This is a genomic window from Salinispora cortesiana, assembly GCF_000484695.1.
GTDB classification, from domain to species: Bacteria; Actinomycetota; Actinomycetes; order Mycobacteriales; family Micromonosporaceae; genus Micromonospora; species Micromonospora cortesiana.
Map to the genome: position 1 here is coordinate 1 of NZ_AXVR01000003.1, position 55,380 is coordinate 55,380.

A 55,380-nucleotide genomic window follows, 5' to 3' on the forward strand; every position below is an offset into this window, starting at 1 on the left:
AGAACGAGGTCGGCCTGGACCAGTACCAGGTCCGTCGTTACGACGCCTGGTACGCCCACATCACCCTGGCCATGGCCGCCGCCGCGTTCCTGGTCGTGACCCGCGTCGTCGAGTCCGTAAAGGGGGTTCCGGCGCAGACGGCGGTGAGCTGATCCCGCTGACCAGCAACGAAATCCGCCGCCTGTTCGCCAGATTCACCCTGACCGTCACATATACCGCCGCCCACGTATGGCACTGGTCCTACTACCGCCGCCGACGCCAAGAACAAGCCCGAGCCTGTCATTACCGCGAACGACTTGAACCACCGTAAGTCACGACATCGGGTTGCAGTACTAGCCGCGTACCGCGGTGAGTAGGCCGTGGCCGACCGGGAGCAGGGCGGGAATCCAGTACTCGGACTCCCGGATCGCCTTGATCGTCTCCCGGGTGGTCACCGTCTCCACGTCCCGGGCGGCGGGGTCGGCGATCCGGCCGTCGGCCAGGGCACCGTTGAGGGCGAGCACTCCGCCCGGTCGGAGCAACCGGTGGGCGGCCTCCACACAGGCGGCGAAGCCAGTCGCCTCGGTGTCAACGAACACCAGGTCGTACGCACCGTCGGCGAGGCGTGGCAGCACGTCCAGCGCGCGACCGGTAATGATCCGGCTCCGGCCGGAGGTGAAACCGGCCTCGGTGAAGATCCGGCGGGCGATGCGCTGATGCTCGATCTCACCGTCGATCGTGGTCAGCACCCCGTCGGGGCGCATGCCGCGCAGCAGCCAGACACCGCTGACGCCGGTGCCGGTGCCGATCTCCACCACCGCGCGGGCGTTGCCGGCGGCGGCCAGCAGCCGCAGGGCCGCACCCGCACCGGGGGTCACCGGCTCGAGGCCGACCTCGTGGGCGAGCGCGCGGGCGGTGCGCAGTACGAGATCCTCGGTCACGTACGACTCGGCGAGCTGCAGAGCCTGGGCCGAAGAGCCGGAATTGGCGACCGTGGCGATGGGGCACCTCCGGACGGCGTCTGGGTCGGAGCGGGCTCCGGGTGCTGCGGCAGCATGATCGGAACACGCCCTTCAGGGGTGAGTGGGGCACTGTGAGCCTAGAGGCGATGTGCACGGGGCGCAGCCGCGCATCCCGACATCGACGATCACGGTGGGCAACCGTGACTCCACCCGTGGCTTCCGTGCAATCCTGGAAGCGGTGTTCGAACGAGTGCGACCGGTCGAGTGTGGTTGGCGCGGATGGACCCCGGGACGAGTGGGAGGCAGCGACGTGACCGACGGCTGGGACTGGCGCCAGCCCGGGACGGGCGCCACAGCGGCGGGCTCGTCGTCGGCCTCTCCTCCGCCGGGCGGCCCAGGTTCGCCTTGGTGGTCTGACGCGTTGGCCGACCCGTGGCGGGATCCGATGGCACCGGCGGCGGTGGTTGTGCCCGCCGCACCGGTTCCCGGCACCGAGCCGGAACCGGTCACCGACCCGGATTCGTCGGCCCGTCCCACACTGCGACACCTGTTGATCATTCCGTTGGTCACCGCTCTGCTCGCCGGGGCGCTGGGCGGCGCGCTCGGCTACGCGTTCGCGATCCGGGGCGGTACCACCCCGGTCCTCGGTGGCGCCCCGATCCAGCCGCCGGAGCTGGCCCAGCGTAGGCCGGAGTCGCTCGCCGGGGTGGCCGAGCGGGTGCTGCCGAGCGTGGTCACGGTTCGGGTGGCGGGTCCCGACGGGATGAGTGAGGGTTCCGGCTTCATCGCCACCACCGACGGCTATGTGATTACCAACGATCATGTGGTGGCGGAGGCGACCGGGCCGGCCACAGTGATCTTCAATGACGGGAGCTCCGCTCCGGCCACGCTCGTCGGCCAGGATCCGGAGTCCGACATCGCGGTCATCAAGGTTACGAAGGAGGGGCTCCGTCCGGTGGCGTTCGGTGACTCGGAGTCGCTCGCGGTCGGCGATCCGGTGCTGGCCATCGGGTCGCCGCTCTCCCTGGCCAACACGGTCACCGCCGGCATCATCAGCGCCCTCGACCGGACGATGCAGGCGGGCGAGCCGGGCGGCCCCACCCGCTACTACGCGGCGATCCAGACCGACGCGGCGGTCAACCACGGCAACTCCGGCGGCCCCCTGGTGGACGGCGCCGGACGAGTGATCGGGGTCAACTCCACGATCAAGTCGCTGGTCGCCGAGGGGCAGGAGGCCGGCAACATCGGGCTGGCCTTCGCGATTCCGATCAACCAGGCCAAGCGGATCACCCAGGACATCATCGGCACCGGCAAGGCCCGTCGTACGGTGATCGGCGCCCAGGTGGGCGGCGGGGGTGTGGGTGTCGGGGCGGGGGTGCGGCTGGTCTCGGTGGAGCCCTCCGGTCCGGCGGCCGGCGCCGGGCTGCGGGCAGATGACGTGATTGTCACGCTCAATGGGCGGCCGACGAATGAGCCGACCGACCTGATCGCCCTGGTCCGCAAGTTCGCACCCGGGTCCGTGGTGGTGGTGGAGTACCGGCGTGGCACGTCGCGGCGGAACGCCTCGGTGACCCTGGCCGCGGATGTGAAGTGAGCCGCTCGGCCCCCTGCCGAGCTAGCCTGTGACGTGCGTAGGCTTGCGCTGAGGCCGAAGGGAGGATCGTGCGGTGTTCGACAACCTGAACTGGTGGGAGATCGGTGCGCTGCTGCTCCTGGCGCTGCTGATCTTCGGTGACCGGCTGCCCGCGGTCATCAGCGATGGTTTGCGGATGGTGCGTAACCTGCGCCGGATGGCGACCAACGCCACCACTGACCTGAGTCGGGAACTGGGCACCGACATCCAGCTCCAGGACCTGCATCCGAAGGCGTTCGTTCGCAAGCACCTGCTCAGCGAGGAGGATGAGGCGGCGATTCGGAAGCCGTTGCAGGGGGTCTACGACAACCTGCGGGCCGACGTCACCAGCGTGCACGAGGACCTGAAGGACGTCGCCACCGCCGTTGACCCGGCAAGCCGCCCAGCCAGCCGCCCGACCCCGGCGACCGGCGGTGCCTCGCCCGCGCCCACTCCTCGGATCAGCTACGACGACGCGACCTGACCGACAACGCGGCCAGTAGCGGCGGCGCGACCTGGCTGGCGGCGGGACCTGAGGAACCTCTCGCCGGGGCTTGGTTGCCGGGCCGAACTAGGGTGCCGTGGCATGGCCAGTATCGACTGTGGACCGATGCCGCTCGGCGGTGCCGGCGGCGATGACACGGCGGTGGCGCGGGGCCGGGAGCTCTCCTGGGACGGATGTGTCAACGTTCGTGATTTGGGCGGGCTCGGGCGGGTGCGACCGGGTGCCGTGGTCCGGATGGAGGAGCCGAACCGCCTCAGCGCGGCGGGGTGGGCGGCCGCCTGGGCCCATGGCGTTCGTACGGTTGTCGACCTGCGTAACGCCGACGAGTACGGGCAGGACAGCGCACCCAGACCAGCGGAGATGACGACGGTGCGGGTGCCGCTCGAACCGGTCGGCACACCCTTCTATGCGCACTGGGAGAAGATCGACAACTTGGCCTCACCGCTGTACTACCCGGCGATGCTGGCCGAGCAGTCGGAGCGGGTGACCGCCGCGGTCCGGGCGATCAGCACCGCCGCGCCGGGCTGTGTGCTGTTTCACTGCTCCGGCGGCAAGGACCGGACCGGGCTGCTCGCGCTGGTGTTGCTGACCTTGGCGGAGGCGACGCCGGCGGAGATCGTCGCCGACTACCTGCTCTCCTTCGAGCGGATGCGGCAGCGCTACGCCGAGCTCGGCGTTCCCGACCAACTCGGAAAGGTGACCGAGTTCCTGGCGACTCGGAACACCACCATCGAGGCATCGCTGAGCTCGACGGTCGCCACCCTGACGATGCCCGACTACCTCCTCGAGAACGGTCTGACCGCGGCCGAGGTCAGCGACCTGCGGGCCCGTCTGACCACCTGACCGGCCAGCCGCCCGGCAAGGGACCCGGGGGAGGGTTGCCGAGCGGCGCCCAGCGTGACCTGACCGGTTGGCGAGCTACCGCTCGACCAGGTTGAGCTAGCTGCCGGCCGGCTTGAGGCCCAGCGGTTTGCCGAGCAGCGACTCGCGTCGTACCGCGAGCCGGTCGGCGACCTGTTCCAGCGCCGCGGCGGCGGGGGAGGTCGGCTCGGCGAGCACGACCGGGTTGCCCTCGTCGCCGGCCTCGCGGACCCGGGTGTCGAGCGGGATCTGACCGAGCAGCGGCACCTGCGCACCAACGGCCTTCGTCAACGAGTCGGCGACCGTCTGGCCGCCGCCGGCCCCGAAGACCTCCATCCGGGTGCCGTCCGGCAGCTCCAGCCACGACATGTTCTCGATCACACCGACCACCCGCTGGTGGGTCTGCAACGCGATCGCGCCGGCCCGCTCCGCCACCTCGGCGGCGGCGGTCTGCGGCGTGGTGACCACCAGGATCTCGGCATTGGGCAGCAGCTGGGCCAGCGAGATCGCCACGTCTCCGGTGCCCGGGGGCAGGTCCAGCAGGAGCACGTCCAGGTCGCCCCAGTACACGTCGGCGAGGAACTGCTGTAGGGCCCGGTGCAGCATCGGGCCGCGCCACACCACGGCGGCGTTGCCGGGGGTGAACATCCCGATCGAGATGACCTTCACGCCGTGCGACTCGGGCGGCATGATCATGTCCTCGATCCGGGTGGGTCGCCCCTCGGCCCCGAGCATCCGTGGCACCGAGTGGCCGTAGATGTCCGCGTCAACCACGCCGACGGAGAGTCCCCGGGCGGCCAGCGCCGCCGCCAGGTTGACCGTCACGCTGGACTTGCCGACGCCGCCCTTGCCGCTGGCCACCGCGTACACCCGGGTGCGGGAGCCGGGCTGGGCGAACGGAATCACCGGCTCCTGGTCGGTGCCGCCGCCGCGGAGCTTGGTCTGGAGTTCCTTGCGCTGCTCGGGGCTCATCACACCGAACTCGATCTCCACCCCCGTCACCCCCGGCACCGCGCCCACGGCGGCCGTGATGTCCGAGCGCAGCTTCTCCTTCAGCGGGCAGCCGGCGACGGTGAGTAGCAGCTCAACCTGAACCACGCCGTCGTCGCCGATCGCCGCGGAGCGGACCATGCCCAACTCCGTGATGGGACGGCGGATCTCCGGGTCGTTGACAGTGGCCAGGGCGGCCTGAATCGCGTCGGAGACGGTATTGGCGGGTGCAGACATGACGGCAATGCTACGTCGGCGGCGATGTGACGCCGCCCTGGGTGGCAGCGGCGTCGGTCACCTGTTCCCGGCGCCGGTGCGGCCGTCGCCGGCCGGGTCGGTCTCCACCTCATCTCGGGGTTCGTCGAGGCTGCTCCCGTCAACCGGCCACCCCGGGGCCCGGTGTTGCCGGCGTAACCGGCGTTGGGCGGCGTCGTCCAGCTCCTCGGCGAGCCAGGCCAGCTCGGAGCGGAGAAAGTCGCGGGTGGCGACCTCACCCATCGCGTTCCGGAGCGCGGCGATCTCCCGGGCCAGGTACTCGGTGTCGGCCTTCTGGGCGGTCGCCCGACGCCGGTCCTCCTCCAGCGCCAGCCGGTCCCGGTCCGCCTGGCGGTTCTGGGCGAGCAGGATCAGCGGCGCCGCGTAGCTCGCCTGCAACGACAACATCAGGGTCAGGAACGTGAAGGTGTACGGGTCGAACCGAAGATGCGCGGGGGCGAGCGTGTTCCAGATGAACCAGGTGGCGATCACCACCGTCATGTAGACGATGAAGTGGGCGGTGCCCATCCTCCGGGCGATCGCCTCCGACCATCGGCCGAAGGCCTCCGGGTCGAACCGGGGCAGCTGGACGCGCCGGACCTCGCGTGGCTGGTCCAGCCGTTCCGGCCGCCGCCGCTCAACCATCCGCACCGTCCGACGGCTCGGCGGTGCCGACCGGGGCGGGCGGCCGCGCGTCCCGGTCCCGCCAGTCCCGAGGCAGCAGGTGGTCCAGTACGTCGTCCACGGTGACCGCGCCCACCAGGCGGCTGCTGCGGTCGATCACCGGCATGGCGACCAGGTCGTAGGTGGCCATCCGGCGGGTGATCTCAGGTAGCGGAGTGACCGGCCGCAGCGGGTCGATGTCGTTGACCACCACCCCGCCCAACAGGTCGGCCGGCGGTTCCCGCAGCAGCCGTTGGAAGTGCACGATGCCGAGGTAGCGGCCGGTCGGTGTGGTCATCGGCGCCCGGGTGACGAAGACCTGGGCCGCCACGGCGGGGGAGAGTTGGGGTTCGCGGATTCGGGCCAGTGCCTCGGCAACGGTGGCGTCCGGGGGCAGAATCACCGGTTCGGAGGTCATCACCGAGCCGGCCGTGCCCGGCGTGTACTTGAGGAGCTGGCGTACGGGATCGGCCTCGTCCGGCTCCATCAGGTCGAGCAGGACATCCTGCTCCGGCGGTGGTAGCGCGCCGAGCAGGTCGGCGGCGTCGTCCGGGTCCATCTGCTCGAGCACGTCCGCGGCGCGCTCTCGGTCCAGTGCGGCCAGGACCTCCACCTGGTCGTGCTCCGGCAACTCGCTGAGTACGTTGGCCAGCCGTTCGTCGTCGAAGGCGGCGGCGATCTCGTTGCGCCGTTCGTCGGGCAGGTCCTGCAGGGCGTTCGCCAGGTCCGCGGGGCGCATCTCCTCCAGGACCGCCAGCAGGTTGGCGGTCCCCCGGTTGTCGGCGATCCCGCTCAACCCGCGGACCCGGTCCCACTCGATCTGGCGCAGGTTGCCCCGACGGGTGAGTCGGCCGGTGTGCTCGCGGACGGCGACCCGGGTCAACGTCCACTCGTCGCGGGTCGCCTCCATGGCGACATCCACCACGACCCCGGCCAACCCGTCCGGGTGGATCTGCACCCGTCGGTCGAGCAGCTCCTGGAGGACCAGCAGCTCGTTCGGGCGCTTCTCGAAACGGCGCAGGTTGAGGGTGCCGGTGCCGAGTACCACGGCATCCGAATCGATCGAGGTGATCCGGTTGATCGAGAGAAAGATCCGCCGCCGCATCGGCATCTCGGCGACCAGGCCGACCACCTCCGGCGGGTGCTTCGTGGCCCGTAGCCGAGCTACCGCGTCGCGGACCCGGCCCACCTGGTCACCGTTGGGGTCGTAGACGGCGACGCCGGCGAGCCGGGCGATGTAGACCCGGGTCGGCGTACTCACGCAGACCAGCCTAAGCGCCTACTGTCTATCAACATGTCGACCCTGGATTACGAGATCGTGGACGTCTTCACCGATCGCCCCTTCGCCGGTAATCCGCTGGCGGTGGTCTTCGGTGCCCACGGGTTGGCTACGGAGCAGATGCAGGCGCTCGCGGTGGAGTTCAACCTCTCCGAGACGGTGTTCGTGCTCCCACCAACCCGGGCCGACGCCACCTATCGGGCGCGGATCTTCACCCCGGTTGACGAGTTGCCCTTCGCCGGTCATCCGAGTGTCGGCGCGGCGGTCGCCGCCAGCCGGCGTGGTCTCTTCGCCGCCGGCTCGGTGCGGCAGGAGTGCGGCGCGGGTGTGCTGCCGATCGAGGTGACCGCGACCGGCGCGACGCTGACCGGAGGTACGCCGACGCTCGGCCCCGAACTGGATCCGGGGCCGCTGCTGGAGCTGGTCGGCCTCACCGGCTTTGACCAGGCCGGGCCGGCGCCCCGGGTGGCCGGCTGCGGGCTGGAGTTTCCGTACCTGCCGGTGCATCCGCACGCGGTGCCTCGCGCCCAGCTGAATCCGGGGGCAGCGCAGCGGTACGGAGTGGAGCACGTCGCGGTCTTCTCCTGGGATGCCGAGTCGCGGACCGCACACATCCGGGTCTTCGTCCCCGGGCTGGGTGTGCCGGAGGATCCGGCGACTGGGTCGGCCGCCCTGGGGCTGGGGGTGTGGTTGGTGGCCAGTGGATTGCTACCTGGCGCGGGCCGAAGCAGCTACGCCGTTCGCCAGGGCAGTGAGATCAACCGACCATCCGCGCTGGCCTGCACGGTAACCGCGGCCGACGGGGCTGCCCTCGGCGCTACCGTCGCCGGCCGGGTGGCACCGGTGGCCCGGGGCGAGATTGTGGTCCCGCCGTTCGTTGGCTGAGGGGCGCGGACGTGTTTCGCTGCCGCGGCGGCGAACCGGAGCCGCGTCAACCCCCGACCGTGGGTGCGGACCGGCGATGGGTGCGGGAGGATGCGGGGGTGAGTGACGCGGTACGACGCAGCAACCTTCTGGTTGACGAGGCGCTGAAGAAGGCGGCCATCGCCTGGGTCGGCGTCGCCGACGGCCCGGCGTCCGCGCTCTGGTGTGTGCCCCTGGCGGGTGCGCTCCTCGTGGTCAGCGGCCCGGAGGAGCAGTCCGCTCCCGGGCTCGCCGATGCGCGGCGGGCGGAGGTCACGCTGCGGGGCGATCACGGCGGCCGGATCGTCACCTGGCCGGCGGAGGTGACCCGGTTGCTGCCCGGCACCGAAGACTGGGAGACCAGCGCGCCGTTGGTTGCGGCGAAGCGGTTGAACGCACCAGGTTCGGCTGCCGACCTGGTGGCCCGCTGGGCGACGGCCGGTTGCGCGCTCAACCGCCTCGTTCCCGCCGGTGATCCGCTGGCTGGCTCGGCACTTCCCACCGCTTCGCTGGCCCAGCCACCCCGCCCGGCGGCGGTGGTTCGGGCCGCTCGTAAGCCGTTCCGGCTGCACCGCGTCCGACGGCGCTGACCTCAGCCGACGCTGACCTCCGCCGGCTGGTGGTGTGCAGCGGGGCCGGTAGCCCCCGGCGACCAGGCGTCGGCCCGGTCGATCAGGTCAACCACGTCGGCCAGGGAGGCCAACTCCGGCCCGGTCCAGCCGGTGTCCGGGTTGAAGGTCAGGTGACCGGCGAGGTCCGGGGCCGCCAGGCGTACCGCGCGCAGCCCGGCCCGCTCCGCCCCGGTCAGTTCCTGACTACCCCCGTCCCCCACGTACAGGCAGGTGGCGGGCGCCAGGCCCAGACGCCGGCAGGCGGCCCGGTACAGCTCCGGGTCCGGCTTGCAGCGCCCGAACTGGACCGAGAGGACGCGGACGTCGAGGAGCGGGTTGATCGGCAACTGCGGCAGGAGTGCGGGCAGTTCATGGGTGCAGTCACTGACCAACCCGATCCGGAGCCCACGCTGGCGCAGCGCGGCGAGGGTTGGTACCGCCTCGGCGCGAAGGCGGGTGTCCGCGCGGATGGCACGGAACCGGGCGATCACCGCCGACCGGAGCGCCTCCGCCGAGGGTCGAACGCCGGCCTGCGCACAGACCCAGCGCAGGGTGGCCTCGGCGGTGCCCAGCGCGCCGGTGGCGCGCTGGTAGTACGTGCGGTTGAGGACGTTGACGAACACCTCCGGCGGGCAGCCGAGCAGCTCAGCCGTCGTACCGTGGGCGCTGCCGCGCTGTACGGCGCAGGTCAGCGTGCCGTAGAAGTCGAAGAGCACCGCCTGGAACCTGGGCATGGGGGCCTTTCGGCGGTGAGGGGTTGGCGGTGAGTCGCGGACGATCGTAATCGAAGGCTGATCGAGCCGGCTTCGGATCCGTGTGACTATTGCTCTTCGTGCCCGCCCTGCCGTCCCGGCTGCCACCGGAGCCGCTCACCGTCGGTGCGCTCGCCCTCGCCGTGCTCGCCGTATCGTCCTCCGCGCCGTTGGTGGCCTTCGCCGCCGCACCGGCCCTGGCGATGGCGTTCTGGCGCAACCTGCTCTCGACCGCGGTGCTCGGTCCGGCCACCCTGCTCCTTCGGCGGGAAGAGCTGCGGGCGTTGGCCGCTCCGGCCGGACGACGCGCGGGCCGGTACTGCGTCTTCTCCGGTGTCGCGCTCGCCGCCCACTTCGCCACCTGGATGCCGAGCGCCAAGCTCACCACGGTGGCGGCGGCCACCGCCCTGGTCGCCACCCAACCCGTCTGGCAGGGGCTGATCGCGCAGGCCCAGGGTCGGCGACTGTCGAGGGCGGTGTGGGCCGGCGTCGGCGTGGCGGTCGCCGGCGCGGCACTGGCCACCGGTGCCGACTTCGCGCTCTCCGGGCCGGCGTTCCTCGGCGACCTGCTCGCGATTCTCGGCGGAATGTTCGCCGCGGTCTACACGGCCCTGGGTGAGCAGGCTCGCCGAACGGTCAGCACCACCACGTACACCACCGTCTGCTACGGCGTCTGCGCTCTGGTCCTGTTCCTGGTCTGCTGGGTCGGTGGGGTGCAGCTGTCCGGCTTCGACACCCGTACCTGGCTCGCGGTGCTGGCCCTGGTGGCCGGTGCCCAGCTGCTTGGTCATTCGATGTTCACCTACGCGCTGCGTCGGGTCTCGGCCACCACGGTCAGTATGCTGATCTTGTTGGAGGCGCCGGGTGCGGCGCTGATTGGCTGGGTCTGGCTGGGCCAGCTGCCGCAGCCGTCAGCGTTGCCGGGCCTGGCGTTGCTGCTGGTGGGCGTCGCGGTGGTGATCCGCGGCAGCGCGCGGAGCCATCACGCGTGACCCGTCCCGGATCCCGGGTTCCCGTCGATGCCGACCGCCTTCGCGCTGGCTTCCCAGAGCTGAGCAGCCAACTGCGGATCAGTTGCCTTCTGGGCTGGTTGGCGGAGCCGGAGATCCTGGTAGTACCCGCCGCTGTGCAGCCGTTCCGGGGCCTGGCTGGCGAGCCAGACCAGGGTCTCGGCCCCCTTTTCCGCGCTGCGGGCCGGCAACAGGCGCATGGCGAAAGTGATCAACCGGCTGTCACCACCGAACCGGGTCCGCACCACGCCCGGGTGGAAGCAGTACGTCGGAAGGTCCCGCCAGCGTCGGGCTGCCTCCGTGGTGAACAGGATGTTCGCTTGTTTGCTGGTGCCGTAGACGCTCATCGCGCGGTACCGGTGCAGCGGCTGGTTGAGGTCGTTCGGGTTCAGCGACCCACTGCGGTGGGCGGTGGACGCGGTCACCACGACCCGGCCGAGTCGATCCCGCAGGAGGTTGGTCAACAGGAACGGCGCGAGATGGTTGGTCTGAATCGACAGCTCGTAGCCGTCAACGGTGGTGGTCGGCTCGAGCACGATCGCCCCAGCGTTGTTGGCCAGCACGTCGATCCGGTCGTATGCGGCGCGCAGCCGCTCCGCCAGGGCGCGGACATCGTCGAGGACGGCGAAGTCCGCGCGGAACACCTCCGGCAGCTCGCCGGCGGCCTCCCGGACCTGCTCGGCGGCGGCGTGGAGGCGGGCCGAGTCACGCCCGACGAGTACCACCTGGTCGCCGCGGCAGGCCAGCTCGATTGCGGCGGCGAGGCCGATGCCGGAGGTAGCTCCGGTCAGCACCGTCAGCCGACGCCCAGTGAGATCTTCCACAGGTCCGTTCACCCCAGTCACGGCACGAGGTTACCGTGACGTCCCCACGTACTTTGGGAACGTTAGGCCGCCTGTTTGGATCGCCAGGTCCACATACGTCTGCATGTTCGAGGTGGCGCCGGCCTGTCGCCGGACGCTGGAAGGAGCGCATTCATGACCGCAGTCGGTCGCCCCCGTCGGTCCTGCCTCGCGGTACCGGGTTCCAGCGTCAAAATGTTGGGTAAGGCGCAGGGCCTCCCCGCCGACCAGGTCTTCCTCGATCTTGAGGACGCGGTCGCCCCGCTCGCGAAGCCGGACGCGCGGAAGAACATCATCGCCGCCCTCAACGAGGGTGACTGGACCGGCAAGACCCGGGTGGTCCGGGTGAACGACCTGACCACCCCATGGACCTACCGGGACGTTATCGATGTTGTCGAGGGCGCCGGCGCCAACCTCGACTGCATCATGCTGCCGAAGGTGCAGGACGCCGGCCAGGTGCAGTGGTTGGATCTCACTCTCACCCAGGTGGAGAAGACACTCGGTCTCCAGGTTGGGCGGATCGGCATCGAGGCGCAGATCGAGAACGCGGCCGGCCTGGTGAACGTGGACGCGATCGCCGCGGCGTCGTCCCGGGTGGAGACCATCATCTTCGGCCCCGCCGACTTCATGGCATCGATCAACATGAGGTCGCTGACGGTCGGGGCGCTGATTCCGGACTACCCGGGCGATCCCTACCACTACATTCTGATGCGCATCCTGATGGCCGCCCGGATGCATGACAAGCAGGCGATCGACGGCCCGTTTCTGCAGATCCGGGATGTTGACGGGTTCCGCGACGTGGCCAAGCGGTCCGCCGCGCTCGGCTTCGACGGGAAGTGGGTGCTGCACCCAGGTCAGCTGGAGGCCGCGAACGAGGTCTACTCGCCGGCCCAGGACGACTACGACCACGCCGAGTTGATCCTCGACGCCTACCAGCACTACACCTCGGAGGCCGGCGGGAAGCTCGGCGCCGTGATGCTCGGTGACGAGATGATTGACGAGGCGTCGCGCAAGATGGCGTTGGTGATCGCAGCGAAGGGCCGAGCGGCCGGGATGGTTCGTACCTCTTCCTTCACCCCGCCGGCGCAGTAGTCAGACGGTGCTCGTGGTTTCGGCAGCGGCGACAAGGACGAACACCGTCACGACGAACACCACCACGTAGAAGACGGCGACGAGTGCCGCCAGGCCGGTCAGGATCCAGCCGCTGATGATCGCGGCCTTCGCCACACCGTCGCCGCCCTCGCCGGTTTCCCGGATCTGCTTCTGGGCGACGTGGCCGAGGATCGCCCCAGCCGGCGCGGTGAGGAAGAACACGATACCGACCAGTGACAACACCAGGGCGACGGTGGCCAGACCGTTCGTCTTCGGCTGCGGGTAGCCGTAGCCCGGGTACGTCGGCTGCGGGTAGCCGCCCGCCGGGTAGGCGCCCGGGTACGGGCCGGTCGGGGGGTAGGGAACGCCCTCGGTGGGCTGGCCGGGCCCGGGTTGGCTGCTCGTCGGGGCGGAAGGAATGGGTTGCTGCCCCGGATTGGCGTGCTGTTGACTGTCGTCCGGCACTCCGGTAAGCGGTCGAGCCGGGTCCTGCCAGTCGCCGGCGGAGGGGGGATAGGTCATGGCCTTGGTCTGCTCTCCCACAGGGTGATGGTGGGTTGTCAGGGTAGTCAGCCAAAGGAAATTCGGGGAAACCGCCACCGCGCCGCGTTGATCGACCCGGGGCAAACGGGCAGGATTCTGGCATGGCGATTGACGCGAGAGCCGGTAGCCGACCGAGACGAGACGCGAGTCGCCGCGGCGCGGCCCGCCGTAGCCGAGCGACGGGCGGTGACCCGGTTGGGCAGAGCGGGCAGGACGAGCACGTGCCCCTGCCGGAGCCGGTCACCATGCGGCTCGACGGAAGGGTGGCGTTGGTGACCGGAGCCGGCAGCCCGGACGGTATCGGGTACGCGACCGCGCGTCGCCTCGCCGATCTGGGCGCGCGGGTCGCCATCGTCTCCACCACTCGCCGCATCCACGAGCGCGCCGCCGAGCTGGGGGTCACCGGATTCGTGGCTGACCTGACCGACGAGTCGGAGGTCGGTGCGTTGGCAGATGCGGTCACCGAGCAACTCGGTGACGTGGAGGTGTTGGTCAACAACGCCGGCTTGGCGAGTCGGGCGAGTCCGGAGGTACTGCGGCCGGTCGCCCAGCTCAGCTATGAGGAGTGGCGCGGTGAGATCGATCGCAACCTCACCACCGCCTTCCTGTGCAGCCGCGCGTTTATCGGCGGGATGGCCGAACGGGGTTGGGGCCGGATCGTGAGCTTGGCGGCGACCGCCGGCCCGGTCAACGCGTTGCCGACCGAGGCCGCCTACGCGGCGGCCAAGGCTGGCGTTGTCGGGCTGACCCGGGCGTTGGCGATGGAGATGATCGCGGACGGGGTGACCGTCAACGCGGTGGCCCCGGGGACCATCCACACCGCCGCGTCAACGATGGCCGAGCTCAAACAAGGGCTGGGCACCCCGGTCGGGCGGCCGGGTACGCCGGACGAGGTGGCGGCGTCCGTCGCATTCCTCTGCTCGCCGGCTGCCTCCTACATCACCGGCCAAATGCTGGTGGTGGACGGCGGCAACAGCGTGCGCGAAGCGCAGTTCCGCTGACCCGTTGCGCTCGGGCGGGCGTGGGCGGGGCTGCATGTCGGCACCAAGGCGTGGCGCCGCGCACGCCCCCCGGGGACCCGTGGGGCACCCCGCCTCAGTAACTGTTGGGGCTGCCGGGGATGGGGGCGCTGGCCGCAAACACGATTCCGCAGCAGGCCAGCAGGCCGAGCACGGTGAAGATGTAGCTCAGGATCAGGCCCACGGTGGCGAGTTGGCCACCGGACTCGCCACTGGTGCGTAGCTGCCGGCGGGCCAGGTGGCCGAGGACGATGCCAGCAGGTGCGAACACGAAGGCGAAGACCAGGGAGAGGACGGCCAGGACGTTCGTTGCGGGGCTTTTGGAGGCGCCGTAGAGCTGGTGCTGCTGCCCCCACTGCGGCTGTTGCTGCCCCCATTGCTGCTGTTGCTGTTCCCACTGCGGTGGTTGCTGTTGCTCCCACTGTTGTTGCTGTTCCCACTGCTGCTGCCCCCACTGGGGCTGGCCGCCCTGCGCCGCACCGTGCTCCGGCGGCTGGTCCGGGTCGGCTCGGTGCGAGGGGGGCGGCTCCGGGCCGGCGGCGGGCTGTTCCCACGGGGACACGGGCCGGTCGGGATCCGGTGGACCGGACGGTGGCTGGCTCACGACTTTCTCCTCCTGCCGAGCTCCCTGTGGCCGGACGCTACCCCGGCTGGTGAAACTTTTCACAGCGGTTCGGGGACTGGTCACCTTGGCGGCAACGCTCGCGCCGCTGATACTAGCCGGGCACTTGGTTACCCCCGAGTAGCACCACGACCCGGAGGCGGATATGGCTCGACTCGCCCAGACACCCGGCCTGACCGACGTGCAACAGTCGATTCTGGAAACCGTCCGGGAGTTCGCGAACAAGGAGATCATCCCGCACGCCCAGCGGTTGGAGCACGCCGACGAGTACCCGGCCGACATCCTAGACGGGATGCGCGAGATGGGACTCTTCGGCCTGACCATCGGTGAGGAGTACGGCGGTCTTGGGGAGTCTCTGCTGACCTACGCGTTGGTGGTCGAGGAGTTGTCCCGGGGCTGGATGTCGATCTCCGGCATCGTCAACACCCACTTCATCGTGGCGTACCTGATCTCTCAGCACGGCTCGGCCGACCAACGGGCTCGGTTGCTGCCGAAGATGGCGACCGGCGAGGTGCGCGGGGCCTTCTCGATGTCCGAGCCGGAGTGCGGCTCCGACGTCTCGGCGATCACCTCACGGGCGGTCCGGGACGGTGCGAATTACGTCCTCAACGGCCAGAAGATGTGGCTGACCAACGGGGCGTACGCATCGGTGGTCGCCACCCTGGTCAAGACCGACACCGGCGCCGACTCGGTGTACGGGAACATGAGCACCTTCCTGCTGGAGAAGGAGCCGGGCTTTGGTGAGACCGCTCCGGGCCTCACCATCCCAGGAAAGATCGACAAGATGGGCTACAAGGGGGTCGAGACCACCGAGATGGTTCTCGACGGCGTGACCGTCCCCGAGTCCGCGGTGCTCGGCGGAGCCGAACAGGTCGGTCGTGGCTTCTACCAGATGATGGACGGGATCGAGGTGGGTCGGGTGAACGTGGCGGCCCGTGCCTGCGGCATCTCGATTCGTGCCTTCGAGCTGGCCGCCGCGTACGCGCAGCAGCGCCGCACCTTTGGCCAGCCGCTCGCCAAGCACCAGGCCATCGCGTTCAAGCTGGCCGAGATGGGAACGAAGATCGAGGCTGCGCACGCGTTGATGGTCAACGCCGCCCGGCTGAAGGACGCCGGTCAACGAAACGATGTCGAGGCCGGCATGGCCAAGCTACTCGCCTCCGAGTACTGCGCCGAGGTGGTCCAGGAGGCGTTCCGTATCCACGGTGGCTATGGCTACTCCAAGGAGTACGAGATCGAGCGCCTGATGCGGGAGGCCCCGTTCCTGCTCATCGGTGAGGGCACCTCGGAGATCCAGAAGACCATCATCTCCCGTGGTCTGCTCCGGGAGTACCGGCTCTGACGCCCCGTCAGCCTCGGCGGCTCAGGCCGGCGGCGGCGCGTTCGACGGCGAGGCAACGGTCCTCGACGTAGTCGATGCCAGCGTCGGTGGCGATCCGCCGGGCCGTCGGGGAGACGATGCCGAGTTGCAGCCAGACCGCCGGTGCGCCGATCGCGACGGCCGAGCGGACGACCTCCACCGCATCGTCGGCCGGGCGGAACACGTCCACCAGGTCGACCGGGTGCGGCAGGTCGGCGAGGGACGGGTAGGCGCGCTCGCCGAACAGCTCGTCCACGGCCGGGTTGACCGGGATGATTCGCCAGCCGTGCTGTTGCAGTTGCAGCGGCACGGTGTGCGCGGGCTTTCGCCGATCACGGGATGCGCCGACAACGGCGATGACGGCGGCGTCGGCGAGGATCTGCTGGGGCGTGCGCATTCATCGACTCTAACGCCGCTGGTCGTGGCGGGCTGGCCGAGCGCAGGGGTGCGCCGATGCGGTACCACCGGCAGTGCCGGGCCGAGGGGGCCGGTAGCGTCGGGCAGAGGGGCCGGCAGGGTGGGGCCGAGGGATCCGGTGCGGGCGGCTAGAGCAGACTGAGCTGCTCGGCGTGCGGCCGGTCGGGGGGTCGCGGGGCGTCCCGGGGAGCGCCGGGATGTAGGCCGTGCCGGCGGGCCGCGATCCGGACCCGGGCGGTCAGCTCCCGCTGGTACGACTGCGGGGAGTAGGCGCCGCCCCCGTATAGCTCACGGTAGCGGGGGACCAGGTGCGGAAAGGCGCGACCGAGCCAGCGGGCATACCAGTCCCGGGCGCCGGCGCGCAGGTGTAGTGCGATCGGGGTCACGCCGGTCGCCCCGGCGGCGGCGATCGCCGCCACGGTCGCCTCGATGGAGGCGTCGTCGTCGCTGAGGCCGGGCAGGATCGGTGCCATCAGCACCTCGACGGCGAAGCCGGCCTCGGTGAGTTGGCGGACCACGTGTAGCCGTCGACCCGGGCTCGGTGTGCCCGGCTCGACCGCTCGCCAGAGCCGCTCGTCCACGAAGCCCAGTGAGCAGGCCAGGCTGACCCGGGTCACCTGGGCGGCCTGGCGGAGCAGGGGAAGGTCGCGCAGGATGAGGGTGCCCTTGGTGAGGATCGAGAAGGGGTTGGCGAAGTCCCGTAGCGCGCTGATGATCTCCGGTAGGAGTCGGTAGCGCCCCTCGGCTCGCTGGTAGCAGTCCACGTTGGTGCCCATCGCGATCGGCGCTCCCCGCCAGCTGGATGCTGCCAGTTCTCGGCGGAGCAACTCGCCGGCGTTGGTTTTGACGATCACTCGTCGATCGAAGTCGGCACCGGCGTCGAGGCCGAGGTAGGTGTGCGTGTTGCGGGCGAAGCAGTACACGCAGGCGTGGCTGCAACCCCGATATGGGTTGACGGTCCACTCGAAGGGGACCCGGGAGGTGCCCGGAACTCGGTTGATGATCGACTTCGCCTGGATTTCATAGAAGGTCATTCCGGCGAAGTCGGGCGTGGGGAAGCTGCGGGCGGTGGCGCCGGTCAGCGCCAGCGGCAGGGGTGGCGTCGCTGGCGCTGACCCGTCGAGGCCGATCGTGCTCGGATCGGCGGCGAGGTTGTCCCAGCGCATGGCTGGTATTCGAACACATGTACGAAATGATGGCAAGCGCTGCGGGTGCGCCGGCCCGGGTGGGTCAGTGGGGGTGTTCGGCGAGCTTCTTGCGGACGTCGTCCATGTCCAGCGCCTCGACCTGCTCGATCAGGTTCTCGAGGGCTGACTCGGGTAGCGCGCCGGGCTGGGCGAAGACGATGACCCCGTCGCGGATCGCCATGATCGTTGGGATGGAGCGGATGTCGAACTTCGCGCCCAGCTCCTGCTGTGCCTCGGTGTCGACCTTGCCGAAGACGATGTCTGGGTGCTTCTCCGAGGAGCGCTCGTACACCGGGGCGAACCGCTTGCAGGGGCCGCACCAATCGGCCCAGAAGTCGACGAGCACGATTCCGTCACCGCCGGTCAGCTCGTCGAAGTTCGCCGTGGTCAGCTCAACGGTTGCCATCTCAATCTCTCCGATCGCGTGGAACAACTACCTCTGGTCGAACCAGGGCGCGCCGCGTGGAATTCCCGGGTCCCGATGGCCGAAACGCCGCCGTTGCTGGTTCGGTTACGGCGGGGTTTGAGCCCATCGATGTCCATCGGTTACGGGTGGGTGCTGCAATACGCAAGTGCATGTCGCATTTGCGTTACCAGGGGTAGTGGGAGCGCTCTCAGGGGATCTGGACAGCATTCCGCCTACGGGTCGGTAACTTGAGTCTTGACATGGAGCTATCGGATTTACGGTGATCACTTGCAGAGTGGTTCTGGGTTACGCTGAGTAATGTAACAAAAAGAAAACTGTGATCCCCGTCTCTGTTGGACTGGGTCGTGGTCGGGCAGAATCTGTCGCATCAGAGCGTGGGCGGCGGGTGCCGGGGAGGGCCCCGCCGCTCATTGCGTCCGGCCTCCGGTGGCGCTGGTGTGACTTTTCCCGACCGCCATCGTCCCCTGGTTCGCCTTTACCATCGGTAAGGCATGCTGTGCCGAACTCATCACCGCCCGTCGAAGGGGGATCAGGATGCAGTTCGGCCGCTACTACGAGGATTTCGAGGTTGACGCGGTCTACCGGCACTGGCCGGGCAAGACGGTCACGGAGTACGACGACCATCTCTTCTGCCTGCTCACGATGAACCACCACCCGCTCCACCTGGACGCGCGCTACGCCGAGACCGCAAGTCAGTTCAAGCGCAACGTCGTGGTCGGCAACTACGTCTACTCGCTGCTGCTCGGCATGTCGGTGCCCGATGTCAGCGGCAAGGCGATCGCCAACCTGGAGATCGAATCCCTGCGCCACGTCGCCCCGACGTTCCACGGCGACACGATCTATGGCGAGACCACGGTCCTGGACAAGCGGGAGTCCTCCTCGAAGCCGGACCGCGGTGTGGTCGCCGTCGAGACCCGTGGTTACAACCAGGACGGCACCCTGGTGTGCGTGTTCCGGCGAAAGGTCATGGTGCCGAAGAAGGCGTACGCCGAGGCCGCGGCCGCCGACGGGGTGGATCTGGAGCGGCCGAGTTTCCCCACGCCGCGCTGACAGCGTCGCCGCGCCGGAGGTTTCGGAAGACTTCCGGCGTGGCCTCACCCTTCGCGCTGTTGCGGATTTATCCGGCACTCCCCGTTTTGTTGGTCTTTTCTCGGTAATCGGGGCTTATGCTGGCGCCGGAGGTTCCCATGAGCCACTCCCTCGCCGGCGAGCCGCCCGTCGCCGGCCGCCGTGCCGTACCGCTGGCCGATCTTCCCTACTCCGCCGCGGAGTGGGACCTGCTCGCCAACCTGCCCAACTGGACCGTCGTCGCTACCGTCACCCAGGCGCCGGTGCGGGGGGTCGCCGCCGGGCTGGCCGGCCTCGACGCCGTCGCCGCCGGCCGGTCCTTCGACAGTGACCTGGTTCGCGCGGTGGTGGCCACGATCTACGCCCGGCACGACGGTTCGGCGAGCGCGCCGGGTGGGCCACTCGCCGACACCGCCGAACTGCTCGCCGTCGCCCGTACGGCGGCCCGGCTACTCGAGCGGCGAGCGGATCCGGCCGACTCGGCAGCGTACCGACAGTGGGTGCAGTCGGTCGCCGCCCGGGTCTGCCGAGCCGGGGCGAACCCGGGCGGGCCGGTCGCCCGCAGCGACCGCCGGTTCCTCGATCGGCTCGGGGACGCCCTGGGGCTGGGCTGAGTGGCGCGCCCGGCTGGCCGTACCCTCTAGGACCCGTGACCGGTGAGCAGTTTGAGGTCGGGGTGGGTCCGTGGCAGGGCACCCCGCCGGACGACCCGCGCTACGACCCTGACCTGCTGGCGCACGGTGATCGACGCAACGTCGTCGACCGGTACCGCTACTGGCGGCAGGAGGCCGTCGTCGCCGACCTGGACCAGCGGCGGCACGACTATCACGTGGCGATCGAGAACTGGCAGCACGATCTGAACATCGGCACCGTGGTCCGCAACGCCAACGCGTTCCTCGCCGCCGAGGTCCACATTGTCGGCCGTCGCCGGTGGAATCGACGCGGCGCGATGGTGACCGACCGGTACCAACATGTGCGGCACCACGAGACGATCGAGGGCTTCGTCGCCTGGGCGGCGGGTGCCGGGCTGTCGGTGGTTGGCATCGACAATCTGCCGGGTTGTCAACCGCTGGAGACGGCCACGCTGCCCCGGCGGTGCGCGCTGCTCTTTGGCCAGGAGGGCCCGGGTCTGTCCGAACCTGCTCGGGCCGCCTGCGACCAGCTCTTCTCGATTGCCCAGTACGGCTCGACCCGTTCGATCAACGCTGGCGTGGCCAGCGGCATCGCCATGCACGCCTGGATTCGTTCCTACGGCGGGCCAACGCCGGCCTGAGCTGGGGCCGCGCCTCCACTGTGTGGTGTGAGATCACCGATGGATCGAAGCGCGTCGGCCGGTGAAGCTCGGGGATTGTGCCCGCATGCGATAGCCTGGCCGGCGAGTGCGGGGTTGGTGCTCGGTGGGTTGTTCAGCGCGACCTCTCGAAGTGGACGCCCTGGGCTCAGGCACGGCGTACCAGCTCCGGTACCGGCCGGAGGGCTTGACAAGTCCCCCGGAATGTCGGAGAACGGACACAGTGAAATAACTGTACGGCATCACGCTGATACTCTGAGTGTCGCTGCGGTAATCGGACCCGGCGCCCGCGCGAGAGGATGGCCCGTCATGGTCAAGAAGGTCCTCACCTGGGCCGGTATCGCATTCCTGATCTTTTTCGTGGCCTACCGGCCGAACTCCGCGGCGGACGTCTTCAAGTCGCTCGGTGGCGGCCTCGTGGACATCGCCCAGGGGTTCGGCGAGTTCGTCACCAACATCGTCGCCTAGCCGACGATGGGCAGCCCCTCCGGTCCCCCCTTCGACCCCGACGACCCCGACCGGGAGCGCCGGGAGCGCGACACGGAGTCGATTCCCCGCATCGACCCAGAGGACGGATCCGGCTACGGATCCGGTCCACCCCCATACCAGGGTCCCGGCCCGTTCGACGAGGCGAGGCTGGGCGAGGGGCCCGGGTTCGCCGACGACAGCCGGTCGGGGCGGACCTGGATTCCAGACCCCGAGGCCGAATACCAGCCGCCGCAGATCTCCGAGGACGAGCTCGCCGGCCTACGGGCGGACGCGGCCGGCATGGCGCCGCGCCGGGTCCTGCCGCTGGAGGATGAGCCCAGTTCCCTCGTCGCCCGTTACCTCTTCCCCACCGAGCGGTACCGGGGTGAGTGGAAGCGACACTGGATCCACCTCGCCACCCCACTGCTCATCGGCGTCGTCGCCACCTTCGTGCTGGGATACCTCTCCGGCTTCCTCGCCGGGCGGGATGTCGGTGGCCTGACCACCGCCGCGGTGCTGGCCTGGTTCGCCGTGATGGGTTGGGTGGCGTGGCGGGTCGGCGACTGGTGGTACGACCGGTTCATCCTGACCAACAAGCGGGTGATGGTGGTCAACGGCATCATCACCCGCCGAGTGGCGATGATGCCGTTGGTCCGCGTCACCGACATGAAGTACGAGCAGACACCGGCCGGGCGAGCGCTCAACTACGGCACGTTCGTCCTCGAGTCCGCCGGTCAGGAACAGGCGTTGCGTGAGATCAAGAACCTGCCCAACCCGAACGAGCTCTACCTACGTGTCGTCGAGGAGATGTACGAGCCGCAGGCGGTCGAGGCGCGGCTGGGCAAGGAAGCCGACGAGGCGAAGGCCGACGACGGCGCCTGAGGCGGCAGCGGAGTGAACACTCGGATCGACCTGCACGCCCACTCCACCGCCAGCGACGGCACCCTCACCCCCGGCGAGTTGGTCCATGCGGCGGCAGCCGCCGGTCTCGACGTCGTCGCGATCACCGACCACGACACCACGGCCGGCTGGGAGCCGGCGGTCCGGGCGCTCCCTGCCGGGCTGCGGCTGATCCGTGGTGCGGAGCTGTCCTGCCGGTGGGAGGGGGAGGATCCCGCCGTGCCGCTGCACCTGCTCGCGTACCTCTTCGACCCGGACGACCCGGACCTCACCGCGGCGCTGAGCCGGGTCCGGCGCGCCCGGGTCGAACGGGGTGAGCGGATCGTCCGGCTGCTCCAGGCCGACGGTCTGGAGGTGAGCTGGTCGGAGATCCTGGCCACCGCGCGGGGCGGGACGGTCGGCCGGCCGCACATCGCCCAAGCCCTCATCCGGGCCGGCCTGGTCGCGACGACGAGTGAGGCGTTCGGTCCGGACTGGCTGGGCGAGCGGTACCGCCTGCCCAAGGACGACATCGAGGTCTTCGAGGCAGTCCGGCTGGTCCGGGCGGCCGGGGGCGTCCCGGTGTTCGCCCACCCCCGGGCCACCCGGCGTGGTCGAGTGGTTCCCGACGAACTCGTCGCGGACCTCGCCGCCGCCGGACTGGCCGGGTTGGAGGCGGACCACGAGGACCACACCCCCGCCGAGCGGGCGCACGTACGGGCGCTCGCCGCCGACCTGGGGCTACTGGTGACCGGCGCATCAGATTTCCACGGCACCCACAAGACGGTCCGGCTGGGCGCCTTCACCACCGACGTGCAGAACTACGAGCGGATCGTCGCCGCCGGCGTGACCAGCGTCGCTTCCGGGTGAGGCGGCGTGCCGTCCAGTTCGGCGCCGTTAGGTTGATCCGGTGGATATCAAGCTCTTCGGCGAGGTTTTCGTAACCCTGCTCGTGATCGTTGACCCGCCGGGCATGATGCCCATCTTCCTGGCGCTGACCGGACCGTTGTCGGCCCGGGACCGGCACCGGGCGGCCTGGCAGGCGGTGGCGCTGGCGCTCGGGGTGATCGCGATCTTCGCGGTGGCGGGCTCGACCCTGCTCGCCTACCTGCACGTGGACCTGCCCGCCCTGCAGGCCGCCGGTGGCCTGCTGCTCGTGCTGGTCGCCCTGGAACTGTTGACCGGCAAAGCGGACGACCCCAGCCAGCAGGCCACCTCGAACATCGCGCTGGTGCCGCTGGGCACCCCGCTGCTCGCCGGCCCCGGCGCGATCGTGGCCACGATGCTCTTCATGCAGCAGGCCGACGGCGCGGCCGACATCACCGCGATCGCCGCCGCGATCGTCGCCGTGCTACTCGCCGTCTGGGTGGTGCTCCGCTTCTCCGGCGGGATCGTCAAAATCCTGCGACCGGGTGGGATCGAGGTGCTGACCCGGATCGCCGGACTGCTGCTGGCGGCGATCGCGGTCCAGCTGATCGCCGACGCGGTGGCCGCCTTCGTCACCCAGTACATGACCGCGGGCTGACTCCGTCGGGGGCGGATGGCAGGATCGCGGTGTGCGACGATCCCGCCGACCCTCCACCACCCCGCCGCGACCCCGCGCCGCCGAGCCCGAACAGCTTGGCTTCGAGGGCATGCCGGAGCGGCTCTTCGTCTGCACCCCCAGCAAACTCGGCGCATACGCGGACTGCCCACGGCGCTACCGCTACGCCTACCTGGACCGCCCCGCCCCGCCGAAGGGGCCGCCCTGGGCGCACAACTCGCTCGGTGCCAGTCTGCACACCGCGCTGAAAAACTGGCATGGGCTCCCCGCTGACCGGCGGCGGTCGGCGGCGCTGGCGACGCTGCTCAAGGGCACCTGGGTCCGCGACGGCTACCGGGATCACGAGCAGGAGCGGGCCGCGTTCCGAACGGCGCTGGGCTGGCTGGAGGCGTACGTGGCGACGCTCGACCCGGAGACCGAGCCGCTGGGGGTGGAGCGGGTGGTCGCGGTGAAGACCGGGGTGCTGGCGTTCAACGGCCGCGCCGACCGGATCGACTCCCGGGTCGGGCCGGCGGGGACGGAGCTCGCCATCGTGGACTACAAGACCGGCCGGGCTGGGCTGGACACCGACGATGCCCGCGGCTCGCAGGCGCTGGCGCTCTACGCGTACGCGGCGGAGCGGGTCTTCCGTAAACCGTGTCGCCGGGTGGAGCTACACCACCTGCCGACCGGGACGATCGCCGCGCACGAGCACAGCCCGGAGTCGCTGGCGCGGCAGGTGTCCCGGGCTGAGGAGACCGCCCGGGACATCATTGCCGGTGAGCGATCGGTCGCCGCCGGAAATGATCCGGATCATGCCTTCCCCACCGCGCCAGGACCGCACTGCGGCTGGTGTGACTACCGGCGGCACTGTCCGGCCGGCGCGCAGACGCCGGGGAAGGAACAGTGGGCAGCCGTGGAGCGGGTGACCGACGGCGGGTGACGCCGGCGGGCTGGCGCGCGCCGGTTCGCCGTCAGTCCTCGGCGCGGCGGCGGGCCTGGCAGCGGGGGCAGAGACCCCAGAAGGTCACGTCGGCCTCGTCCACCTGGAAACCGTGGGCGGTGTTCGGGTCGAGGCAGGGGGCGTCGCCGACGGCGCAGTCCACGTCGGCGATGTCGCCGCAGCCCCGACAGACCACGTGGTGGTGATTGTCGCCGACGCGGGCCTCGTAGCGGGCGGGGCTGCCGGCCGGTTCGATCCGGCGGGACAGCCCGGCCCGCGACAGCGCGCCGAGCACGTCGTAGACCGCCTGCGTGGAGACCGAGTTGAGGCGCTTCCGGACCCGGCGGGCGATCTCGTCCACCTCCAGGTGGCCGCCGGCGGCGAGCACGTCGAGGACCGCGAGGCGGGGGCGGGTTACCCGCAGGCCCTTCGACCGAAGCAGCTCCTCACCACTGGACATGCGCCAATGACAGCACGCGACAAGCGAGGGCGACAACTGAGCGGCCGAACGGCGGGGGACCCGGACTGATCACGACTGCGTGTAGCTCGGGTGCGGAACCTAGGCGGGTGGGCCGGGCGACCGTAGGCTGGCCGTCCCGTGCCGGCAATCACCGGAGGTACGCATGTTCAAGGAGTTCATGGGGCTACCCGCCCACGTTCTTGTGGTGCACGCGGTGGTCGTCTTCGTGCCGCTGCTCGCGCTGGTGTCGATCGCCTATGTCGCGTTGCCTCGGTTCCGGTCCCGCATCGACTGGGCGCTCGTCCTGCTGGCGGTGACGGCACCGGCTACCGCATGGGTTGCGGTGCAATCCGGCGCGGAGCTGACCGATGTCTTCACCGCCCGCGGACTACAGGGGCCGATCGTCGACCAGATCGCTGAGCACTCTCGCTACGGCGACCTGACCTTCTGGTACGCACTGGCGTTGGCCGTCACCGCCGTCGTGCTGCTCGTGGTGACCAGCGCCCGCCCGCGGGTGCCGAAGCCACCGCGTTGGGTGACCCACGTGCTGTCGGTGGCGGTGATCGCGCTCGCCGTGGTCAGTCTCGTCTACGTCGCTCTCACCGGGCACAGCGGCGCCGAGGCGGTCTGGGGGAACACCCTCTGACGGTCAGCGCACCAGCCGGAGGCAGAACGTGCAGCTGAGCGCCAGCAGAATCACGGCGGCGACCACTCCGACGGTCCAGGTGAGGTGCTGCGCCCGCTGCTCGGCCAGATCCAGGGCCGTCAGGTCCTGTCCGGGGAGCTGTCGTGGTGGCGGCGGCTGGAGGTGCAGCGGCGGCTGCCAGTCGGCCGGTGGCGGGGTGGTCGGCGGCGGGCCGGTGTATTCGTCCGCGGGAGTCGGCGGCGCTGGGCCGGGCGGAGCAACGGTTGGGTTGGGCGCGCTGGCGGGGTTGGGAGTGCCGGCTGGGTCAGGCGCGTCGGTCGGTTCGGGCGCGTTGGCTGGAGCGCCGGCACCGGGGGGTCGCCAGTAGTCGTCCGCGGAGCTGCCGGGAGTCGTCACGCCCGCTGACGCTACCAAGGGGCAGCAGGCGGTGCCGTCTGGTCGCCGACGCGCCGGGCCGGGGTCGGCACGCGCTGGGCTAGGGTTGGTGTTCGTGACCCACCAGGAGCCGGGAAGACCCGTCGTGCGTGCCGAGGACCGGCCGAGCAAGCTGCGCGATGACGGCGGCTCGATGCTGCCGGAACGGGCTGCCGACGACACCGATCAGGGTTGGGGTGAACCGGCCGGCGGAAACGACGCCTGGCTGCTCGAGCAGCGTCCGCCGCACTGGGAATGATCATTTGGGCCTGAGTCAGCTGACGTAACCCCTTGCGTCGCAGGAGTGGCCCACTTCCGAAGTGCCCCACCGGGTTTCCTGCTGGCCGCTACCGGTGCCACGGCAGGTGGCGACGCCGAACATGCGGTTCTGCACCACGCACATCACGCCCTCGAATGCGCCTATCGACGGTAAGGGCATTAATGAGCAGCAAATCGCCTCGCCGGGTCGCACACCGCTGACTCGCTCTCCATCTCCACCGCGTGTGCCGGCTACTGCTTCGACGATCGGATCGTGGTCGGCGCCGACACGGTCGACGCGAACCTCTGACCCGGTCGGTCAGCCTGCCAGATCGACCGAGCTGAACCAAAAGCGTTACGGGCGCAGCTCCTACGTGCTGGCGACTCCGACGAAGGACCCGTTTCACGGCAGGGTGCTGCCCTTGATCGACGTGCAGGAAGCCGGGGTGGGGCCGCCCGCCCCGCGCTCAGCTGGTGCCGCTGGCCGCGGGGGTCTTCGTGCCGCCTGACGCGGAGGAGGTGCCGGTGCTCTTCGAGGGTGCGCCGCCCGCGGCGGAACCGTTCGACGTCGATCCGCTCGAGGCTGACCCGCTTGCGGACGAGTCGCTCGAGGTCGATCCGCTCGACGAGCCGGACTCGTTGCTCGCGGCGGCGGGCTTGCTGGCCGTGCTACCCGAGCCGGAGTCGGTGCGGGAGTCGGTGCGGTAGAAGCCCGACCCCTTGAACACGATGCCGACGGAGTTGAACAGCTTCCGCAACCGCCCCGCACAGGTCGGGCACTCGGTCAGCGGCTCGTCGGTGAAGGACTGCACCGCCTCGAGCTGGTGGCCGCACGCGGTGCAGGTGTACTGGTACGTGGGCACGTTCTCCTCCGGAACTGACACTGTCGGTTGGCACTCGGCATATTCGAGTGCCAATGGTGCGTCATCACCCCCGGGTTCGTCCAGCGGACGTGTGGGGCGCGACACCGCGCGGGTTCAGCGCGGTGCGGCACCATCCAGCGTACGCAGGCCGTCGGTCGGGGTGACCACAGCGTGGACCGGACGGTCGTGCGACTCCGCCGGCAGCGCGTTGACCAGCTCACCATCGTGTAGCGGCACCACGGTCAGGGTGGTCGCCGGGACCCGGGCGAGCGCCCGGTCGTAGGAGCCGCCGCCGCGCCCCAGGCGCACCCCCCGCCAGTCCACCGCCAGCGCCGGCAGCACCACCAGGTCGGCCGTCGCGAGCGCGGCCCGGCCGAGCGGGGGCGCGGTCGGCTCCCGCATCCCCCGCCCGGCCGCGGCCAGATCGTCGGGCCCGGTCCACGGCGCCCAGTCCAGGTCGAGGTCGGCCCGGAGCACCGGCAGCAGCAGCTCGGCCCCCTCCGGCAGCGCGGCGTGCAGCACCGTCGGCAGGTCCGCGCCGCCCGGTTCGGTGGCGACCGGTTGGTACGCCGTCATCCGGCGCGGGCGCAGTCGGCGGACCAGGGCGACCAGGCTGGCCTGGACCTGCCGGGCGGCGGCGGCCCGCTCGGCGTCGCTGAGCCGCTGGCGGTGGGCGAGCAGTCTGGTCCGCGTCGCAAACTTCGCATCGCGGGTCACTGCCGCTCGATCAGAAAAATCTGGCACGCAACACTCCTGACGCAGGACTCATCCGGGAGTGACTCTGTGTCAGCATCGCAAGCATCGGCCGGCGAAGTCCCGGGGGGACCGAGTGACACTACGGGCACGCTTAACCGCAGCCTTCCTCACGGTGGTGGCCGGCCCGGTGCTGGTCGGGGCGTACTTCGTGGGGTCCGCCGTGACCAGTATCGATCGAAATCGGTCCGCCGAGCGGCTCGAGGTTGCCGCGACCACCGTCCGAACCGCGGTTGACGCGCTCTGCCAGCAGCTGCGGGCCGCCGCGGAGGTGGTGGCTCTCGCCGCCGACCAGGCGGTCGCCGCGGGGCAGGTGGTCGATCGGGGTCTCGCCGCCGCCGTGCGGGTTACCGACATTGACGGCCAGGTGCTCCACGCCACCACACCGCTGCCCGCCGCGCCCTGGCGGGACTGCGCGGCCCGTACCCCGGCCGACGCTCCGCCCGGCGCGTTGGCCGCCCGGGTGGACCTGCGGGATGCCACCGGGGTCGCGCAGGGCGCGGTCACCGCCGCGCAGCCGGTCGACCCCGCGTTCGTGGCGCGGCTGGCGGTGCTCACCGGGGCGGCGGTCACCCTGCTCGACGGCCCGGAGCCGGCCAATCGGCTCCGGCACACCACCGAGTCGGCGGGAGTACGCGAGGCGGTACTCGGGGCTGTCGGTGGACTGGACGGTGAGCAGGTGGTGGGCACCGACGACGGTCGGTATCTGCGGCGGGTTGACCCGTCCGACCGGCAGCCGCTGTCGCTGGTGCTCTCCGTTCCGAGCGACCGGCCCCCCAGCCTGTACGCCGCTCTGGTCGCCGCCGTGCTGCTGGCCGTGCTGTTGGCGGTCGTCGTCGCCGGACGCCTGGCCCGGACCACCAGCCGGCCCCTGGTCGAACTGGCGGGGGCGGTGGACCGGGTGGCCCGGGGTGACCTGACCGCTCGGGTTCCGGTGCGCGGCCGGGACGAGATCGGGCGGCTGGCCGGAGCGTTCAACCGGATGACCCGGGAGACCGGCACCTACGTCGCCGCCCTGACCAGCAGCCGGGACCAGCTGCGCGGGCACCTGGAGGTGCTGGGGGACACCCTGGCCAGCACCCATGACCTGCAGCGCATCCTGCGGGTCATCCTGCACAGCGCAATCGCGGCGACCGGCGCCCGAGCGGGGGCGGTACTCCTCGTCGATCCGGGCGGGCTACTGGTCGCGCAGGCCACCGAAGGGCTCGAGGCGCCGGCCGGTGAGCCGGGGCCGATCCGGGTGCCGCTGGGCGACCTGGTAGGCGCGGTAACGGTCAGCGGAGAGGCGCGTCGCGGCCGGGTGGAGCCAACCGCAGCGCCGCCGGGGGAGCCCCCCTGCCGGACGTACATCGCGGTGCCCTTCGCGGCTCCGCGGGACGGCGGCCCCGCACGGGACGGCGGTGCCTCGCGGGCTGACAGTCCGTCCCCCCGCGCGGGTGGCCCGCCGGACGGTGCGGCACCGGCGCCGGCGACGTTCGGCGTGCTCGCCCTCTACGACCGGCTCGGTGGGGAGGAGTTCGACGACGATGACCTGGTCACGCTGCGGACCTTCGCCGGGCACGCCGCGGTGGCGGTGGACAACGTCCGAGTGCACGAGGAGACCCAGCGGCTGTCGCTGACCGATCCGCTCACCGGCCTCTGGAACTACCGTTACCTGCACCAGTCGCTTCGCCGCGAGGTGGAACGGGCCACCCGGTTCGGCCGAATGCTCAGCGTTCTCGCCCTCGACCTGGACCGCTTCAAACACGTCAACGACACCCACGGGCACGCCGCCGGGGACCGGGTGCTGATCGAGTTCGCCCGGCGGATCCGGGGCGAGATCCGTGAGGTCGACCTCGCGTTCCGGTTGGGGGGAGAGGAGTTCGTGGTGCTGTTGCCGGAGACCGACGCCGTGGGTGCATTCACCGTCGCGGAGCGGCTCGGTGCGGCGGTACGCGACACCCCGATCGCCGTCGGCGGGTTGGCCGCCCCGGTCCTGGTGCCGGTGACCGTCTCTATTGGTGTCGCTGTCCACCCCGACCACGGCGGCACCGGACAGGAGGTGCTCAATGCCGCTGATAAAGCCCTGTACGCGGCGAAAGCCAGCGGCCGAGACACCTGCCGGGTCGCCGGGGCGGCGAAGGCACCCGCGCCCGTATCCGGGCTACCGGCGCCGTCCGGCTCGGACGAGGGGCCGCCCCGAGCCGGCGCGCGGCGCGAGCCGTCGGCCCAGCCCGGTGCCGCTGGCGGGAACGGGTCGGAGACCGAGGTGGCGCCGGGGTCGGGGGCGGTGGCTCCCCGCGGCGCGACTTCCGGTCCTCACCCGCCACGGCAGAGCCGTGGCCGATAGTCTCGCGGCATGTCGGAGCACTCAGCGAATCCTCCATCGGCGGCCACCGCGACCGGCGGTCCGCGCGCGGTCAAGGCGGTCATTCCGGCTGCCGGGCTCGCCACCCGCTTCCTGCCCGCCACCAAAGCGGTGCCCAAGGAGCTGCTCCCCGTGGTTGACCGGCCGGTGTTGCAGTACATCGTCGAGGAGGCCACCCAGGCCGGGATCACCGACGTCCTGCTGATCACCGGGCGCGGCAAGACTTCCATGGTTGATCACTTCGACCGCCGTCCCGACCTGGAGGAACGGCTCGCGAAGAAGCCGGAGCTGCTGGCCGCGGTCAAGCGGACCGAGGACCTGGCCGCCATCTACACCTGCCGGCAGCCGGATCAGCTCGGGCTCGGCCACGCCGTCGGCTATGCCGAGTCCCACGTCGGGGACCAGCCCTTCGCGGTGCTGCTCGGGGACGAGTTCGTGAAGCCGACCGAGCCGCTGCTGCCGGCCATGTTGGAGCTGCAGGCCCGTACGGGCGGGATCGTGCTGGCCTTCTTCGAGGTCGAACCCGACCAGACTACCCGCTACGGCATCGCCTCGGTGGCTTCGGCCGAGGCGGAGCTCGCCGACATCGGCGACGTGGTCCGGGTGACCGGCATGGTGGAGAAGCCGGAGCCGGAGGAGGCTCCCAGTAATCTCGCCGTATTGGGCCGATACGTCCTTCCTGGCCGGATCTTCGACGCGATCCGCCGGACCGATCCGGGCAGTGGCGGCGAGATCCAACTGACCGATGCGATGGAGATCCTGCGCACCGAGGGGGTGCCGGTGCACGCCATCGTCTATCGGGGAACCCGGTACGACACGGGCATGCCGTTGGGCTATCTCCAGACCGTCGTGCAGATCGCCGCGGAACGCGACGACCTTGGCGCCGAGTTCCGTAAGTGGCTCGCCGACTTTGTCAACGCGGGCTCCTCGGGTGGTCCACGTACATGACCGCGACGGCCGACGCCGAGGCGGCCGTGAACGAGTTGACGCCGCTCGCCGACTACCTGGGCAGTGTGCTGCGCAGGTTACGCGCACTGCCGCCACTCGACCTCGACCTCACCCAGGCGTACGGCAACGTCCTCGCTGAGGATGTCGTCGCGACGCACTCCGTTCCCGCCTTCGACCAGGCGGCCGTGGACGGGTACGCGGCGTGCTGGGAGGACATTGCCGCCGGCGGCCGCGGCGTCGGGTACCTGCCGGCCCAGGCCGGCTCGCCGGGCGGGCGGGTCGTGCAGCTCAACGTCGTCGGTGACCTGGGTGCCGCTAGCTGGCGTCCGGTCCGACTTACCCCGGGGGCCTGTTTCTCGGTGGCCGCCGGGGCGCCGCTGCCGATCGGCGCGGACGTGGTGGTTCCAGTCGAGTGGACCGACCAGGGCATGGCCTCGGTGGAGATCCACCGAGTACCGAAGCGGGGGTACAGCGTCCGCAAGGCCGGCGAGGAGATCCCGGCCGGCACGTTGCTCGCCCGGGCCGGTACCTACGTCTCGCCGGCGCTGGTCGCCGTGCTAGCCGCCACCGGAATCGGCCATGTGGTGGTCCGGCCGAGCCCACGCGTGGTGGTCGTGGCGACCGGTGACGAACTCGTCGAGGTGGGGCGGGGCAGTCAACCCGGCCAGGTGGTGGACGTGAACTCGCACGCGTTGACCGCGGCGGCGGCCGAGGCCGGCGCTCTCGCGTACCGGGTGGGCATCTGCGACGACGACCCGGAGGGGCTACGTGGCCTGCTGGAGGACCAGACCCTGCGGGCCGATCTGATCATCACTACCGGTGGCACCGGCACCGGGCCGGGCGACATGGTCCGGCGGATTCTCTCCCGTCGGGAGGGGAACCGGACCGGACCGGTGGCCTTCACCGAGGTGGCGCTCTACCCCGGCACCGCGCTCGGGTTCGGCACGGTCGGCCCGGAGGAGGTACCGGTGGTCTGCCTGCCCGGTGATCCGGGGGCGGCACTGATCGGTTTCGAGGTACTGGCCAGGCCGGTGATCAATATGTTGGCTGGGGCGGAGCCGGTCTTTCGCCCCGGCGTTCGGGGACATCTACTGGAGACGACTTCTTCGCCGGCGGGGTTGCGTGAGTTTCGGCCGGCGCAGGTCGCGGAACGGCGCGGCGGCGGCTACACCGTCCAGCCGCTGCGTGGCGGGCCGCTGGCCCTGTCCGGGTTGGCCGAGGCGAACGGGCTGTTGGTGCTCGGTGAGCGGGTGACCACCGCGGCGGCGGGCTCCACCGTGGATGTGTTGCTGCTGGACCGACGTCGGTGAGGTGCTTGCCCCGGCCGGTGCCGGGGGCGGAGGATCACCCGGGTGAGCCTTCTGGGACGCCGCACGCCGGGATGGCCCGCCGTGTTGGCGGACGGTCCGGTGTTGTTGCGGCCCTACCGGCGTTCGGACGCCGTGGCCTGGTCTGAGGTGCGCCGCGCCAACGAGGCGTGGCTCGCCCCCTGGGAGGCCTCGCTCCCGGGCGCCTGGGCGGACCTGAACTCACTCGACGCCTTTCGCTGGGTGTATCGGGAGCAGCGCCGCGCGGCCCGGACCGGCGAGAGCATGCCGTTTGTGGTCTGTCTCCGCGAGGGGGGACGGGAGCGCCTGGTTGGGCATCTGAATGTCGGCAGCATCGTGCGCCAGGCGTTCTGCTCGGGCTGCGTCGGCTACTGGGTGGATTCCCGGGTGGCGGGGCGAGGCATTATCCCTACCGCGCTTGCCCTGGCCGTGGACCACGCCTTCGGGCCGGGCGGGCTGCACCGGGTCGAGATCAGCATCCGCCCGGAGAACCAGCCGTCGCGTCGGGTGATGGAGAAGCTGGGCTTTCGCGAGGAGGCGTACCACGTGCGATACATGCACATCGACGGCGCCTGGCGTGACCACATCGGGTACGCCCTGACCAGCGAGGACGTGGCGGCCGAGGGGGGCCTGCTGGCCCGTTGGTACCGGCTGCGGGCAGCGACCGGCTGAACGGTCCCGACTGGGAGGTCCGGCGCGGCGCGTCACCATCCGGTGTTTTCGCCCGTAACCTCAGGTAACTGCAAGCTACGGCATTTGCAGTCCACCCGTAGGATCTTCGGCTTCAGGCCGAAACATAAAAGATCATTCGGCTGGCCTGTGCTTGTCTGAAATTCGGTGACGGGAGGGGTGAGGGTGCCGACCTCGGTGCTCCTCGCCGTCCTCGCCGCTGCCGGCCTGCTCGCCCTGGCGCCGGCCCTGGTCCGCCGGTACGACGCGACCGAGCGGCTGGCGGCGGAGCGGGCGAAGTCGACGGCGCGGGTGCTCCAGCGCCGTCGACGACGCCGCACTGTCCCCGGTCGTCGGCCAATAAATCCGCCGCGTTCACTTTCGGTTACGTTGAGTGAAAAATGGGGGTCCGGTGCTGCCGTGGCCTCCGTTGCCGAACCGGAATCAGGGTCCCGTCGATCGGACCAGCTGCGCGCAGTTCCAGCGAAGCCTAACCGCCAGCGTCGCCTCAGCGGGCGCTCGGCTGCCGGCCCCCGCCGGCCTCCGCCGCGTCGCCGCCAGCACCCCCCCGCCATCTACCGGCGGCGGCGGGTGCTCGCCGCGCTGTTCCTGCTCAACGCCGTCGAGTTGGTCGGTGTGCTCCTCGTCAGCCCCGGGTTCTGGATTGGCTTCGTCGTCACCGGCACCCTGCTCCTGGCCTACGTCGCCCACCTGCGCTCTCGCGCCCTCGCCGACCAGCGCCGCCGACGCGCCCAGGCCCGCGAGGCGGCCTGGCTGGCCGCCCGCCAGGCCGAGGTGCGGCGCGAGCAGGCGCGCCGGGCCGCGGCCCGGCGGGAAGCGCAGCGCCGCCTGGCGGCCCAACGGGAGTCGGTGCGCCGTACCGCGATGGGCCTGGACCGGCCGGCGGACCTGCCGGCGGCGGCGAACGGTGGGACCGTCTCCTACCGGCGCGCCGGCGGCCTCCGCGGGCGCCCATATCAGTCCGGACGCGGTGCCCACCCGGCCTGACCTCGGAGATCGCCCGCCTGGCCGGAACCGGTGCGCCCCACCCGCTCGGGTCGCGTCGCAACCCCCTCGCCACGTCGGGGGCAATTCGCCGGACGGCCAGGGACCTGTTAGCCTTATCGCCGGCCCGCTCGGTGAATGCCGAGTGGGACCTATGCCGGTACGCCGGCGGAGGGGCTGTGGCGCAGACCGGTAGCGCACCTCGTTCGCATCGAGGGGGTCAGGGGTTCAAATCCCCTCAGCTCCACACAAAAGGCCCTGACCAGCAAGAATGCCGGTCAGGGCCTTAACTCTTGTCTATGCGATTTTGAATCACCCCCCGGAAACCCCTCCCAAACGCGTGGGCGCGACCGGGTTCCCGGTGACGGCGGGTCTGCCCGGTTCGCGGGCCGTCAGGCGTTCGCCCGCGTGTGTCTAGGTTGCCGGGGACGGCCTATCGCCTGCGCGCTCGGGACCAGTTGTCGGGCTGGTTCCGAGCTGTTCGAGGATGTGCGAGCCTCGGACGCCGCTCGGTCGAAGTTTGTCTTGCCACCGAGGGCTAACCTGACCTCGCTTGCGTAGTATGCGGCCTTGCCGAGATTGAAGTGGAACACCCCTCCTGGCCCGTCCCCATCTGGACCTACATGTGACCGAGCCGCCTGGGCCGTCGCCAGGGCACGATCGGCCTCCCGGTGATCGGCGGCTACCGCGTACGCCCGCGCTTCCTGACTCGCGAGCCTTAGCTCTGCCGTAGTCGCCGTTCCAGTAGGCGACGTTTGATTGCACCCAACCACACGTGATACGCCGTGCGCTGGAGGACCTACTGCCGGGGCGAGTTGTAGTCACTGGCACGATCGAGCGCCGGCTCCTGCTCATCGAACACGGGCACGGGGAGCGATGGATGGCTGTGGACCTGTCTGGCGAGGCGCACGCCACTCGGGGTTGGCCCGGTTGGGCAGCATTGTCGGCTCCGCCGGAAAACTGACCACGTGGTTCCGGCTGAATCGGGACCACCTCCTGAAGCATCGGGAGGTGCTGAGCGTGGAGGACTGGGCAGAGATCCGGCGGCTGCGGCGGTCGGAGGGTATGGCGATTCAGGCCATCGCACGGCGGTTGAGGATGTCTCGCAACACCGTGAAGAGGGCCTGGCTAGTGATCCCGCCGTACCAGAAGCATGTCGCCGGCTGGGACTTCCACCTGTCGCGGCTGGTGCCGTATATCGCGGCCCTGCAGGTGCGGCGGTGAGCACCACGATGGTCGAGAAAGTCGACGATTACCTATGGTCCGCGATTGGGGACCCGACGCGCCGCCGGATGTTCGATCTGCTGCTCGTCGAGGGCGACGGCACCGCGACCACGCTGAGTCAGCAGTTGCCGGTGACTCGCCAGGCGGTGGCCAAGCACCTTGGGGTCCTCGACCGGGCCGGCCTGGTCCGGGCGACACCGGTCGGCCGGGAGAGGCGGTACCGGGTGGATGACGCCCAGCGGATCGCCGAGGCAATCCAGCGCACCCGACACGACTGACGTCGAAGCTGACACGATTGAGGAGAGCCACCATGGTGGACATTCTGCACAGGGTTGGCGTCAAGACACCGACGCCGGAGAAGGTATACCACGCGCTGACATTCGTCGAGGGACTCGCTGGCTGGTGGACCGACGACACGAAGGGTAGTGGCGACGTCGGCGGTGTCCTCGAGTTTCGATTCCCATCGGGTGGCGTCGACATGGAGGTTATCGAGCTGCGACCGTCCGAACGGGTGAGGTGGCGGGTGGTCGATGGACCTGAGGAATGGATCGGGACTACGATCGACTGGGGCCTCCGCCAGAACGGCGACTACACGATCGTGCTGTTCAAACACCAGGGCTGGCAGGAACCGGTGGGAGTTCATGCACCACTGCAGCACCAGGTGGGGCTCGTATCTGATGAGCCTGAAGTCACTGGTGGAGACCGGCGAGGGCGCGCCGGCACCCCGGGAGGTGGAAATCAGCGATTGGCAGTGAGCCGGGTCGCACCAGCGACTTCAGGCATTCCACAGGAACGCGTGGACGCCCATCGTCACCAGCCAGGGTGGGGCTGGTCACCACCACGAGCAGGCGGTGATGTTCGACGCGTATGGTCGGCCCAGTCTGCTTGAGCTCCGATTGGCTCATCCTCGGTAATGCCAACGAATCTGCCCATTGTGGTCGCCGCGTGCTCGAAGAAGGCATCCGGGGCAGCGAACTCGTTAGCGTGTCCGTAGACGGTGTAGCTGATCATGCCTAGTAGTTGTGTCCACGTGACCAGCAGTCGGGCGATCAGGTCGTCCGCCAGACCTGCCAGCATGCCGTTCGCAAGGTTGCGCACGTTGCATCGCATGCCGGGAGAGAGCGGCAGGTCGGCGGGCCCGGGCGCGGCGATCCGCCTGGCCTCCGTCGCCCGCCGGAGAATGTCGACCAGTATGACGGCCGCGCGGGCACCCACGATGACTGTTTCTGGTGGCGCGCAGTAACCAGGTCGCGGCGGCCCCCATATGAGCGTGTACTCCGCTGGATTCGCCTGGGCCCATGATCGCATGCCGTCACATGCTGAGATCCATTGAGCCAGCAACCCGAGTCCCTTCTCCCTGGCGTCAGTAGCCCCCTTTTCTGCACTTGCGCCCATGGCCTCGTAGGCCTGCAGCACGAGTGCGGTCAGCAGCGAGTTGGAGTTTGGGAACTGGTTGAGAAGGTCTTCCCGGGGAAGCCCCAGAGTTTCGGCGAGCGAGGGCGTGACGAGGACCTCGGGTCCGCTGAGTGCCAACCGGCCGTAGGCCTCGCGCTTGATGTCCTCGGGAACGTGCTGGATGCGGCTTTTCCCGCTGCCCATACCATGCTCCTCTCAGTCGGCCGTTCGGTGTCGTGGACGTAGCTGGACGCGCGGGCATCTGATCAACCTGAACACGGTCACCCCGACCATTCCTACGAGGAACGTGTCGAGGGCCTGGCTGTGGGGCCGGACCGAGGGGTCCGGTGCCGGGCGGACGCGCTGAGCGATGCGATCGAGGCCGTTGGTATCAGCCACGTCCACGGCGACCAACCCTGCTCGTCCCACGATCGCCGGTAGGACCAGCGCCACCAGTCCCGCGGCGATGATGTCCAGTGAGGTCCGCGTCTCCGTTCGGGACTCTGGCGCGTACCGGACCGTGAACGTGAGGGCGACCGGGCTGGCGTTGAGCCTCCGTCGCGTCGAGGATCTGGCGACATTCATGCTGGAGAAGGTGAGCGGCGTCATGAGGATTGCGGCGAGGAACACCGGTATCACGATCCACTGGGCCCGACCGTTCGGACGGCCTGCGGATGGTGAGGCACCTGACCCGATCGGGGTCAGATGCGCGCTTCTCGACACGATGAAAGTTTCCCTGTGGTTGGCGGGACCGTGGGCATTCGCACCACCGATGCGGGTGTCGGCGCAATGGGGTGCGGCCATCCCGCTATGGATTCCGCGTGGATGTCCGGCGTCACCCAATCCCCGAGCCCTGGGTCAGTGCGGTAGGGCGCATATACGTGACTTGTCCCACCATCCTGCAAGGTATTCCACGTGATGTCTATTACGTCGAAAGTAAGGGCCGGTCGGGGTGATCGGCCAGGGTCATTGCGTAGTGGGGTAGCTGCTGGTCGCGGTGGTGATGAGGTCGTGGGGCGGCGGTTGGCGCGGCGTGTTGCTCGGGCGATGTTGGTCTTGCCGTTGCCGCGGTGGAATCCGATGGCGGTGTTGCGTAGGACGGCAGCGACGGCGGGTCCGGTGCCGGTCCGTGTCCGGTGGGCGTCCTCGCCGGAGGTCACGTCGCGGACCCAGTGCAACCGGTTCTCGATGTGCCATTCCAGGCGGGCCCATTGCTGCAGGTCAGCAGGCTGGGCGTAGTGAGGTGCACCATGGTAGTTATCACCGCAAAACGGTTATATGGTCACAGGTAATTGATCTAAAGTATTTGATCAATTACTCTAAGTAACTATTGAATGAACTGCTGTTGCTGGCCCGTAGGTGCCGTAAGGCCTGTGTCCTGCGAGGTTGCTGCTGCTCGGTGGTGGCCGCGTAACGCGTCAATTCGAGGACGTGGCACTACTTGTTACGTTGACTGTGGGTGATATCGCAATCTGCATAAGCAGTCATGATCTCCGATGAATTATCGTTGACGTATGGAAGTTTCCCTCGGTACTCTCGCCGCGTGGGGTGTGTTGAGTAAGGAGGCGAGTGGGTTTTGACGAGCTCCTCGTCGAACGGTGCGCATGTCGCTACCTGACGTATCTGCATGTCAATTACTCTAATGTCTTCACGTTAGTCAAGTGCGGACATCATTAGTTTGCACTTCGGATGAACTCTGGCCAACTGGGGTGAGCCGTGAACTTTTGGATTCTGGGTCGAGTGGCGGCTGGTTCCGCGGAGCGGATGCGCTACTTCCGCAGCGGTCTACAGTGCTCACTGCTGGCAGCACTGCTCTCAGCCGAGGGGCAGACACTCTCGACCGGGGCTTTGGTGACGGAGCTGTGGGGTGACGCCCCGCCCGACCTGGTGGAAAACGCGCTGCAAGCACACATCAGCAGGCTTCGTCGGAAGCTGCACGGCATTGCATCAGGTTGTGCCGAGATGCAGCTCGTGGCCCAGGCCGGCGGCTACCGACTGACGGTCGACCGGGCGAGGATCGATGCCTTGGCATTCACCAAGGCGCTGGCTCAGGCGCGGTTGGTGGCCGAAACCGACCCAACCGAGGTATCCTACCGCCTCCGAGAAGCGTTAGCACTCTGGCAGGGGCCGGTTTTCGGCGGCGCTGCGGTCGGGCTCGCCGCGCAAGCTGCCGCCGTCCGGCTCGAGGAGTGTCGCCTAGCCGCCCTGCAACTGCTCTTCGACAGTGAGTTGAGAGTGGGCCTTCACACCGCCATCGTTCCCGAGCTGACCGAGCTGGTGCGGGCCGAATCACCGAACGAGCTGCTCTGCGAGCAGCTCATGGTCGCGCTGTACCGATGTGGACGGCAGACCGACGCGCTCGGCGTCTATCGCTGGATACGCAACCGGATGTTGGACGAACTGGGCGTCGAGCCGTCACCGGTGCTGCGCAACCACGAGCGAGCCATTCTGGCTCACCATCCTGATCTGCAGGCGCGGCAAGACCACGTGGCTCTCCGCAACAGCAGGTGATCGCGGGGGTGTCACATGACTGAGTTGGCGGACAGGCGAGCGATCGGACTAACCAACCCGCGGCATCTCACATCGGACAGGCCAGGGGCTGGGGCCAGGGGGTGGCTCCCAGCGCCTGGCCTATCGGATGCTCGTCACCGTCGGCTGCCTTCGAGCAGGCGGTTAAGATCCGCAAGGGCGGCGTCGGCTTCATTTGCCACCTGCTGGTCGTCGGGCGCGGCGCAGATCGCGGAGAAGAGCTCCACGACTCGGTTTAGTGCGAGGCCTAGTCGGGTTTCGTGATCTTCCGTCATGTCGCACTCCTCATGGTCGTCGCGGTGCCGTGGTCGGTAGCCACCTGGACGGTCAGAACGCGTTCGAGGCGCGGAAGATGTGGGCGAAGCCAGCCACGCTCGCGCCGCCGTCAAAGGCGACGTACTCCGGCAGTAGGAGGTCAGGAGCCCACTTCTGCTTGTACGCCAGCTGGGACTGGGCCGGGTAGACCGCCTCGCCATGGGCCCACAGCAGGTCCATGAAATGACGGAAGCCAGCGTCATAACCAGGCATTTCATGGTCATCATGCAGACCGGAGAACGGGGTAAAGCCGAAGTGCAGCCAGGCTACGTCCTCAGTCCGGAAGGTCTCGATCGCGGTGACGTTGATCGCCTCCATGATCCCGGGAAGTCTGCTGGGTACCCGCCGGCTAAGATCATGCATCCATCCTGGACGACGGCCGAATACCGGAGAGTACGAGATGTAACCGACCGGGTCGCCGTCGATCAACCCGACGAACATGCGGCGGTGCGGTTGCATCCGGTCGCCGTACTGTCCTACCAGGTACTCCAGCTGTCGGGTGCCCTCGCCCTTGTCGTGTAGCCAGACACGGTCGATCTCGCGCAACCGGGGAAACACCATATCGTCATGGACCTCCACGACTTCGAGGCCGGCCCGTTGGGCTCGGGAGATCTTGTTACGCAGCTGCATGAACCGGGTGCCGGCCAGTGAGAAGGTAGGGAGGCTACGAGCCCACGACGCGCCGATCTGGTTGACCGTGAATCCTTCGTCGGCGTACACCATGGCGTCGAAACGCTGCAGCTGAACGCTGACCAGCGTCAGTTGCTGCTCGCGGGCCATCGATCGAAACGCGTCCAGTAGTTCCCGGTAGGACTCCGCCGGGGCGAACGGCCCGCCGAACTGCACCAGGAAGCGACCCGTACGCCGATAAACGATCAGCCCCGGACGGCTCGGCAGATGGAAGTAGGAGTTGCCTTCACTCACCGCGAGGAAGGAGCTCGGGTTGTCGGCTGTCGAATAGTCGCCGATGGCGGCCAGCGCGGGATGGTTGGCGGTCAGTGACGTGGTCACATCGGTTCTCCTTGTCCCGTCAAGCTATCAGAAATTTCCCTGCGACCAATCATAGGGACGGAGAATCTGCTTGAGAAGGGATGCAAGGATCGGTCAGTGGGTTGTCAGGGGATGGTCAGTCCGACCGTGGACAGTGTGTTTGTCGGAAGCAGCGACCGATCCGGATCGGGCGATGTGAACGGCGAGGAGAGGTACCCGAAGTGGCCTATTGGGGACCGGGTCTAACCCGGTCGGGCTTTTGCCCACGCAGCGTTCGAATCCTGCCCTCTCCGCAATGGGATTGATCCGACGAGAGAGATGCCATGTCGCTGAAAAAAATGCGGGAATCCCCTGGTCTGATCATCGCAAATCCGACCGCTGGTACCGTGGGACCCGATCTTGTGGCAGATCTCGTCGCACAGTGCCGGCGGTTTCTGCCGGATGTGGAGGTGCACTGGACGACGGGCCGTGGGGACGCCACCAAGGCAGCCCGCGAAGCGGCTGAACGGACAGCGACGCGTCTGGGAGTCGTCTTCGCCGTCGGCGGCGACGGTACCGTGCGTGAGGTTGTCGAAGGGTTCACCGCTGCGAGGCCACAGCATCGCGACGGGCCGGCCCTCATGGTCGTCCCGGCGGGGACTGGAAACTCGAACTACCTCGCGCACTGGAGCGATTGCGCCTGGCCGGTCGCGGTGACGGCAGCCCTGTCCGGGCAGCGGTCCGAGTCAGTCGGAGCAGAGGTTCGCATGCTCGACCTCTGTCGACTGACCCAAACCCGGGAGATCGTCCTCCTGGGAGCGTGCTCCGGCCTGATCGCCGAAGCGTTGGTCTATGCCCGCGACGTCCCGCTGTCGGGCCGGCCCCGGTATCGGGAAGCCTTGGCGCGTGCCGCTGAGGCGAACCGACCCTACCCGGGCCGGGTCGAGGTCGACGGGGTGCTGATCCATGAGGGCCCGACCGTGCTCGCCAACGTCGGTGGTGGCCGCTACCGCGGAGGCCAGTACAAGATCCTCCCACGGTCAATCCTCGACGACGGTCTCCTCGACGTTTGCGTGATCGGCGCCGAGACACGCGCCGCTGATGTGCCGGAACTGACCCGTCACGGAGCGCACCTCGGGCGGTCCGGCGTCGTCTATGCCAGCGGCCGGCGGATCACCATTAGTCGTCAGGACGGTGAGCCGCTCTGGTTCGAACACGACGGAGAGCTCCTGCCGCGTGAACATGCAGCGGTCACGCTGGAGGTGCTGCCCGGCCGGCTGCCGGCCGTCTGCCGGTCCGGGCGGGCGCTTGGTTAACAGCGGCGCCGCGGAGGAAGCCCATGACGTCCGACCTGCCAGAACTCTCGTGCCGTCCCCTGCTGCCGCAGTTGGCCGCGTGGGCGGCCGAACTACGGGTCACGGACGTGCCCGAGCGAGTGCGTGCCCTGGCCACGAGCCAGATCATCGCCCAGATCGCGGCGATGCGCGCCGGCCTGAGGCATTCGAAGAGTGCCGTGCTGCTACGGGCATACGGGCCACTGCGGCAGGCTGACCCGCGCCGCGCCTCGGTCGTACTGGGCGCGCTGGGTTCCTGGCTGAATCTGGACGACACCGCGTACGCCGGCCACCTGGCGCCTTCGACCGTCGCCGTGCCTTTGGCCTGGGCGCTCGCCGGACACAGCGACGGGCGGACACTCTTGACCGCAGTCGTGGCCGCCAACGAGTGCGCTGCCCGAATTACGGCTGCCGCCACGCTCGGCCCTCTGCGTGGGCAGAGCGCGCTGCACACCCATCTGGCCGGCGCGGTGGCCGGCCGCCTGGCGAGCGAAGGGGCGCCGACCCGGCGTTGGGTGGACGCGATGAGTTTGGCGTTCGCCGCTCCCCCCTGGCCCACCATGCACGCCTTCCTGGGAGGTGACGCCAAGCTGATCCACGTCGTCGCTCCGGTCCGCGCCGCGATGGACGCGTGCGACGCCGCCACGGCCGGCCTGACCGGGCCACCCGACGTGCTCGAACACCCTCGGGGGTTCTTGGCGCGGTTCGCGGCGGTGCCCCTGCCCGAGCTCGTGACCGAGGATTTAGGACACCGCTGGCACACCGACACGCTGTCCTTCAAGCTCCGTCCGGGCGGCCCTGGCATCGACGCGGCCGTGGACTGCGCGGTGGAGCTGCACCAGATGGTGCGGGGAGCACGAGTGACCGGCGTCGAGATCGCGGCCTCCGCTTACACACTCTTTGCCGGCCGTCAGTCAGAGAGTTATCAGGCCGGTCCGGATACCCCGCTCAGTGCCCTACTGCTCTGCACCGGCTACCCGGTGGCGACCGCTCTGCTGACCGGAGACCTGCGGGTGGAGGACTTCGATCAGCCGGAGTTGCGTGACCAGGCCCGCTGGACGTTGGCCCGAAGCGTGCAGCTGGTGCACGACCCGGAGATGACCCGGCAGCTCTTCGCCTCGGTGGCGCCGTTCGGCGCTGCGTTGCGCCGCGCTGGTGAACGAGCGCGGCCCTGGCTGTCGCAGTTCGTCGGGGAGGAGTTGGCGGAACTGGCCTTGGCGACCGCTGCCGAGAAGGCCGGCGCCGACGATTCGTTCCGTGAAGCGACCAAGGCGACGCCGGCGCGGGTGACGGTACGGCTGGCTGACGGCCGTTCGATCACGCGAGCGCGAACGGTCCCACTGGGAGCGGCCGGACCGGATACCCGCCGTCGACACGGTGAACTGGCCCGGCGCAAGTTCCTCGCCCAAGGGGGCAGCGAGGCAGTCGCCAACGCCCTCAGCGGAGATCTCACGAGTTGCTCCGCCAGCGAACTGTCCAGGTTGCTGCACGCAGCCCTGAGTGACGAATGAGCCTTCGAGCTGCAAGAGAGATGAGCTTTTCTCGGTGAGGATGATCCGAACCGAGTCGACGGTCAGTTCGCGATCGCTGCTGCCCGGTGCGCTTCGTTTCGTTTCCTCGTGAGGTGTGGGGGCGCCAGTCAGGTGGACAATAGTTTCTTGACGACCCCACGGCAAAACTACGAATGGTCAGACGGGTGTCAGGTCCGTGTCAGGGACGACTGCGAGACTTTTCGTGCGTGTTTAGGCGAGGGCGTTTCTGCTCCACATTGGTGATGGGAGATCGCGCACGTGTCTATTGCGTCTGGAGTCGGTGTGGCGCCGTCCGTTGATTCGCCACTCACTGGTCGACAGCAGTCTGTCGTCGAGCAAGTGCGTAGCTACGAGTCATATATTGGCGGTCGGGACGTTGCGGGGGAGGGGTGGGTGTACACACTCACCGCTCGTTCGCTGCTCGAGGATGTTTTTACAAGCGTCAATGTCAAAAGGACACTGGAGCGGAATCCGGAGTCGCCGGCCGCCCTTCATCCGTACGTCGTGGGGCGGTGCGGGGTGGCGACCGTGGCAGACATCGACGCTGCGGTGGACGCGGCCGTATCCGCGGCACCGGAGTGGGCGGCCACACCGCTGTCCACCCGGATGCGGCTAGGCCCGATGTTTCGTGCCAAGCTCCAGGAGCGGCGGGAGGAATTCCTGTCGATGTTGATGGCCGAGGCGCATCCGCGGATGCTCGCGGAGTGGGAGCTGTCCTGCTTGGAACAGGTCTACAGCGACGAAAGCTGCGACTGGTACCGCCAGCAGATGTCAACGGAGTTTGACCACGGGCCCCGCCGGCTGATCGTGCGGCGCTGCCCCGACGGGGTGGTCTGCATCAACCCTCCGCAGAACGCACCGGCCCCCAGTGCGGCACTGGCGGTCCTCGTCCTGATGGCAGGGAACACCGTCGTGGTGCGCGCCCCCCGCAGCATAGCTCTGAGCACCATGTACGTCCTTCGAGAGCTGGTCGCGCCGCTCCTTCGGGAGCTCGGCGCCCCGCCCGGCGCGCTCAATGTCGTCTGCGGTAAACCGCAGCAAACGCTGGAGCGGTGGCTGGGGCACCCGGGTGTCAACGACATCCTGTATTTCGGTGGGAGCGAGGAGGGGCTGCGCTTCGAGCGGGAATGCGTGGCTCGGGGCAAAAAGCCCATTCTCGAGCTCGCCGGCAACGACGGGCTCGTGGTCTGGCGAGACGCCGATCTCCGGCTCGCCGCCGAGGCGATCGCCGAGTGCTTCTACGGGTCCGGCCAGATCTGCATGGTTCCCAACTATGTGCTCGCCCACCCGGCGATCGCCGACGAGTTGCTTGCTCTCGTCCGCGCGGAGGTAGGTAACGTCCGGCCGGGCTACCCGGAGGACTACGGGGTCTTGCTGTCGCCGGTGCGCCGCAGCGAGAAGTTCTTCCGGCTGCTCAACCAGGCGTTGCAGGAGGGCGCCGAACTGGTCTGCGGCGGCCGGCGGATTGAGCTAGACGGCACACCCTCCGAAACCGGCGTGTTCCTCGAACCCACCGTGGTGCGGGTCAACGGGCTGCGTGAGGCCCGATGCCTGGACGTCGTGCAGCACGAGACGTTCTTTCCGCTTATCCCGTTCGTCGTCGCGGAGCCCGCCAGCGACGAGCTCCTGCTGGAGCGGACCATCGGCTTTCTCAACGACAACATCTACGGGCTACGCAACTCACTGTGGACCACATCGGCGGACGTGACTGACCGGTTCGTCACCCGGGTGCACAACGGCGGGCTGCTCAAGGTCAATGACTCTCACATCGGCTTCCTGCCCTACCTGCCCAGTCACGGGGGGACCGGACTCACCGGCGGTGCGTTCGGCGAGGCGAACTACCCCATCCTTAAGACCTCCCACCTTCAGGGAGTCAGCATCTCTCGTGGTGTCCGTCCGCGCACCGCGGTGTTCGGCGATTAACGGCATCGCCCGGTCCCTTCCCTGCCGCCGCTCAGTCCCTGCTGCCGCATCATCCGGAGGTAACCGACCATGCGCTCCCTTGACGTCGCCCGCGCAACCTGCGAGACACATCATCCCGGCCTTTGCGCGTCGCTGGCCGCCACACCGCTGGCCGAGCACGAGTCCCCGCAGAGCAGCTCAATCAAGACGTTCCGCGCACACGGCGGCGCCGGGCTGCTTGTGCCGGCGGAGGCCGGCGGCGTCGGTGCGAATGCTCTGGACGCGGTACGGGTCGCCCGGGCCGTCTCCTCGTACGCGCCGTCCCTCGGCGCGGCAGTAACCATGCACCACTTCACCGCGGCCATGCTGTTCACCCTGGCCGAAACCGCCGGGCGGCTGACCCCGCAGCAGGTCGCATTGCTGCATCGGGTGGCTCCGGAGGGGCTGCTGATGGCTTCGGGCTGGGCCGAGGGCAAGCCGAACGCGAACATACTCACGCCGAGTGTGACGGCACGTCCGGCACCGGACGGCGGCTATCTGATCAGTGGCAGCAAGAAACCGTGCAGCCTGTCAGCCTCGATGGATCTGCTGACCGCCAGTGTCGCCCTTCCTGAGGCCGACGGTGGATCGACGTTGGCGGTTCTGCTTATTCCCGCCGACACCCCTGGCATCTCGGTGAGCCCCTTCTGGGGAACGTCCGTGCTGCCCGCCGCCGAGAGCGACGAGGTCCGGCTTGATGACGTTCACGTGCCGGACGAATTGGTTATTCGGACCGTGCCGGATGACCCGCAGCGACTCGACGACCTGCAGAGCTCGGGCTTCGTGTGGTTCGAGATGATGATCACCTCAGTCTATCTCGGCGTGGTGAGTGCGTTGGTGGAGCAGGTCCTGGCCAGCGGTAAGGGCGCAGTGATGGAGCGGGCGGCGGTTGTCATCGGCCTGGAAGCGGCGATTGCCGGAGTGGAGGGTGTGGCCCGAGCGGTACTCGACGGGATCAATGGCGACGAGGCGGTCGCCGCCGTGCTGGTCGCCCGCTATGCCGCGCAGGAGGCGATCGGGCGGGCGGTGGACCTTGCGGTCGAGATGCTCGGTGGCCTGGCCTTTATCCGCTCCAGCGACATCGCCTACTTGGCATCCGCCGCCCGCCCGCTCGTCTTCCACCCGCCGTCGCGTACGAGTGCGGCCGAAGCGTTGCTCGACTACTTCGCCGGTCGACCGCTGGTGCTGTCCTGACCACGAGTACGAGAGGGACACAGCAATGACGATCACGACCAAGGTGCCGGCCCACAGCGCACCCGGCGAATCCAGCGCGGAGGAGCGCACCCTGCGGCTCTACCGGTCGCACCTGAGCAAGGGCCGAGCGACCCTGGCCGAACTGTTCGGCAGCCACATGGAGGTGGCATCGTCCGGCGCGTGGCTGACGACCAGCGACGGTGAGCGGTTCCTGAACTGCGGTGGGTACGGGGTGTTCATTATGGGGGCCCGGCACCCCATCGTGATGGAGGCCGTGCTCGACCAACTCCACCGGCATCCGATCGCAACGCGGATCCTGCTGGAGCCGACAGTTGCCACCGCGGCCGAGGCGATCGTCTCGGTGACACCGGAGGGCATGGACCGCGTGCACTTCGCGGTGTCGGGTGCCGAAGCGGTGGAGACCGGGCTCAAGTTGGCCCGCGCACACGGCAAGCGGCACATCGTTGCTGCTGACCGGGGCTATCACGGCAAGTCGCTCGGTGCCCTGTCCGCCAGTGGCAAGGAGGTCTACCGGAGGCCGTTCGAGCCGCTGCTGCCCCAGGTGTCTCGCGTGCCGTACGGCGATGTCGAGGCGCTGGAGCGGGAGTTGGCTCTCCGGCCGGGCGAAGCGTGCTTCATTGTTGAGCCGGTGCAGGGCGAGGGCGGAGTCGTCATTCCGCCCCCGGATTACCTGCGTCGTGCCGCGGGGCTGTGCCGAGACTACGACGCTTTTCTGATCTTCGATGAAGTGCAGACCGGCATGGGTCGGCTCGGGCATTGGTGGGGCGCCGATCTCGCCGGAGTGGAGCCGGATGTGCTGCTGGTCGGCAAGGCGCTCGGTGGGGGTGTCCTGCCCGTCTCCGCTGCCGTGGCCAGCCGCCGGGTGTTCGCACCCTTTGACAAGGATCCCTACCTGCACACCGGGACCTTCTCCGGCGCGCCGGTGCTGATGGCGGCGGTTCAGGGAGCGGTGCAGGCGATCAAGGAGGAGCGCCTGGTCACTCGAGCCATGGACTTAGGGCGCAGGCTCCTGCCCGAGATCGAACGGGTCGTTCTGCGGAACTGCGCCGACCTGGTTGTCGAGGTCCGGGGCGAGGGCCTGCTCATCGGGATCGAACTCATCGAGGGCGGCATCGCCGGTGAACTGCTCATCGAGTTGTTCAACCACGGCATTGTGGCCAACCACTCCATGAACGGCAGCGCCGTCGTCCGCTTCACCCCGCCGGCGATCCTGACCGACTCCGACGTGAACTTCCTCCTCGAATCGATCGACGGTGCCACCCGCGACCTCGTGGACAAGCGCGCCCGCATGCCGGAAGGCAGTCTGACATGAGAACCGTAAAGCTCGACGCCGGGATACCGGCGACCGCACCACACACGGTCTTCGACCAGATCCTGCGCTTCGAGCGCTACCCCGAGCTGGCGCCGCATGTCCAGTCGGCGACGGTCCATCAGACCGTACCCGAGCGGACCGGCCGATCAAGTTGGGAGCTGCACTTCCGCAGCGGGTTGCTGCGGTGGGAGGAGGAAGAACGGTTTCTGCGTGACGAGCTGCTCATTGAGTTCGCACAAACTGACGGGGATTTCGACAGGTTCAGCGGGAGCTGGCAGTTCAGCAGTCACCTGGACGGCACCGAACTGCAGTTCCGGGCCGAGTTCGACTTCGGCATTCCGAGCCTGGAGGGAATTTTGGACCCGATTGCCGAGCGGGTGATCCGCGAGACCGTCGCCTGGGTCGTGGTCGGTCTGTTCGACGGGGTTCGTATCTCGGACGGTGCCCTCAACGACATCGCCGCAGCGACATCCACTCGTGCTGACTGGAGGTAGTGACATGGATCAGAAGAATCCCTTCGAGACGCCCACCACTTTCCGGCTGCACCGCGCTGAATACGGCGTCGGTTTAGCGGTCAGCAGCGTACTGCTCGTCATGCACTGGGACGAGGTGCGCTGGCTGCCTGCCATCGCCCTGTTCCTCTACATCGACCTGATCGGCTACATCCCTGGTGCCATTGCCTTTCACCGGAGCAAGACCAAGCAGATATCCAAGGTCTACTACGTCCTGTACAACATCATGCATAGCATGATCACACAGGCCGCGGTGGTCGGTCTGTGGATGTACTTCATCGGACCGGAGTGGGCACTTCTGGTGATCCCCTTCCATCTCTTCGGAGATCGCGCGTTGTTCGGCAACTTCCTCAAGCCATTCGGCCTGCCGTTCGAGCCGGTCCCGCACCCCATGTACGGCAAAATGATCGAGTCGATCGTGGGGCAAGACACCGGAAGTCGGGCACCCGAAATGAACCCGGTGCCCGCCGGGTCGAGGCAGTGAATACCGTCGGGTTGGCTGCTCGCCGGTCGGCCGCGTCGGAGGATTCCGGCACGGGTGATCTTGCAGAAGTAGGTCGGTCGTCGGGAGGGGAACGGACGGCCACGCACCGCAGTGCTGTGCGCCGGATAGCGTCCGCTGTCGCCGTGTTGACCACCAGGACCAACCGGGGACCGCACGGTGTGACGGTCAGCTCGCTGAGCGCCCTCTCCCGAGAACCTCTGTTGGTCGGGATCTGCCTTCAGCGCCAGTCAGCGTCACTCGCCCTACTCAAGGAGAGCCGGACGTTTGCGGTCAGCGTGCTGACCGCGTCGCAGGCGGAGCCGGCCCGACGTTTCGCCGATCCCCAACGCCCCCGCGGCCGGGCGCAGTTCGACCTGGTCGATTGGGAGCCTGATCCCTACAGCGGTGCTCCGCTGATCGCCGACGCGCTGTCCTGGCTGAGCTGCCGGCTCGTGACCACCGCAGCAGCCGGGGACCATGAGCTGCTGCTGGCTGAGGTGGTCGAGGGTGTGGCCCGGGACGGCCATCCGCTGTTGAACTTTGGCGGCGCCATGGCTGCGGTGACAACCCTGGAGGCAGCGGCGCCTCCTGCGCATCGCGCTACCCCTGACTTGTCGACGGTAGCGGTTGACACACCACTCACGCGTTGTGAAGGAGAGTCCGGATGACCCGCACCGTCCCGCCGGAGGCGGACTGGAACGATGCTCCCACACTGCTCGACGGGGCCATGAATCTCGATCTCACCGAGGACCAGTGCGATCTCGCCTACTGGTTGAGCGCCGTCGCCCAGGGAACGTTGAAGGACCGTGCCGAGAAGGGCTACGCCCCAGCAGCTGAGACCCCCGCGCACATGCGAGAGCCAGGGCCCCTACGTGACGCGCTGATCATGGAACTCGGCTACCGATCCGTCGCGGAGGAGAAGGCGACGCGCATCCTGGCGCACTACGTCGCGCAGGCGCCGGGCTTGCCGGAGTTGGAGTTCTACACGACCCAACTGGTGGACGAGGCACGCCACTCGATGGTGTTCCGCAAGCACCTGACCGATCTCGGCATGGCGACGGACGGCCTCGCCCGGGCGGTGGCGGAGATGTCGGCCGACTACACCAAGGAGATTCTTGAACCGGTCGAGGAATTCGCCGTGCGTACCGTCCGGGACGAAGGCGACTTCATCGGTGGGGTGGCGATTTTCACGATCGTCATCGAGGGTGTGCTGGCGCCCGCGGCTGAGTTGAGTGAGCGAAAGTGGCATCGACTGGACCCAGCCGCCAGTGAGATCGCACGCGGCGCATCCATCGACGAGATACGACACCTCACCGTCGGTAGCTCAATCCTGCGCCGTCACCTCGTCGCGCACCCCGACTACCGGCCTCGGCTGCTCGACATCCTGCGCCGGGGGCGCCAGCTTTGGGACGACCTCCCGGAAGAGGCGTACGTGATGCGCCGGGAACACCTGTTCCAGGAGGGGATGGGGCAGCACCGTGACCTGCTCGACGACTACGAGGTCTGGCCGGGCCGGCGACTTCTCGACACGACCCCGGCCGAGCGTTACGCCACCGCCGAGCGGTGGACGGACGAGATGGCGGTGGTGCGCCTGAACTACATGGGCGTGCCGGAAGCGCTGCCGGTGCTGGGGCTCGCGTGAACGGCGCAACCGGGCGGGCCGCGGTGATGGCTGGTGTTGGTGCCTGGCTGCCGCCACGGGTCGTCACCAACGACGACCTGGCCCGTCATCTCGACACCTCCGACGAGTGGATTCGCAGCCGCACCGGGATCGCTCGGCGGCACCTGGTCGATCCGGGCACCGCCACCGCCATCCTCGCCACAGAGGCCGGTGTGATGGCACTCAAGTCCGCCGGTTGCGGCGACGTCGATTCCGTGATCGTCGCCACCACCACGCCGGAACGCCTCTGCCCGGCGACCGCCCCGCAGGTGGCTGCCCGACTCGGACTCGCCGGGATCGCCGCTCACGACGTGTCAGCGGTGTGCACCGGCTTTCTCTACGGGCTAGCCACCGCGGCGGGGCAGATCGCCACAGGTGTCGCTGAGCGCGTGCTGCTGATCGGGGCTGAAGCCTTTTCGACAATCATCAATCCAGCTGACAGAGAGACGGCCGTCATCTTCGGCGACGGTGCCGGTGCGGTGGTGCTGCGGGCCGGTGCTGCCGACGAACCCGGTGCTGTCGGTCCATGTGTCCTCGGTAGCGACGGGGACCTCAGCGACCTCATCATGGTTCCGGCGGGCGGCTCCGGCCAGCGAGCCAGTGGCCTGGCGGCCCACCCTGACGACTACTACTTCCAGATGCGTGGCCGCGACGTCTATCGGCACGCGGTCGAGCGGACCACGGAGGCCGCTGGTGCGGCCCTGGAGCGCGCCGGGTGGCGAGCCGAGGACGTCGACCGGCTTGTGCCCCACCAGGCGAACGCCCGAATCTGTGCAGCCATCGCGGAACGACTCGGCATTCCACCGGAACGGCAGGCATCCAACATCGAGCGGGTGGGTAACACCGCTGCCGCGTCAATCCCGCTACTGCTGACCGAGGACAGCGCCAGAGGGCGGCTCGTACGCGGCGACCGCGTGCTGCTGGCCGCGTTCGGCGGCGGACTGACCTGGGGAGCCGCCACGCTCACCTGGCCCGAGCTCGGAACCGTCGCCAGCAACATGCCCGGACTGGGCGACCAACCCGTAGGTGTCGGCTGACCGTCGACTCACGTGAGGAGAAACCAATGTTCGACCGACTGCGCGACGTCATGGTCCGGAAGTTCCAGCTCGAGGCGCCTGAGGTGGTGCTCGACGCGACACTCAAGGACCTCGAGTTGGACTCGCTGGACGTCGTCGAGCTGAGCCTTGCGATCGAGAAGGAACTCGGCGTGTCTGTCTCCGACGACGAACTGTTGCAGGCGGCCGACATTCGGTCGGTCGTCGCGCTGCTCGAGAACCGAACCGCGAGGGTTTGATGCGATCAGGAGATGTGGCGGTCACCGGCCTGGGCATGGTCACCCCGGCCGGTATCGGTACCGATGACACTTGGGCGCGAGTCTGCGCGGGAGAATCGACCACACGGCACGATCCGGTGCTCGCGGGACTGGCGGTGGACATCTCGTGTCGTGTTCCGGACTCGCGAGAGGCGCCGTTGCTGCCACCGCGTCGGGCCCGACGAATGGATCGCTTCGTTCAATTCGCGGTGGTAGCCGCCAGGGAGGCGGTTAGCGATGCGAGGTTGGACCCGTCGACGTGGGACGGAACGCGGGTCGGCGTGGTCCTCGGGTGCGCCGACGGCGGCCCGGCGACGGTGGAGCAGGAGCACCAGGTGCTCATCAGGGAGGGGCCTGGTCAGGTCTCGTCGCTTCTGCTGCCTATGCAACTGCCCAACATGGTGGCGGGTCAGGTCTCCATCGACCTGGGGGCGACCGGGCCGAGCCTGGCGGTCGCCACCGCGTGCGCCTCCGGGACGTCGGCGATTGCCTTGGCACGTGATCTGCTGTTGCTCGGCCGGTGTGATGTGGTGGTTACCGGGGGAGCGGAGGCGATGGTGACGCCGCTGGTGATGGCCGGATTCGCGCAGATGGGAGTGCTGTCCCGGCGCTGCACCGAACCGGCCGCTGCCTGCCGTCCCTTCGACACCACCCGCGACGGCTTTGTGGCTGGTGAGGGCGCTGGCATCCTGATCCTCGAGCGAGCGGAAGACGCTGTGGCTCGGGGGGTGCGGGGGCGGGCTCGGATCGCGGGCACGGGCGCGAGTGCCGACGCCCACCATGTGACGGCACCCGACGTTGCGGGACGGGGCGCCGAAGCCGCCCTGCGATCCGCCCTTACCGAGGCCGGAGTGGGCGCTGATGAGATCGATCACGTCAACGCCCACGGCACTGCCACTCCAATGAACGATCTGGTGGAGTCACGGATGCTGCGGCGGGTCCTGGGACCCGACCCGCTGGTGACTTCCACGAAGGGCGTGACCGGGCATCTGTTCGGAGCCGCCGGGGCGATCGAAGCGGCCTTCGCCGTGCTCGCCATCGAGCATGGCCTCGTGCCACCGACTGCCAATCTCGACGATCTCGATCCGGAGGTGGAAATCGACGTTGCCAGGAAGGCGACACCACGCCGGGTCGACCTCGCGGTCAGCATGTCGCTGGGCTTCGGCGGGCAGAACGCCGCGGTGCTGGTGAGTCGATCATGACGATCTCGACGACCGCACGCACCGAACAGCCGATGGCTTCCCCCGCGGCGCTGTCGGTGCCCGGAGAGACCGGGGGGCCGGCCCGGCGCCGGTTGGATCTGCTGGCCGACCGAGGATCGTTGGTAGAGCTCGGCAGCGGTGCCCGACATCGGGTGAGTGCCTTCAATATGCAGTCCCGCCGCCCCGCCGGTGACGGTGTGGTCACCGCTCTGGCCCGGGTCGACCAACGCCCGGTAGCGCTGTTCGCCCAGGATTCCACTGTCCTCGGCGGATCTCTCGGCGAGACGCACGCAGCCAAGATTGTGCGGATCATGGAGTGGGCGGGCCGGTCGCGAATGCCTGTGGTCGGGCTGGTCGACTCGGGTGGTGCGCGGATCCAGGAGGGCGTCGGCGCGCTCGACGGGTACGGCGCCATTTTTCGGGCCAACGTGCGCCACTCCGGACGGGTGCCACAGATCAGCGTGATCCTCGGTCCGTGCGCGGGAGGCGCGGCCTATTCTCCCGCGTTGACCGACATCGTTATCATGAGGCGCGACAACGCGCACATGTTTCTCACCGGTCCGGCGGTCGTCAAGGCCGTGACGCGCGAGGACGTGTCGGCCGCGGAACTCGGTGGGAGTGCCGTGCACTCACGCCGGTCCGGAACCGTGCACCTCGTGGCGGACGACGACGTCGAAGCGCTAAGCATGGTCGCCCAGGTGCTGTCGTATCTGCCGAGCTCGTGTTGGGACGACCTGCCGCTGGCCGTGCCCGCGCTTCCGCAGGATATGCCCGAGATCCCGAGCAACCATCGGGTGGCCTACGACGTGCGCCGGGTGGTCCGTGGGATTGTTGACCGGGACAGCTTCCTGGAACTCCAGTCCGCCTTCGCCCGGAACCTGGTCACCGGGTTCGCCCGCCTGAACGGCTGTCCGGTGGGCGTCGTCGCTAACCAACCGTCGGTGTTGGCGGGAACTCTGGACCTGCGCAGCTCTGAGAAGGGCGCCCGCTTCGTGCGGCTCTGTGATGCTTTCGGGCTGCCACTCATCACATTCGTGGACACCCCCGGCTTCCTGCCCGGCACCGCGCAGGAGGAGGGCGGGGCCATCCGCAGGGGCGCCAAGCTGTTGTACGCCTTCGCGGAGGCGACCGTGCCTCGGCTGACGGTGGTGCTGCGCAAGGCATTCGGCGGGGCGTACATCGTGATGAACTCCAGGTCCCTCGGCGCGGACGCAGTTCTCGCCTGGCCGGGCGCGGAACTCGCGGTGATGGGTGCGGAGGGAGCCGTAGACATCATCCATCGTCGCGACCTGGCCCAGGAGCCGCATCGCCGCGACGAACTCATCGATGGGTATCGGGCGCAGGCGATGTCGGCCGAGCTATCGGCCGAGCGGATGTCCGTAGACGAGATCGTCCGGCCCGAGCAGACCCGGTCGTTGCTCGTCGGCGCTCTGGACGCGCTCAGGGGCGCTCGGCGGCCGACGTTCCGACACGACAACCTGCCGCAGTAGCCCGGCAACCGGCCATCTGTCAGGCGCTGGTCAGGCACCAATCAGCGGCGCGGCGCACGCTCCGAGCAGCACGCGTCCATGAAGGAGGTTGAGCTATGCAGGCGAGACAATCGCTGTCCGAAGGCCCGGTGACGCCGCGCAGTGGCCTCGTCGGCATCGACCCGGCCCGAGCATCGGCCGGAGACGTGGGTCACCACTTCGCCGAGCTGGCCAAAGAGGTCCGGGCGGCGGGCCTGTTGGACCTGGCACCCAGGCGCTACTACTTGCGGTTGGCCCTTAACGCCGGCTTGTTCGCTGCCGGACTGGCAGCCTTCTTTCTCGTCGGCGACAGCTGGTGGCAACTGGCAGTAGCCGCCTGGTTGGGCTTGAGTTGCGCGCAGAGCGCGTTCATGTGGCACGACGCAGGGCACAAGGCCATGTTCCGGGGAACATGGGCGACGGCGATGGGGCTCATCCACGCTAACCTGTTAAACGGGGTCAGCTATGGGTGGTGGGTCAACCACCATAACCGTCACCACAGTTTTCCCAACAACATCGACCTCGATCCGGACATCGGTCGGCGGACGGCGATCTTCACCATGTCGCAGTACGCAAGGCGCACCCGGTGGCAACGCTTCGTCGTCCGCCACCAGCATGTGCTCTTCTTCGTGCTGCTCGTGCTCGAAGGTTACAAGATGCGTCGGACCTCGCTGATTGCACTGTTTCGCAGCCAGCTTCGTCGCCCGGTCGTGGAGGGGCTGCTCATCCTCGCCAACATGACGATCTACCTCGGCGCCGTCTTCCTGGTCCTGAGCCCAGTAAGAGCCATCGCCTTCCTGATAGTCCAACATATGGTGCTGGGTGTCTATTTTGGGCTCATCTTCGCACCTAACCACAAGGGTATGGAGGTCCGCGACGGAGCCGAGTCCCTAGACTGGCTGGAGCGTCAGGTTCTCACCTCGCGCAACATCCGACCCTCGCCTCTGGTCGACTTTCTGTACGGCGGGCTTAACTACCAGGTGGAACACCATCTGTTCCCGACTATGCCGCGCATGAATCTCCCACACTGCCGACCTATCGTGCAGGAATTTTGCACCCGCCGAGGGATCCCGTACCGGGAGGTCGGATTGATCGAGTCCTACCAGGAGGTTGCCTCCTTCCTGCACGAGGTCAGCGAACCCGCGCGCCGGGGCATGACGACCGTCACCACGCCGACCGTCTG

The 55,380-nt window shown here is 68.9% G+C and carries 59 protein-coding genes, 1 tRNA gene and 6 pseudogenes (1 of these 66 only partly in view); 46 read left to right on the forward strand and 20 right to left on the reverse strand.

Annotation, left to right across the window (positions count from 1 at the left end):
- Window positions 1-152 (forward strand): annotated as a pseudogene (locus K228_RS28155) (IS701 family transposase); the annotation flags it as partial.
- A gap of 180 nt (window positions 153-332) precedes the next feature.
- Here the strand turns inward: K228_RS28155 and K228_RS0102435 are convergent.
- Complete coding sequence (locus K228_RS0102435; RefSeq protein ID WP_025616970.1) at window positions 333-920, reverse strand: O-methyltransferase; 588 nt, start codon at window positions 918-920, stop codon at window positions 333-335.
- Window positions 921-1,251: 331 nt separating this feature from the next.
- On the opposite strand from K228_RS0102435, the gene K228_RS0102440 reads away from it, so the two are divergent.
- The 3 genes from K228_RS0102440 to K228_RS0102450 all read left to right on the forward strand — a co-directional run bounded on the left by K228_RS0102440 (window position 1,252) and on the right by K228_RS0102450 (window position 3,901).
- Window positions 1,252-2,535 (forward strand): S1C family serine protease, encoded by a 1,284-nt coding sequence (locus tag K228_RS0102440; RefSeq protein WP_080671525.1) that lies wholly within the window; start codon window positions 1,252-1,254, stop codon window positions 2,533-2,535.
- Between the two features lie 73 nt (window positions 2,536-2,608).
- Window positions 2,609-3,037, forward strand: a complete 429-nt coding sequence (locus K228_RS0102445) for a twin-arginine translocase TatA/TatE family subunit (protein ID WP_025616972.1) — start codon at window positions 2,609-2,611, stop codon at window positions 3,035-3,037.
- A gap of 102 nt (window positions 3,038-3,139) precedes the next feature.
- Complete coding sequence (locus K228_RS0102450; protein ID WP_025616973.1) at window positions 3,140-3,901, forward strand: tyrosine-protein phosphatase; 762 nt, start codon at window positions 3,140-3,142, stop codon at window positions 3,899-3,901.
- Between the two features lie 96 nt (window positions 3,902-3,997).
- Here K228_RS0102450 and K228_RS0102455 read toward each other — a convergent pair whose 3' ends face one another.
- The 3 genes from K228_RS0102455 to K228_RS0102465 are packed head-to-tail and all read right to left on the reverse strand — an operon-like array spanning window position 3,998 to window position 7,088.
- Window positions 3,998-5,146, reverse strand: coding sequence for an Mrp/NBP35 family ATP-binding protein (locus tag K228_RS0102455; protein WP_025616974.1), 1,149 nt, complete (start codon window positions 5,144-5,146; stop codon window positions 3,998-4,000).
- Window positions 5,147-5,203: 57 nt separating this feature from the next.
- Window positions 5,204-5,809, reverse strand: coding sequence for a DUF1003 domain-containing protein (locus K228_RS0102460; RefSeq protein ID WP_025616975.1), 606 nt, complete (start codon window positions 5,807-5,809; stop codon window positions 5,204-5,206).
- Window positions 5,802-7,088: a magnesium transporter MgtE N-terminal domain-containing protein gene (locus tag K228_RS0102465; protein ID WP_025616976.1), complete on the reverse strand. Its 1,287-nt coding sequence runs from the start codon at window positions 7,086-7,088 to the stop codon at window positions 5,802-5,804. Before K228_RS0102465 ends, K228_RS0102460 begins: the two co-directional genes overlap by 8 nt.
- A gap of 33 nt (window positions 7,089-7,121) precedes the next feature.
- On the opposite strand from K228_RS0102465, the gene K228_RS0102470 reads away from it, so the two are divergent.
- Window positions 7,122-7,991: a PhzF family phenazine biosynthesis protein gene (locus tag K228_RS0102470; RefSeq protein WP_025616977.1), complete on the forward strand. Its 870-nt coding sequence runs from the start codon at window positions 7,122-7,124 to the stop codon at window positions 7,989-7,991.
- A 98-nt stretch (window positions 7,992-8,089) separates the two neighbouring features.
- Window positions 8,090-8,599 (forward strand): hypothetical protein, encoded by a 510-nt coding sequence (locus tag K228_RS29330; protein ID WP_025616978.1) that lies wholly within the window; start codon window positions 8,090-8,092, stop codon window positions 8,597-8,599.
- A 2-nt stretch (window positions 8,600-8,601) separates the two neighbouring features.
- On the opposite strand, the gene K228_RS0102480 is transcribed toward K228_RS29330, so the two are convergent.
- Window positions 8,602-9,354, reverse strand: coding sequence for an HAD family hydrolase (locus K228_RS0102480; RefSeq protein ID WP_025616979.1), 753 nt, complete (start codon window positions 9,352-9,354; stop codon window positions 8,602-8,604).
- 98 nt (window positions 9,355-9,452) lie between these two features.
- Here K228_RS0102480 and K228_RS0102485 point away from each other — a divergent pair, with 98 nt between their 5' ends.
- Window positions 9,453-10,364 carry a DMT family transporter gene (locus K228_RS0102485; protein WP_025616980.1) on the forward strand — a complete coding sequence of 304 codons (912 nt, stop codon included), beginning with the start codon at window positions 9,453-9,455 and terminating at the stop codon, window positions 10,362-10,364.
- Here K228_RS0102485 and K228_RS0102490 read toward each other — a convergent pair.
- Window positions 10,355-11,206: an SDR family NAD(P)-dependent oxidoreductase gene (locus tag K228_RS0102490; protein ID WP_025616981.1), complete on the reverse strand. Its 852-nt coding sequence runs from the start codon at window positions 11,204-11,206 to the stop codon at window positions 10,355-10,357. The genes K228_RS0102485 and K228_RS0102490 overlap by 10 nt on opposite strands.
- A gap of 153 nt (window positions 11,207-11,359) precedes the next feature.
- Between K228_RS0102490 and K228_RS0102495 the strand changes: the two genes are divergently transcribed.
- A complete protein-coding gene (locus K228_RS0102495; protein WP_025616982.1) occupies window positions 11,360-12,316 on the forward strand; it encodes an HpcH/HpaI aldolase/citrate lyase family protein in 957 nt (318 codons plus the stop codon).
- Here K228_RS0102495 and K228_RS0102500 read toward each other — a convergent pair whose 3' ends face one another.
- The gene (locus tag K228_RS0102500; RefSeq protein ID WP_025616983.1) at window positions 12,317-12,838 is read right to left on the reverse strand and encodes a DUF4190 domain-containing protein; all 522 of its coding nucleotides are present in this window, start codon (window positions 12,836-12,838) and stop codon (window positions 12,317-12,319) included.
- 122 nt (window positions 12,839-12,960) lie between these two features.
- Between K228_RS0102500 and K228_RS0102505 the strand changes: the two genes are divergently transcribed.
- On the forward strand, window positions 12,961-13,860 hold the full coding sequence (locus K228_RS0102505) for an SDR family NAD(P)-dependent oxidoreductase (RefSeq protein WP_025616984.1): 900 nt from the start codon (window positions 12,961-12,963) through the stop codon (window positions 13,858-13,860).
- A 94-nt stretch (window positions 13,861-13,954) separates the two neighbouring features.
- On the opposite strand, the gene K228_RS0102510 is transcribed toward K228_RS0102505, so the two are convergent.
- The gene (locus K228_RS0102510; protein ID WP_025616985.1) at window positions 13,955-14,482 is read right to left on the reverse strand and encodes a DUF4190 domain-containing protein; all 528 of its coding nucleotides are present in this window, start codon (window positions 14,480-14,482) and stop codon (window positions 13,955-13,957) included.
- A 163-nt stretch (window positions 14,483-14,645) separates the two neighbouring features.
- Here K228_RS0102510 and K228_RS0102515 point away from each other — a divergent pair, with 163 nt between their 5' ends.
- Window positions 14,646-15,842, forward strand: a complete 1,197-nt coding sequence (locus K228_RS0102515; protein ID WP_025616986.1) for an acyl-CoA dehydrogenase family protein — start codon at window positions 14,646-14,648, stop codon at window positions 15,840-15,842.
- A 7-nt stretch (window positions 15,843-15,849) separates the two neighbouring features.
- Here the strand turns inward: K228_RS0102515 and K228_RS0102520 are convergent, their stop codons facing one another.
- From K228_RS0102520 to trxA, 3 genes are all read right to left on the reverse strand, one after another.
- Complete coding sequence (locus K228_RS0102520) at window positions 15,850-16,257, reverse strand: CoA-binding protein (protein WP_025616987.1); 408 nt, start codon at window positions 16,255-16,257, stop codon at window positions 15,850-15,852.
- 148 nt (window positions 16,258-16,405) lie between these two features.
- Entirely contained in the window at window positions 16,406-17,443 is a 1,038-nt protein-coding gene (locus tag K228_RS0102525) for an Rv2578c family radical SAM protein (protein ID WP_025616988.1), read from the reverse strand.
- Between the two features lie 64 nt (window positions 17,444-17,507).
- Window positions 17,508-17,870, reverse strand: coding sequence for a thioredoxin (trxA, locus tag K228_RS0102530; RefSeq protein ID WP_018721305.1), 363 nt, complete (start codon window positions 17,868-17,870; stop codon window positions 17,508-17,510).
- Between the two features lie 555 nt (window positions 17,871-18,425).
- On the opposite strand from trxA, the gene K228_RS0102535 reads away from it, so the two are divergent.
- From K228_RS0102535 to K228_RS0102570, 8 genes are all read left to right on the forward strand, one after another.
- Window positions 18,426-18,941 carry a MaoC family dehydratase gene (locus K228_RS0102535; protein WP_025616989.1) on the forward strand — a complete coding sequence of 172 codons (516 nt, stop codon included), beginning with the start codon at window positions 18,426-18,428 and terminating at the stop codon, window positions 18,939-18,941.
- Between the two features lie 116 nt (window positions 18,942-19,057).
- Window positions 19,058-19,573 (forward strand): hypothetical protein, encoded by a 516-nt coding sequence (locus tag K228_RS0102540; protein WP_033776429.1) that lies wholly within the window; start codon window positions 19,058-19,060, stop codon window positions 19,571-19,573.
- 35 nt (window positions 19,574-19,608) lie between these two features.
- Window positions 19,609-20,232, forward strand: coding sequence for a TrmH family RNA methyltransferase (locus tag K228_RS0102545; RefSeq protein ID WP_025616991.1), 624 nt, complete (start codon window positions 19,609-19,611; stop codon window positions 20,230-20,232).
- A 327-nt stretch (window positions 20,233-20,559) separates the two neighbouring features.
- Window positions 20,560-20,718 carry a hypothetical protein gene (locus K228_RS28720; protein ID WP_018218449.1) on the forward strand — a complete coding sequence of 53 codons (159 nt, stop codon included), beginning with the start codon at window positions 20,560-20,562 and terminating at the stop codon, window positions 20,716-20,718.
- 6 nt (window positions 20,719-20,724) lie between these two features.
- Window positions 20,725-21,600: a PH domain-containing protein gene (locus K228_RS0102555; protein ID WP_025616992.1), complete on the forward strand. Its 876-nt coding sequence runs from the start codon at window positions 20,725-20,727 to the stop codon at window positions 21,598-21,600.
- Between the two features lie 12 nt (window positions 21,601-21,612).
- Window positions 21,613-22,467 (forward strand): PHP domain-containing protein, encoded by an 855-nt coding sequence (locus K228_RS0102560; RefSeq protein ID WP_025616993.1) that lies wholly within the window; start codon window positions 21,613-21,615, stop codon window positions 22,465-22,467.
- 40 nt (window positions 22,468-22,507) lie between these two features.
- On the forward strand, window positions 22,508-23,122 hold the full coding sequence (locus tag K228_RS0102565) for a MarC family protein (RefSeq protein WP_025616994.1): 615 nt from the start codon (window positions 22,508-22,510) through the stop codon (window positions 23,120-23,122).
- 31 nt (window positions 23,123-23,153) lie between these two features.
- The gene (locus K228_RS0102570; RefSeq protein WP_025616995.1) at window positions 23,154-24,062 is read left to right on the forward strand and encodes a RecB family exonuclease; all 909 of its coding nucleotides are present in this window, start codon (window positions 23,154-23,156) and stop codon (window positions 24,060-24,062) included.
- A gap of 31 nt (window positions 24,063-24,093) precedes the next feature.
- On the opposite strand, the gene K228_RS0102575 is transcribed toward K228_RS0102570, so the two are convergent.
- Window positions 24,094-24,522: a Fur family transcriptional regulator gene (locus K228_RS0102575; protein WP_025616996.1), complete on the reverse strand. Its 429-nt coding sequence runs from the start codon at window positions 24,520-24,522 to the stop codon at window positions 24,094-24,096.
- Window positions 24,523-24,685: 163 nt separating this feature from the next.
- Between K228_RS0102575 and K228_RS0102580 the strand changes: the two genes are divergently transcribed.
- Window positions 24,686-25,168 (forward strand): DUF2231 domain-containing protein, encoded by a 483-nt coding sequence (locus K228_RS0102580; RefSeq protein WP_025616997.1) that lies wholly within the window; start codon window positions 24,686-24,688, stop codon window positions 25,166-25,168.
- A gap of 3 nt (window positions 25,169-25,171) precedes the next feature.
- Here K228_RS0102580 and K228_RS0102585 read toward each other — a convergent pair whose 3' ends face one another.
- On the reverse strand, window positions 25,172-25,564 hold the full coding sequence (locus K228_RS0102585; protein WP_025616998.1) for a hypothetical protein: 393 nt from the start codon (window positions 25,562-25,564) through the stop codon (window positions 25,172-25,174).
- A 94-nt stretch (window positions 25,565-25,658) separates the two neighbouring features.
- Here K228_RS0102585 and K228_RS0102590 point away from each other — a divergent pair, with 94 nt between their 5' ends.
- On the forward strand, window positions 25,659-25,841 hold the full coding sequence (locus K228_RS0102590) for a hypothetical protein (protein WP_025616999.1): 183 nt from the start codon (window positions 25,659-25,661) through the stop codon (window positions 25,839-25,841).
- 473 nt (window positions 25,842-26,314) lie between these two features.
- Window positions 26,315-26,548: a hypothetical protein gene (locus tag K228_RS29335; RefSeq protein ID WP_245603406.1), complete on the forward strand. Its 234-nt coding sequence runs from the start codon at window positions 26,315-26,317 to the stop codon at window positions 26,546-26,548.
- Window positions 26,549-26,562: 14 nt separating this feature from the next.
- Here K228_RS29335 and K228_RS30105 read toward each other — a convergent pair.
- Window positions 26,563-26,808 (reverse strand): annotated as a pseudogene (locus tag K228_RS30105) (FmdB family zinc ribbon protein); the annotation flags it as partial.
- Window positions 26,809-26,817: 9 nt separating this feature from the next.
- Window positions 26,818-27,447 carry a 5-formyltetrahydrofolate cyclo-ligase gene (locus K228_RS0102610; protein WP_033776432.1) on the reverse strand — a complete coding sequence of 210 codons (630 nt, stop codon included), beginning with the start codon at window positions 27,445-27,447 and terminating at the stop codon, window positions 26,818-26,820.
- Window positions 27,448-27,571: 124 nt separating this feature from the next.
- Between K228_RS0102610 and K228_RS0102615 the strand changes: the two genes are divergently transcribed.
- From K228_RS0102615 to K228_RS0102640, 6 genes are all read left to right on the forward strand, one after another.
- A complete protein-coding gene (locus tag K228_RS0102615) occupies window positions 27,572-29,785 on the forward strand; it encodes a GGDEF domain-containing protein (protein ID WP_188116159.1) in 2,214 nt (737 codons plus the stop codon).
- Between the two features lie 9 nt (window positions 29,786-29,794).
- Window positions 29,795-30,751, forward strand: coding sequence for a UTP--glucose-1-phosphate uridylyltransferase (locus tag K228_RS0102620; RefSeq protein ID WP_025617003.1), 957 nt, complete (start codon window positions 29,795-29,797; stop codon window positions 30,749-30,751).
- The gene (locus tag K228_RS0102625) at window positions 30,748-32,061 is read left to right on the forward strand and encodes a molybdopterin molybdotransferase MoeA (RefSeq protein ID WP_025617004.1); all 1,314 of its coding nucleotides are present in this window, start codon (window positions 30,748-30,750) and stop codon (window positions 32,059-32,061) included. The genes K228_RS0102620 and K228_RS0102625 overlap by 4 nt, the downstream gene beginning before the upstream one ends.
- Before the next feature lie 42 nt (window positions 32,062-32,103).
- Window positions 32,104-32,751 (forward strand): GNAT family N-acetyltransferase, encoded by a 648-nt coding sequence (locus K228_RS0102630; RefSeq protein WP_025617005.1) that lies wholly within the window; start codon window positions 32,104-32,106, stop codon window positions 32,749-32,751.
- Window positions 32,752-32,928: 177 nt separating this feature from the next.
- Window positions 32,929-33,756 carry a divisome protein SepX/GlpR gene (gene sepX / locus K228_RS0102635; protein ID WP_025617006.1) on the forward strand — a complete coding sequence of 276 codons (828 nt, stop codon included), beginning with the start codon at window positions 32,929-32,931 and terminating at the stop codon, window positions 33,754-33,756.
- A 170-nt stretch (window positions 33,757-33,926) separates the two neighbouring features.
- Window positions 33,927-34,000 (forward strand) — tRNA-Ala (locus tag K228_RS0102640).
- A 247-nt stretch (window positions 34,001-34,247) separates the two neighbouring features.
- Here the strand turns inward: K228_RS0102640 and K228_RS30110 are convergent.
- Window positions 34,248-34,536 (reverse strand): annotated as a pseudogene (locus tag K228_RS30110) (hypothetical protein); the annotation flags it as partial.
- Window positions 34,537-34,764: 228 nt separating this feature from the next.
- On the opposite strand from K228_RS30110, the pseudogene K228_RS25275 reads away from it, so the two are divergent.
- The 4 genes and pseudogenes from K228_RS25275 to K228_RS25280 all read left to right on the forward strand — a co-directional run.
- Window positions 34,765-34,878, forward strand: a pseudogene (locus K228_RS25275) (helix-turn-helix domain-containing protein); the annotation flags it as partial.
- A gap of 18 nt (window positions 34,879-34,896) precedes the next feature.
- Window positions 34,897-34,977: pseudogene (locus tag K228_RS29135) on the forward strand (polyketide cyclase); the annotation flags it as partial.
- Window positions 34,974-35,255, forward strand: coding sequence for a metalloregulator ArsR/SmtB family transcription factor (locus K228_RS0102650; protein ID WP_080671524.1), 282 nt, complete (start codon window positions 34,974-34,976; stop codon window positions 35,253-35,255). The pseudogene K228_RS29135 and the gene K228_RS0102650, both read left to right, overlap by 4 nt.
- 32 nt (window positions 35,256-35,287) lie before the next feature.
- Window positions 35,288-35,732, forward strand: a pseudogene (locus tag K228_RS25280) (SRPBCC family protein).
- Between the two features lie 55 nt (window positions 35,733-35,787).
- Here K228_RS25280 and K228_RS26735 read toward each other — a convergent pair.
- Both K228_RS26735 and K228_RS0102665 read right to left on the reverse strand, forming a co-directional pair.
- Window positions 35,788-36,576 carry a TetR-like C-terminal domain-containing protein gene (locus K228_RS26735; RefSeq protein WP_025617007.1) on the reverse strand — a complete coding sequence of 263 codons (789 nt, stop codon included), beginning with the start codon at window positions 36,574-36,576 and terminating at the stop codon, window positions 35,788-35,790.
- A gap of 12 nt (window positions 36,577-36,588) precedes the next feature.
- A complete protein-coding gene (locus tag K228_RS0102665) occupies window positions 36,589-37,002 on the reverse strand; it encodes a hypothetical protein (RefSeq protein WP_155251551.1) in 414 nt (137 codons plus the stop codon).
- 1,134 nt (window positions 37,003-38,136) lie between these two features.
- On the opposite strand from K228_RS0102665, the gene K228_RS0102670 reads away from it, so the two are divergent.
- Window positions 38,137-38,883, forward strand: coding sequence for an AfsR/SARP family transcriptional regulator (locus K228_RS0102670; protein WP_245603407.1), 747 nt, complete (start codon window positions 38,137-38,139; stop codon window positions 38,881-38,883).
- Between the two features lie 134 nt (window positions 38,884-39,017).
- Here the strand turns inward: K228_RS0102670 and K228_RS28725 are convergent, their stop codons facing one another.
- On the reverse strand, window positions 39,018-39,176 hold the full coding sequence (locus tag K228_RS28725; RefSeq protein WP_188116157.1) for a 14-3-3 family protein: 159 nt from the start codon (window positions 39,174-39,176) through the stop codon (window positions 39,018-39,020).
- A gap of 52 nt (window positions 39,177-39,228) precedes the next feature.
- Window positions 39,229-40,227 (reverse strand): bifunctional lysylphosphatidylglycerol flippase/synthetase MprF, encoded by a 999-nt coding sequence (locus K228_RS0102680; protein ID WP_025617010.1) that lies wholly within the window; start codon window positions 40,225-40,227, stop codon window positions 39,229-39,231.
- A gap of 317 nt (window positions 40,228-40,544) precedes the next feature.
- Here K228_RS0102680 and K228_RS0102685 point away from each other — a divergent pair, with 317 nt between their 5' ends.
- The 14 genes from K228_RS0102685 to K228_RS0102750 form a co-directional block, all read left to right on the forward strand.
- Window positions 40,545-41,501, forward strand: coding sequence for a diacylglycerol/lipid kinase family protein (locus tag K228_RS0102685; RefSeq protein ID WP_281171551.1), 957 nt, complete (start codon window positions 40,545-40,547; stop codon window positions 41,499-41,501).
- 23 nt (window positions 41,502-41,524) lie between these two features.
- Window positions 41,525-43,030 (forward strand): MmgE/PrpD family protein, encoded by a 1,506-nt coding sequence (locus K228_RS0102690; RefSeq protein WP_025617012.1) that lies wholly within the window; start codon window positions 41,525-41,527, stop codon window positions 43,028-43,030.
- A gap of 360 nt (window positions 43,031-43,390) precedes the next feature.
- Window positions 43,391-44,974, forward strand: a complete 1,584-nt coding sequence (locus K228_RS0102695; protein WP_029723316.1) for an aldehyde dehydrogenase family protein — start codon at window positions 43,391-43,393, stop codon at window positions 44,972-44,974.
- Window positions 44,975-45,043: 69 nt separating this feature from the next.
- A complete protein-coding gene (locus K228_RS0102700; protein WP_025617014.1) occupies window positions 45,044-46,186 on the forward strand; it encodes an acyl-CoA dehydrogenase family protein in 1,143 nt (380 codons plus the stop codon).
- Between the two features lie 25 nt (window positions 46,187-46,211).
- A complete protein-coding gene (locus K228_RS0102705; RefSeq protein WP_025617015.1) occupies window positions 46,212-47,519 on the forward strand; it encodes an aspartate aminotransferase family protein in 1,308 nt (435 codons plus the stop codon).
- A complete protein-coding gene (locus K228_RS0102710; RefSeq protein ID WP_025617016.1) occupies window positions 47,516-48,013 on the forward strand; it encodes a type II toxin-antitoxin system RatA family toxin in 498 nt (165 codons plus the stop codon). Before K228_RS0102705 ends, K228_RS0102710 begins: the two co-directional genes overlap by 4 nt.
- A 4-nt stretch (window positions 48,014-48,017) precedes the next feature.
- Entirely contained in the window at window positions 48,018-48,515 is a 498-nt protein-coding gene (locus K228_RS0102715) for a hypothetical protein (protein ID WP_025617017.1), read from the forward strand.
- Window positions 48,516-48,631: 116 nt separating this feature from the next.
- Entirely contained in the window at window positions 48,632-49,183 is a 552-nt protein-coding gene (locus tag K228_RS0102720) for a flavin reductase family protein (protein ID WP_281171547.1), read from the forward strand.
- The gene (locus tag K228_RS0102725) at window positions 49,180-50,157 is read left to right on the forward strand and encodes a ferritin family protein (RefSeq protein ID WP_025617019.1); all 978 of its coding nucleotides are present in this window, start codon (window positions 49,180-49,182) and stop codon (window positions 50,155-50,157) included. Before K228_RS0102720 ends, K228_RS0102725 begins: the two co-directional genes overlap by 4 nt.
- A gap of 26 nt (window positions 50,158-50,183) precedes the next feature.
- Entirely contained in the window at window positions 50,184-51,212 is a 1,029-nt protein-coding gene (locus K228_RS0102730) for a beta-ketoacyl-ACP synthase III (protein ID WP_050580934.1), read from the forward strand.
- Window positions 51,213-51,238: 26 nt separating this feature from the next.
- On the forward strand, window positions 51,239-51,469 hold the full coding sequence (locus K228_RS0102735; protein ID WP_025617021.1) for an acyl carrier protein: 231 nt from the start codon (window positions 51,239-51,241) through the stop codon (window positions 51,467-51,469).
- Complete coding sequence (locus tag K228_RS0102740; RefSeq protein ID WP_025617022.1) at window positions 51,469-52,689, forward strand: beta-ketoacyl-[acyl-carrier-protein] synthase family protein; 1,221 nt, start codon at window positions 51,469-51,471, stop codon at window positions 52,687-52,689. Before K228_RS0102735 ends, K228_RS0102740 begins: the two co-directional genes overlap by 1 nt.
- On the forward strand, window positions 52,686-54,179 hold the full coding sequence (locus K228_RS0102745; RefSeq protein ID WP_025617023.1) for an acyl-CoA carboxylase subunit beta: 1,494 nt from the start codon (window positions 52,686-52,688) through the stop codon (window positions 54,177-54,179). The genes K228_RS0102740 and K228_RS0102745 overlap by 4 nt, the downstream gene beginning before the upstream one ends.
- Before the next feature lie 95 nt (window positions 54,180-54,274).
- Window positions 54,275-55,380, forward strand: the 5' portion of a protein-coding gene (locus K228_RS0102750) for a fatty acid desaturase family protein (RefSeq protein ID WP_025617024.1). 1 nt of this gene lie beyond the right edge of the window; only the first 1,106 of its 1,107 coding nucleotides appear in the window; the start codon lies at window positions 54,275-54,277; the stop codon is cut by the window's right edge — 2 of its three bases fall inside, at window positions 55,379-55,380.

Coding starts and splice junctions, on each gene's coding strand:
- K228_RS0102450 (WP_025616973.1), top strand. CDS start 3,140: ATGGCCAGTATCGACTGTGGACCGATGCCGCTCGGCGGTGCCGGCGGC.
- K228_RS0102455 (WP_025616974.1), bottom strand. CDS start 5,146: ATGTCTGCACCCGCCAATACCGTCTCCGACGCGATTCAGGCCGCCCTG.
- K228_RS0102460 (WP_025616975.1), bottom strand. CDS start 5,809: ATGGTTGAGCGGCGGCGGCCGGAACGGCTGGACCAGCCACGCGAGGTC.
- K228_RS0102470 (WP_025616977.1), top strand. CDS start 7,122: ATGTCGACCCTGGATTACGAGATCGTGGACGTCTTCACCGATCGCCCC.
- K228_RS0102480 (WP_025616979.1), bottom strand. CDS start 9,354: ATGCCCAGGTTCCAGGCGGTGCTCTTCGACTTCTACGGCACGCTGACC.
- K228_RS0102495 (WP_025616982.1), top strand. CDS start 11,360: ATGACCGCAGTCGGTCGCCCCCGTCGGTCCTGCCTCGCGGTACCGGGT.
- K228_RS0102500 (WP_025616983.1), bottom strand. CDS start 12,838: ATGACCTATCCCCCCTCCGCCGGCGACTGGCAGGACCCGGCTCGACCG.
- K228_RS0102505 (WP_025616984.1), top strand. CDS start 12,961: ATGGCGATTGACGCGAGAGCCGGTAGCCGACCGAGACGAGACGCGAGT.
- K228_RS0102515 (WP_025616986.1), top strand. CDS start 14,646: ATGGCTCGACTCGCCCAGACACCCGGCCTGACCGACGTGCAACAGTCG.
- K228_RS0102520 (WP_025616987.1), bottom strand. CDS start 16,257: ATGCGCACGCCCCAGCAGATCCTCGCCGACGCCGCCGTCATCGCCGTT.
- K228_RS0102525 (WP_025616988.1), bottom strand. CDS start 17,443: ATGCGCTGGGACAACCTCGCCGCCGATCCGAGCACGATCGGCCTCGAC.
- trxA (WP_018721305.1), bottom strand. CDS start 17,870: ATGGCAACCGTTGAGCTGACCACGGCGAACTTCGACGAGCTGACCGGC.
- K228_RS0102535 (WP_025616989.1), top strand. CDS start 18,426: ATGCAGTTCGGCCGCTACTACGAGGATTTCGAGGTTGACGCGGTCTAC.
- K228_RS0102540 (WP_033776429.1), top strand. CDS start 19,058: ATGCTGGCGCCGGAGGTTCCCATGAGCCACTCCCTCGCCGGCGAGCCG.
- K228_RS28720 (WP_018218449.1), top strand. CDS start 20,560: ATGGTCAAGAAGGTCCTCACCTGGGCCGGTATCGCATTCCTGATCTTT.
- K228_RS0102555 (WP_025616992.1), top strand. CDS start 20,725: ATGGGCAGCCCCTCCGGTCCCCCCTTCGACCCCGACGACCCCGACCGG.
- K228_RS0102575 (WP_025616996.1), bottom strand. CDS start 24,522: ATGTCCAGTGGTGAGGAGCTGCTTCGGTCGAAGGGCCTGCGGGTAACC.
- K228_RS0102580 (WP_025616997.1), top strand. CDS start 24,686: ATGTTCAAGGAGTTCATGGGGCTACCCGCCCACGTTCTTGTGGTGCAC.
- K228_RS0102620 (WP_025617003.1), top strand. CDS start 29,795: ATGTCGGAGCACTCAGCGAATCCTCCATCGGCGGCCACCGCGACCGGC.
- K228_RS0102625 (WP_025617004.1), top strand. CDS start 30,748: ATGACCGCGACGGCCGACGCCGAGGCGGCCGTGAACGAGTTGACGCCG.
- K228_RS26735 (WP_025617007.1), bottom strand. CDS start 36,576: ATGGGCAGCGGGAAAAGCCGCATCCAGCACGTTCCCGAGGACATCAAG.
- K228_RS0102670 (WP_245603407.1), top strand. CDS start 38,137: ATGCGCTACTTCCGCAGCGGTCTACAGTGCTCACTGCTGGCAGCACTG.
- K228_RS28725 (WP_188116157.1), bottom strand. CDS start 39,176: ATGACGGAAGATCACGAAACCCGACTAGGCCTCGCACTAAACCGAGTC.
- K228_RS0102685 (WP_281171551.1), top strand. CDS start 40,545: ATGCGGGAATCCCCTGGTCTGATCATCGCAAATCCGACCGCTGGTACC.
- K228_RS0102690 (WP_025617012.1), top strand. CDS start 41,525: ATGACGTCCGACCTGCCAGAACTCTCGTGCCGTCCCCTGCTGCCGCAG.
- K228_RS0102700 (WP_025617014.1), top strand. CDS start 45,044: ATGCGCTCCCTTGACGTCGCCCGCGCAACCTGCGAGACACATCATCCC.
- K228_RS0102705 (WP_025617015.1), top strand. CDS start 46,212: ATGACGATCACGACCAAGGTGCCGGCCCACAGCGCACCCGGCGAATCC.
- K228_RS0102710 (WP_025617016.1), top strand. CDS start 47,516: ATGAGAACCGTAAAGCTCGACGCCGGGATACCGGCGACCGCACCACAC.
- K228_RS0102715 (WP_025617017.1), top strand. CDS start 48,018: ATGGATCAGAAGAATCCCTTCGAGACGCCCACCACTTTCCGGCTGCAC.
- K228_RS0102725 (WP_025617019.1), top strand. CDS start 49,180: ATGACCCGCACCGTCCCGCCGGAGGCGGACTGGAACGATGCTCCCACA.
- K228_RS0102730 (WP_050580934.1), top strand. CDS start 50,184: ATGGCTGGTGTTGGTGCCTGGCTGCCGCCACGGGTCGTCACCAACGAC.
- K228_RS0102735 (WP_025617021.1), top strand. CDS start 51,239: ATGTTCGACCGACTGCGCGACGTCATGGTCCGGAAGTTCCAGCTCGAG.
- K228_RS0102740 (WP_025617022.1), top strand. CDS start 51,469: ATGCGATCAGGAGATGTGGCGGTCACCGGCCTGGGCATGGTCACCCCG.
- K228_RS0102745 (WP_025617023.1), top strand. CDS start 52,686: ATGACGATCTCGACGACCGCACGCACCGAACAGCCGATGGCTTCCCCC.